The 55,966-nt window shown below is 65.0% G+C and carries 55 protein-coding genes, 1 tRNA gene and 1 riboswitch (1 of these 57 cut by a window edge); of the genes, 28 read left to right on the forward strand and 28 right to left on the reverse strand.

What is annotated here, in order from left to right; translation table 11 throughout:
• The 7 genes from Q0C42_RS12850 to Q0C42_RS12880 form a co-directional block, all read left to right on the forward strand.
• The coding region (locus Q0C42_RS12850; protein WP_295076350.1) for a DUF1345 domain-containing protein at positions 1 to 318 on the forward strand (318 nt) is incomplete at its 5' end.
• Positions 319 to 502: 184 nt separating this feature from the next.
• Positions 503 to 1,417, forward strand: coding sequence for a glyoxylate/hydroxypyruvate reductase A (locus tag Q0C42_RS12855; protein WP_295076353.1), 915 nt, complete (start codon positions 503 to 505; stop codon positions 1,415 to 1,417).
• Between the two features lie 154 nt (positions 1,418 to 1,571).
• A complete protein-coding gene (locus tag Q0C42_RS12860; protein ID WP_295076356.1) occupies positions 1,572 to 2,462 on the forward strand; it encodes a DMT family transporter in 891 nt (296 codons plus the stop codon).
• A 207-nt stretch (positions 2,463 to 2,669) separates the two neighbouring features.
• Positions 2,670 to 4,037, forward strand: a complete 1,368-nt coding sequence (locus Q0C42_RS12865) for a glutamine synthetase family protein (protein WP_295076359.1) — start codon at positions 2,670 to 2,672, stop codon at positions 4,035 to 4,037.
• 80 nt (positions 4,038 to 4,117) lie between these two features.
• Positions 4,118 to 5,500: an aldehyde dehydrogenase family protein gene (locus tag Q0C42_RS12870; protein WP_295076362.1), complete on the forward strand. Its 1,383-nt coding sequence runs from the start codon at positions 4,118 to 4,120 to the stop codon at positions 5,498 to 5,500.
• Positions 5,497 to 6,657, forward strand: coding sequence for an iron-containing alcohol dehydrogenase (locus tag Q0C42_RS12875; RefSeq protein WP_295076365.1), 1,161 nt, complete (start codon positions 5,497 to 5,499; stop codon positions 6,655 to 6,657). The genes Q0C42_RS12870 and Q0C42_RS12875 overlap by 4 nt, the downstream gene beginning before the upstream one ends.
• A gap of 42 nt (positions 6,658 to 6,699) precedes the next feature.
• A complete protein-coding gene (locus Q0C42_RS12880) occupies positions 6,700 to 7,941 on the forward strand; it encodes an FAD-binding oxidoreductase (protein ID WP_295076368.1) in 1,242 nt (413 codons plus the stop codon).
• Positions 7,942 to 7,989: 48 nt separating this feature from the next.
• Here the strand turns inward: Q0C42_RS12880 and Q0C42_RS12885 are convergent, their stop codons facing one another.
• Together Q0C42_RS12885 and dacB are read right to left on the reverse strand one after the other, a co-directional pair.
• Positions 7,990 to 8,214: a hypothetical protein gene (locus tag Q0C42_RS12885; protein ID WP_295076371.1), complete on the reverse strand. Its 225-nt coding sequence runs from the start codon at positions 8,212 to 8,214 to the stop codon at positions 7,990 to 7,992.
• A 436-nt stretch (positions 8,215 to 8,650) separates the two neighbouring features.
• Complete coding sequence (gene dacB, locus Q0C42_RS12890) at positions 8,651 to 10,156, reverse strand: D-alanyl-D-alanine carboxypeptidase/D-alanyl-D-alanine-endopeptidase (protein WP_295076374.1); 1,506 nt, start codon at positions 10,154 to 10,156, stop codon at positions 8,651 to 8,653.
• 136 nt (positions 10,157 to 10,292) lie between these two features.
• On the opposite strand from dacB, the gene Q0C42_RS12895 reads away from it, so the two are divergent.
• Entirely contained in the window at positions 10,293 to 11,168 is an 876-nt protein-coding gene (locus Q0C42_RS12895) for a helix-turn-helix domain-containing GNAT family N-acetyltransferase (protein WP_295076377.1), read from the forward strand.
• Between the two features lie 57 nt (positions 11,169 to 11,225).
• Here the strand turns inward: Q0C42_RS12895 and Q0C42_RS12900 are convergent, their stop codons facing one another.
• On the reverse strand, positions 11,226 to 11,828 hold the full coding sequence (locus tag Q0C42_RS12900) for a nicotinate-nucleotide adenylyltransferase (protein ID WP_295076380.1): 603 nt from the start codon (positions 11,826 to 11,828) through the stop codon (positions 11,226 to 11,228).
• A 286-nt stretch (positions 11,829 to 12,114) separates the two neighbouring features.
• Here Q0C42_RS12900 and ettA point away from each other — a divergent pair, with 286 nt between their 5' ends.
• From ettA to Q0C42_RS12925, 5 genes are all read left to right on the forward strand, one after another.
• Positions 12,115 to 13,770: an energy-dependent translational throttle protein EttA gene (ettA, locus tag Q0C42_RS12905; RefSeq protein WP_295076383.1), complete on the forward strand. Its 1,656-nt coding sequence runs from the start codon at positions 12,115 to 12,117 to the stop codon at positions 13,768 to 13,770.
• Between the two features lie 24 nt (positions 13,771 to 13,794).
• Complete coding sequence (locus Q0C42_RS12910; RefSeq protein WP_295076386.1) at positions 13,795 to 14,979, forward strand: hypothetical protein; 1,185 nt, start codon at positions 13,795 to 13,797, stop codon at positions 14,977 to 14,979.
• A 210-nt stretch (positions 14,980 to 15,189) separates the two neighbouring features.
• Positions 15,190 to 16,107: an alpha/beta hydrolase gene (locus tag Q0C42_RS12915; protein WP_295076389.1), complete on the forward strand. Its 918-nt coding sequence runs from the start codon at positions 15,190 to 15,192 to the stop codon at positions 16,105 to 16,107.
• 185 nt (positions 16,108 to 16,292) lie between these two features.
• On the forward strand, positions 16,293 to 16,451 hold the full coding sequence (locus tag Q0C42_RS12920; protein WP_295076392.1) for a DUF3309 family protein: 159 nt from the start codon (positions 16,293 to 16,295) through the stop codon (positions 16,449 to 16,451).
• Between the two features lie 37 nt (positions 16,452 to 16,488).
• Complete coding sequence (locus Q0C42_RS12925) at positions 16,489 to 16,746, forward strand: hypothetical protein (protein WP_295076396.1); 258 nt, start codon at positions 16,489 to 16,491, stop codon at positions 16,744 to 16,746.
• Between the two features lie 28 nt (positions 16,747 to 16,774).
• Here Q0C42_RS12925 and aroA read toward each other — a convergent pair whose 3' ends face one another.
• Together aroA and Q0C42_RS12935 are read right to left on the reverse strand one after the other, a co-directional pair.
• Positions 16,775 to 18,121 carry a 3-phosphoshikimate 1-carboxyvinyltransferase gene (gene aroA, locus Q0C42_RS12930; protein WP_295076399.1) on the reverse strand — a complete coding sequence of 449 codons (1,347 nt, stop codon included), beginning with the start codon at positions 18,119 to 18,121 and terminating at the stop codon, positions 16,775 to 16,777.
• 104 nt (positions 18,122 to 18,225) lie between these two features.
• Entirely contained in the window at positions 18,226 to 18,912 is a 687-nt protein-coding gene (locus Q0C42_RS12935) for a tRNA (guanosine(46)-N(7))-methyltransferase TrmB (protein ID WP_295076401.1), read from the reverse strand.
• A 202-nt stretch (positions 18,913 to 19,114) separates the two neighbouring features.
• On the opposite strand from Q0C42_RS12935, the gene Q0C42_RS12940 reads away from it, so the two are divergent.
• A complete protein-coding gene (locus Q0C42_RS12940; protein ID WP_295076404.1) occupies positions 19,115 to 19,444 on the forward strand; it encodes a GYD domain-containing protein in 330 nt (109 codons plus the stop codon).
• A 38-nt stretch (positions 19,445 to 19,482) separates the two neighbouring features.
• Here the strand turns inward: Q0C42_RS12940 and metK are convergent, their stop codons facing one another.
• The 8 genes from metK to miaB form a co-directional block, all read right to left on the reverse strand.
• Positions 19,483 to 20,649 (reverse strand): methionine adenosyltransferase, encoded by a 1,167-nt coding sequence (gene metK / locus Q0C42_RS12945; RefSeq protein WP_295076407.1) that lies wholly within the window; start codon positions 20,647 to 20,649, stop codon positions 19,483 to 19,485.
• A gap of 7 nt (positions 20,650 to 20,656) precedes the next feature.
• A riboswitch (SAM-SAH riboswitch) is annotated at positions 20,657 to 20,705 on the reverse strand.
• Positions 20,706 to 20,737: 32 nt separating this feature from the next.
• The gene (lnt, locus tag Q0C42_RS12950) at positions 20,738 to 22,213 is read right to left on the reverse strand and encodes an apolipoprotein N-acyltransferase (protein ID WP_295076410.1); all 1,476 of its coding nucleotides are present in this window, start codon (positions 22,211 to 22,213) and stop codon (positions 20,738 to 20,740) included.
• A gap of 3 nt (positions 22,214 to 22,216) precedes the next feature.
• Positions 22,217 to 23,098, reverse strand: coding sequence for a hemolysin family protein (locus Q0C42_RS12955; RefSeq protein WP_295076412.1), 882 nt, complete (start codon positions 23,096 to 23,098; stop codon positions 22,217 to 22,219).
• Positions 23,099 to 23,141: 43 nt separating this feature from the next.
• A complete protein-coding gene (ybeY, locus tag Q0C42_RS12960) occupies positions 23,142 to 23,642 on the reverse strand; it encodes an rRNA maturation RNase YbeY (protein ID WP_295076415.1) in 501 nt (166 codons plus the stop codon).
• Positions 23,643 to 23,817: 175 nt separating this feature from the next.
• Positions 23,818 to 24,816 carry a PhoH family protein gene (locus Q0C42_RS12965; protein ID WP_295076418.1) on the reverse strand — a complete coding sequence of 333 codons (999 nt, stop codon included), beginning with the start codon at positions 24,814 to 24,816 and terminating at the stop codon, positions 23,818 to 23,820.
• 207 nt (positions 24,817 to 25,023) lie between these two features.
• A complete protein-coding gene (locus Q0C42_RS12970; RefSeq protein ID WP_295076421.1) occupies positions 25,024 to 25,413 on the reverse strand; it encodes a hypothetical protein in 390 nt (129 codons plus the stop codon).
• Positions 25,414 to 25,417: 4 nt separating this feature from the next.
• Positions 25,418 to 25,993, reverse strand: a complete 576-nt coding sequence (locus Q0C42_RS12975) for an OmpA family protein (RefSeq protein ID WP_295076424.1) — start codon at positions 25,991 to 25,993, stop codon at positions 25,418 to 25,420.
• A gap of 146 nt (positions 25,994 to 26,139) precedes the next feature.
• The gene (gene miaB, locus Q0C42_RS12980) at positions 26,140 to 27,459 is read right to left on the reverse strand and encodes a tRNA (N6-isopentenyl adenosine(37)-C2)-methylthiotransferase MiaB (protein ID WP_295076427.1); all 1,320 of its coding nucleotides are present in this window, start codon (positions 27,457 to 27,459) and stop codon (positions 26,140 to 26,142) included.
• A 113-nt stretch (positions 27,460 to 27,572) separates the two neighbouring features.
• Between miaB and Q0C42_RS12985 the strand changes: the two genes are divergently transcribed.
• Complete coding sequence (locus Q0C42_RS12985) at positions 27,573 to 28,442, forward strand: hypothetical protein (RefSeq protein WP_295076430.1); 870 nt, start codon at positions 27,573 to 27,575, stop codon at positions 28,440 to 28,442.
• A 109-nt stretch (positions 28,443 to 28,551) separates the two neighbouring features.
• A complete protein-coding gene (locus Q0C42_RS12990) occupies positions 28,552 to 29,094 on the forward strand; it encodes a fasciclin domain-containing protein (RefSeq protein WP_295076433.1) in 543 nt (180 codons plus the stop codon).
• A gap of 47 nt (positions 29,095 to 29,141) precedes the next feature.
• Here Q0C42_RS12990 and irrA read toward each other — a convergent pair whose 3' ends face one another.
• Positions 29,142 to 29,552 (reverse strand): iron response transcriptional regulator IrrA, encoded by a 411-nt coding sequence (gene irrA / locus Q0C42_RS12995; protein ID WP_367115737.1) that lies wholly within the window; start codon positions 29,550 to 29,552, stop codon positions 29,142 to 29,144.
• 67 nt (positions 29,553 to 29,619) lie between these two features.
• A complete protein-coding gene (locus Q0C42_RS13000; RefSeq protein ID WP_295076434.1) occupies positions 29,620 to 30,873 on the reverse strand; it encodes an MFS transporter in 1,254 nt (417 codons plus the stop codon).
• A 104-nt stretch (positions 30,874 to 30,977) separates the two neighbouring features.
• Between Q0C42_RS13000 and fabA the strand changes: the two genes are divergently transcribed.
• Positions 30,978 to 31,487 (forward strand): bifunctional 3-hydroxydecanoyl-ACP dehydratase/trans-2-decenoyl-ACP isomerase, encoded by a 510-nt coding sequence (fabA, locus tag Q0C42_RS13005; protein ID WP_295076438.1) that lies wholly within the window; start codon positions 30,978 to 30,980, stop codon positions 31,485 to 31,487.
• Between the two features lie 116 nt (positions 31,488 to 31,603).
• Here the strand turns inward: fabA and Q0C42_RS13010 are convergent, their stop codons facing one another.
• Positions 31,604 to 32,356, reverse strand: coding sequence for a glycosyltransferase family 25 protein (locus Q0C42_RS13010; protein WP_295076441.1), 753 nt, complete (start codon positions 32,354 to 32,356; stop codon positions 31,604 to 31,606).
• 115 nt (positions 32,357 to 32,471) lie between these two features.
• On the opposite strand from Q0C42_RS13010, the gene fabB reads away from it, so the two are divergent.
• The 3 genes from fabB to Q0C42_RS13025 are packed head-to-tail and all read left to right on the forward strand — an operon-like array spanning position 32,472 to position 35,293.
• On the forward strand, positions 32,472 to 33,701 hold the full coding sequence (fabB, locus tag Q0C42_RS13015) for a beta-ketoacyl-ACP synthase I (protein WP_295076444.1): 1,230 nt from the start codon (positions 32,472 to 32,474) through the stop codon (positions 33,699 to 33,701).
• Between the two features lie 8 nt (positions 33,702 to 33,709).
• The gene (locus Q0C42_RS13020; RefSeq protein WP_295076447.1) at positions 33,710 to 34,498 is read left to right on the forward strand and encodes an enoyl-ACP reductase; all 789 of its coding nucleotides are present in this window, start codon (positions 33,710 to 33,712) and stop codon (positions 34,496 to 34,498) included.
• Between the two features lie 33 nt (positions 34,499 to 34,531).
• Entirely contained in the window at positions 34,532 to 35,293 is a 762-nt protein-coding gene (locus tag Q0C42_RS13025) for a hypothetical protein (RefSeq protein WP_295076450.1), read from the forward strand.
• 188 nt (positions 35,294 to 35,481) lie between these two features.
• On the opposite strand, the gene Q0C42_RS13030 is transcribed toward Q0C42_RS13025, so the two are convergent.
• The 4 genes from Q0C42_RS13030 to Q0C42_RS13045 form a co-directional block, all read right to left on the reverse strand.
• The gene (locus Q0C42_RS13030) at positions 35,482 to 36,306 is read right to left on the reverse strand and encodes a hypothetical protein (protein ID WP_295076452.1); all 825 of its coding nucleotides are present in this window, start codon (positions 36,304 to 36,306) and stop codon (positions 35,482 to 35,484) included.
• A 198-nt stretch (positions 36,307 to 36,504) separates the two neighbouring features.
• A tRNA-Gly gene (locus Q0C42_RS13035) sits at positions 36,505 to 36,578 on the reverse strand.
• Positions 36,579 to 36,786: 208 nt separating this feature from the next.
• Positions 36,787 to 37,395, reverse strand: coding sequence for a hypothetical protein (locus Q0C42_RS13040; RefSeq protein WP_295076455.1), 609 nt, complete (start codon positions 37,393 to 37,395; stop codon positions 36,787 to 36,789).
• A 52-nt stretch (positions 37,396 to 37,447) separates the two neighbouring features.
• Positions 37,448 to 38,950, reverse strand: coding sequence for a caspase family protein (locus tag Q0C42_RS13045; RefSeq protein WP_295076482.1), 1,503 nt, complete (start codon positions 38,948 to 38,950; stop codon positions 37,448 to 37,450).
• Between the two features lie 359 nt (positions 38,951 to 39,309).
• Between Q0C42_RS13045 and Q0C42_RS13050 the strand changes: the two genes are divergently transcribed.
• The gene (locus Q0C42_RS13050; protein ID WP_295076485.1) at positions 39,310 to 40,377 is read left to right on the forward strand and encodes a hypothetical protein; all 1,068 of its coding nucleotides are present in this window, start codon (positions 39,310 to 39,312) and stop codon (positions 40,375 to 40,377) included.
• Here the strand turns inward: Q0C42_RS13050 and Q0C42_RS13055 are convergent.
• Genes Q0C42_RS13055 through tssH form a run of 8 tightly spaced genes read right to left on the reverse strand, consistent with a single transcriptional unit; the run spans position 40,359 to position 47,978 of the window.
• The gene (locus Q0C42_RS13055; protein ID WP_295076488.1) at positions 40,359 to 41,444 is read right to left on the reverse strand and encodes a hypothetical protein; all 1,086 of its coding nucleotides are present in this window, start codon (positions 41,442 to 41,444) and stop codon (positions 40,359 to 40,361) included. The two genes, Q0C42_RS13050 and Q0C42_RS13055, sit on opposite strands and share 19 nt — an antisense overlap.
• The gene (locus tag Q0C42_RS13060) at positions 41,432 to 42,517 is read right to left on the reverse strand and encodes a DUF2169 domain-containing protein (RefSeq protein WP_295076490.1); all 1,086 of its coding nucleotides are present in this window, start codon (positions 42,515 to 42,517) and stop codon (positions 41,432 to 41,434) included. The genes Q0C42_RS13055 and Q0C42_RS13060 overlap by 13 nt, the downstream gene beginning before the upstream one ends.
• Complete coding sequence (locus Q0C42_RS13065) at positions 42,518 to 43,003, reverse strand: hypothetical protein (protein ID WP_295076492.1); 486 nt, start codon at positions 43,001 to 43,003, stop codon at positions 42,518 to 42,520.
• A gap of 15 nt (positions 43,004 to 43,018) precedes the next feature.
• Positions 43,019 to 43,468 carry a hypothetical protein gene (locus tag Q0C42_RS13070; protein WP_295076495.1) on the reverse strand — a complete coding sequence of 150 codons (450 nt, stop codon included), beginning with the start codon at positions 43,466 to 43,468 and terminating at the stop codon, positions 43,019 to 43,021.
• 2 nt (positions 43,469 to 43,470) lie between these two features.
• Complete coding sequence (locus Q0C42_RS13075; RefSeq protein WP_295076498.1) at positions 43,471 to 44,325, reverse strand: DUF4150 domain-containing protein; 855 nt, start codon at positions 44,323 to 44,325, stop codon at positions 43,471 to 43,473.
• Positions 44,325 to 44,846 carry a type VI secretion system-associated protein TagF gene (gene tagF, locus Q0C42_RS13080; RefSeq protein WP_295076501.1) on the reverse strand — a complete coding sequence of 174 codons (522 nt, stop codon included), beginning with the start codon at positions 44,844 to 44,846 and terminating at the stop codon, positions 44,325 to 44,327. Before tagF ends, Q0C42_RS13075 begins: the two co-directional genes overlap by 1 nt.
• Before the next feature lie 4 nt (positions 44,847 to 44,850).
• A complete protein-coding gene (locus tag Q0C42_RS13085) occupies positions 44,851 to 45,258 on the reverse strand; it encodes a DUF6484 domain-containing protein (protein WP_295076504.1) in 408 nt (135 codons plus the stop codon).
• 11 nt (positions 45,259 to 45,269) lie between these two features.
• On the reverse strand, positions 45,270 to 47,978 hold the full coding sequence (tssH, locus tag Q0C42_RS13090; protein WP_295076507.1) for a type VI secretion system ATPase TssH: 2,709 nt from the start codon (positions 47,976 to 47,978) through the stop codon (positions 45,270 to 45,272).
• A gap of 160 nt (positions 47,979 to 48,138) precedes the next feature.
• Here tssH and Q0C42_RS13095 point away from each other — a divergent pair, with 160 nt between their 5' ends.
• The 7 genes from Q0C42_RS13095 to tssF form a co-directional block, all read left to right on the forward strand.
• Positions 48,139 to 50,241 (forward strand): serine/threonine-protein kinase, encoded by a 2,103-nt coding sequence (locus Q0C42_RS13095; protein ID WP_295076510.1) that lies wholly within the window; start codon positions 48,139 to 48,141, stop codon positions 50,239 to 50,241.
• Positions 50,242 to 50,313: 72 nt separating this feature from the next.
• Positions 50,314 to 51,456: a type VI secretion system ImpA family N-terminal domain-containing protein gene (locus Q0C42_RS13100; protein ID WP_295076513.1), complete on the forward strand. Its 1,143-nt coding sequence runs from the start codon at positions 50,314 to 50,316 to the stop codon at positions 51,454 to 51,456.
• A 30-nt stretch (positions 51,457 to 51,486) separates the two neighbouring features.
• Positions 51,487 to 52,011, forward strand: coding sequence for a type VI secretion system contractile sheath small subunit (tssB, locus tag Q0C42_RS13105; RefSeq protein ID WP_295076516.1), 525 nt, complete (start codon positions 51,487 to 51,489; stop codon positions 52,009 to 52,011).
• A 3-nt stretch (positions 52,012 to 52,014) separates the two neighbouring features.
• On the forward strand, positions 52,015 to 53,520 hold the full coding sequence (tssC, locus tag Q0C42_RS13110) for a type VI secretion system contractile sheath large subunit (RefSeq protein WP_295076519.1): 1,506 nt from the start codon (positions 52,015 to 52,017) through the stop codon (positions 53,518 to 53,520).
• A 37-nt stretch (positions 53,521 to 53,557) separates the two neighbouring features.
• On the forward strand, positions 53,558 to 54,037 hold the full coding sequence (locus Q0C42_RS13115) for a type VI secretion system tube protein Hcp (protein ID WP_295076522.1): 480 nt from the start codon (positions 53,558 to 53,560) through the stop codon (positions 54,035 to 54,037).
• 31 nt (positions 54,038 to 54,068) lie between these two features.
• Positions 54,069 to 54,785, forward strand: coding sequence for a type VI secretion system baseplate subunit TssE (tssE, locus tag Q0C42_RS13120; protein WP_295076524.1), 717 nt, complete (start codon positions 54,069 to 54,071; stop codon positions 54,783 to 54,785).
• A protein-coding gene (gene tssF / locus Q0C42_RS13125) for a type VI secretion system baseplate subunit TssF (RefSeq protein ID WP_295076528.1) crosses the window boundary here: on the forward strand, positions 54,785 to 55,966 show its 5' portion. Its footprint extends 684 nt past the window's final position; the window shows 1,182 of its 1,866 coding nt (coding positions 1–1,182); it begins with the start codon at positions 54,785 to 54,787; its stop codon lies beyond the right edge, outside the window. The genes tssE and tssF overlap by 1 nt, the downstream gene beginning before the upstream one ends.

Raw genomic sequence — 55,966 nt, forward strand, 5'->3', positions numbered from 1 at the left:
GCCCGGCTGTCCGCGCTGGTCAGCCTGCCGCTGGGCTGGGCCACGATCCACGTCCTCGTGGCCTTTCACTACGCCCACCTGCATTACCGGGCGGAAGAAGAAGGCGAAGGCTTCCGCTTTCCGGGCAAGGGCGACCCCGACGCTTGGGACTTCCTTTATACCAGTTTCACCATCGGCATGACCGCGCAGGTCTCGGACACCGAGGTCACGACCCGCCCCTTGCGCCGGGCGGTGCTGGTGCATGGCGTGGCCTCGTTCTTCTACAACACCGGCATCCTGGCCCTTGCCGTGAATGCAGCCGTGTCGGCTGGGCTGTGAGCGGTTTCTTCGGGGAAGCCGGACCCGGAGCCTTCAAAGGCTCCGCACTGGAGTTTTCGAAAACTCCGGCACCGACTTGCTGTCTGCACGGCAGAAATCCTTGACAAATCGCCAAGGGCCACGCCCAACCTTTTGAAATTGCTTGATCCGAAATCCGTCCACCGTGGACAGCCCGAAAGCCGCCATGCCCCTGATCCTTTTCGCCGTCCCCGCCCTCTGGCCCGAATACCGCGACGCCTTGCCTGCCGCGATCGCCGAGGCTGGGATCGACGCCCGCATCGTCACCGAGGCCGACCCCGCCGAGGTCGACTACATCGTCTACGCCCCCGCCTCGCCCCTGCAGGACTTCACTCCCTACACCCGCGCGAAGGCGGTCCTGAACCTCTGGGCCGGAGTCGAGAAGATCGTCGGCAATCCCACCCTCACCCAGCCCCTGACCCGGATGGTCGACCCCGGCCTGACCGAGGGGATGGTCGAATGGGTGGTCGGCCACACGCTCCGCCACCACCTTGGCATGGACCGCCACATCGTGAACCCCGGCCATGCCTGGGACCCGACCTGCCCGCCCCTCGCCCGCGAACGCCCCGTGACGATCCTGGGGATGGGGGCCCTTGGTTCCGCCTGCGCCGAGGCCCTGCGCAGACTGAACTTCCCGGTGACCGGCTGGAGCCGCACGGAAAAGCCCGGTCAGCTGCAGGGCGACCACGGGTTGCGGGCGGCCCTTTCGACCGCACAGGTCCTGATCACCCTCCTGCCGAAGACGCCCGAGACCGAGAACCTTCTCAACAAAGGCACCCTCGCTCACCTGCCCAGGGGGGCGGTAATCCTGAATCCGGGTCGGGGTGCACTGATCGACGACGATGCCCTCATGGATGCGCTGAACTCCGGCCAGATCGGCCATGCCACGCTGGACGTCTTCCGCGTGGAACCGCTGCCGCAGGACCACCCCTACTGGACGCATTCCCGCGTCACCGTCACCCCCCACATCGCCGCCGACACCCGCGCCCTCACCTCCTCCCGCGTGATTGCCGAGAACATCCGCCGCGGCGAGGCCGGGGAGCCGTTCCTGCACCGCGTCGACCGCGCGCGCGGCTACTGACCACCGCCCCCTCCGTCGCTGCGTTTGGGTCTGCGCAAACCGCGAGGAGCGACCCGAAGGGAAGCGAGGAGCCTTTCCCGGCCCGGCAAGGTCGCGAACGGGACAGCCGTCCGCCCCGCCCCATGCCAGCACTACCGGAAACGAGGTGCAGGCAATGCGATACGGTCGGGGAGTGGCTCTGGTGCTGGCGGCGGGCAGCCTCTGGTCGCTGATGGGCCTTGGCCTGCGCCAGATCGAGGCGGCAAGCGTCTGGCAGATTCTGTTCTGGCGGTCGGTGGGCATGGTGCCGGTCCTTCTGGCCTTCATCTGGTGGACCTCTGGTGGACGCCCGCTGGACCAGATCCGGAAGGTCGGCCTTGCCGGGGCAATTGGTGGCTTCGGCCTCGTCTTCGCCTTCGCCGGTGCAATCTTCGCGATCCAGACCACCACCATCGCCAATGCGGTGTTCCTCTTCACCGCCTCGCCCTTCGTGGCCGCCATCCTGGGCTGGATCATCCTCGGCGAACGGGTGAAGCCCTGGACCTGGGCGCCCATCGGCCTGGCCGTCTTCGGCATGTACCTGATGGTGCGTGAGGGGCTGGCGATGGGCGCGCTGGCAGGCAACCTCGCAGCACTTCTGTCTGCCGTGGGCTTCGGCGCCTTTTCCGTCTGCCTGCGCTGGGGCAAGGTGGGTGAGATGCTGCCCGTCTCGATGCTGGGCGGGGTCTTTTCGGTGATCGTCGCCGGCCTTGTCCTGACCGCCACCGGCGCGGCCATCCCCGCCTCGCCCTGGGACATGGGCGTCTCCGCCGCCATCGGCGCCGTGATCCTGGCGCTGGGAATGGTGATGTTCACGCTTGGCTCGAAAGTGATCCCCGCCGCCGAACTGACGCTCCTGTCGCTGATCGAGGTCCTCCTGGCCCCGATCTGGGTCTTCCTTTTCCTGGGCGAGACGGCATCTCCCGCCACCTTCATCGGCGGCGGGGTCCTTCTGGCCGCCGTGGCGCTGAATGCCGTGATGGGCGCGCGCAGTCCCCGGAACGAAGGGGTTGCGGAAACCTCGTGACCAGTGATTAATTGATCAAATTCGCGGGCCACAGTGCACCGCGGGTCCTGGGGAGATTGATCATATGCGGTCCGAGCCGCAAGACACCGCGCATGGCCCCTGCTGGCCGCGCAAGCCGGAGTTCGGTGGGGCCTATGGGTATGCGTTGCCCTGACCACCGGGGCCGCGGCCCTACCCCCCAATTCCGACCTATGAAAGAGGCACCACATGCCCGGTAATCTGACCCTTGAAGACCTGAAGAAGGCCGTAAAGTCCGGCGAAATCGACACTGTCGTGGCCGCCGGCATCGACATGCAGGGCCGCCTGATGGGCAAGCGCTTCCACGCGCAGTTCTTCGTCGACGGCGGCTGGGAGGAAACCCACTGCTGCAACTACCTTCTGGCCGTGGACATGGAGATGACCACGGTGCAGGGCTACAAGTCCTCGAACTGGGAAACCGGGTATGGCGACTACACGCTGAAGCCCGACATGGCGACGCTGCGCCGCATCCCCTGGCTGCCGGGCACCGCGCTGGTCCTTGGCGACACCCAGGACCACGCCACCCACGCCGACGTCCCCCACGCCCCTCGGTCCATCCTGAAGCGCCAGGTCGAACGCGCCCGCGCACTGGGGTTCGAACCGATGATGGCGACGGAACTGGAGTTCTACCTCTTCGAGAACTCCTACGAAAACCTGCGTGACGGGGGCCTCAACGCGCTCCGCACCGTAGGCGGCTACAACGAGGATTACCACATCTTCCAGACGACCAAGGAAGAGGACGTGATGCGCGCGGTCCGCAACGGCCTTTATGGCGCAGGCATCCCGGTCGAGAACTCCAAGGGCGAGGCCGAGGCGGGACAGGAGGAGATCAACTACAAATACTCCGACGCGCTGGACACCGCCGACAACCACGTGATCATCAAGAACGCGATCAAGGAAATCGCTTGGTCCAAGGGCAAGTCGGTGACCTTCATGGCCAAATACGACCACCGCCGCGCGGGGTCTTCCAGCCATATCCACCAGTCGCTTTGGTCCAAGGACGGGAAGGCATCGTTTGCCGACCACGATGACAAGCACGGCATGTCCGACCTGATGAAGCACTACCTTGCGGGCCAGCTGCACCACGCCCGCGACATCACCGCCTTCCTTGCCCCTTACGTCAACAGCTACAAGCGCTTCACCATCGGCATGTTCGCCCCCACGAAAGCCGTGTGGAGTGCGGACAACCGCACCGCAGGCTTCCGCGTCTGCGGCGTGCACAGCAAGGCCGTCCGCGTGGAATGCCGGATTCCCGGGTCGGACGTGAACCCCTACCTCGCCTGTGCCGCGCTGCTGGCCGCGGGCCTTGACGGGATCGAGAAGAAGATGGCGCTGGAACCCGAAATGCGCGGCGACATGTACTCCGCCAAGGGCATCCGCGAGATCCCGCACACCCTGCGCGAGGCGGCGGACCTGCTGACCAAGTCGCAGATGCTGCGCGAGGCCTTCGGCGACGACGTGATCGACCACTACCACCACGCTGCCCAATGGGAGATTTCCGAGACCGACCGCGTCGTCACGGATTTCGAACGCGAACGGCTTCTGGAACGCGCCTGAGCGTAGGGTGGGCGGTATCGCCCACCCTACCCCCGCGCCAAAATCAAGGTCGGCAACAGCCCGACGCACAAGGACCGAAGATGAAACCCATCCAACTGATTTCCCCCGTCGACGGCAGCGTCTACGCCGAACGCATGCCCCTGTCTCAGGCCGCCGCCGAAGCCGTGGTCGCCCGTGCCCGCGCCGCGCAAAAGCCCTGGGCCGCCCGCCCGCTGGAAGAGCGTATCGCGCTGGTCAAGGCTGCGGTCGCCAAGCTGAACACCATGACCGATGTCGTGGTGGAAGAGATCGCCTGGCAGATGGGCCGTCCCACCCGCTATGGCGGCGAGTTCGGCGGGGTGAACGCCCGCACCGACTACATGGCCTCCATCGCGGCCAAGACCCTCGCGCCCGAGATGATCGAGGACTCGACCGCGTTCCGCCGCTACCTCGCCCGCGAAGCTGTGGGCGTCGTCTTCATCATCGCGCCCTGGAACTACCCTTACCTGACCACGATCAACACCCTCGTCCCCGCCCTCATCGCCGGGAACACCGTGGTCCTGAAGCACGCCTCGCAGACGCTTCTCGTGGGCGAGCGCCTGGCCGAGGCCTTCCACGCCGCAGGCATCCCCGAAGACGTCTTCCAGAATGTCGTCCTTGACCACGCTACCACCGAAACCCTTATCGGCAAGCGCAGCTTTGGGTTCGTGAACTTCACCGGGTCCGTCGGCGGCGGCCAGGCCATCGAACGCGCCGCTGCGGGGACCTTCACCCCGCTCGGCCTCGAACTCGGCGGCAAGGACCCCGGATATGTCCGGCAGGATGCCAACCTCGACCTCGCGGTGGATGTCCTGATGGACGGTGCCATGTACAACGCCGGCCAGTGCTGCTGCGGGATCGAGCGGATCTACGTCCACGAATCCCTCTTTGACAGCTTTGTCGAGAAATCCGTCGCCTGGGTCGGCCAGCTGAAACTTGGCAACCCCTTCGACGCCTCCACCACCCTGGGCCCGATGGCGCACAAGCGGTTCGCACAGACCGTGCGCGATCAGACGGCGGAGGCCATCGCCAAGGGCGCGAAACCACTTCTGGACCCCAAGACCTTCGCCGATGACGGCGGCGCCTACCTCGCGCCGCAGATCCTGGTCAACGTCGATCATTCCATGCGGGTGATGAAGGAAGAATCCTTCGGCCCCGTGGTCGGCATCATGTCGGTGAAGAACGACGCCGAGGCCATCGCCCTGATGAACGACAGCCCCTACGGCCTGACCGCTTCGATCTGGACCGAAGACTACGACACCGCTGCCGCCCTGGGCGCGCAGGTTGACACCGGGACCGTGTTCATGAACCGGGCCGACTACCTGGACCCGGCGCTGACCTGGACCGGCGTCAAGGACACCGGGCGCGGCACGTCGCTGAGCTACCTCGGGTTCCATTCGGTGACCCGGCCGAAATCCTATCACCTCAAGAAAGCGCCGAAATGAGCCACTCTGTTCCCAACCGTAACTGGTCCTACCCCACCGCGATCAAGTTCGGCGTCGGCCGCATCGCCGAACTGGGCGACCACGCAAAGTCCATCGGCCTGACGAAACCGCTCCTCGTCACCGACAAGGCGCTTGCCTCGCTGCCGATCACCGCCAACGCGCTGGACGTGCTGGAGGCCGCAGGGCTGGGCCGCGCTGTCTTCTCCGAGGTCGACCCGAACCCGAACGAGATCAACATGGCCGCCGGGATCGAGGTCTACCTCGCGGGCGGCCATGACGGGGTGATCTGCTTTGGCGGCGGCTCGGCCCTCGACCTTGGCAAGATGATCGCGCTGATGGCGCACCAGCCAGCGAAGCTGAAGGTCTGGCAACTGGAGGATATCGACGACTGGTACACCCGCGCCGATGCCTCGAAAATCGCGCCGATCATTGCCGTGCCGACGACGGCCGGGACCGGGTCGGAAGTGGGCCGCGCAGGCGTGCTGACCAACTCCGAAACCCACAAGAAGAAGATCATCTTCCACCCCAAGCTGATGCCCGCCGTCACGATCTGTGACCCCGCGCTGACGACCGGGATGCCGAAGTTCATCACCGCAGGCACCGGGATGGACGCTCTGGCGCATTGCCTTGAAGCGTTCTCCTCCCCCTTCTACCACCCGATGAGCCAAGGCATCGCGCTGGAAGGGATGCGGCTGGTCTTCGAGAACCTGCCCAAGGTCTATGCCGATCCGAACGACCTTGACGCCCGCGCGCATATGATGTCGGCGGCCGCGATGGGGGCTGTGGCGTTCCAGAAGGGCCTCGGCGCGATCCATGCCCTCAGCCACCCGATCGGGGCGGTCTACAACACCCACCACGGCACCACCAACGCCGTGGTCATGCCGATGGTGCTGGACTTCAACCGCAAGGCCGTGAAGGACCGGCTCGCCTCTGCGGCGGCCTATTGCGGGATCAAGGGCGGCTACAAGGGCTTTTACCAGCGCGTGCTGGACCTGCGGGCCACGCTGAACATCCCGGAAAACCTGACCAAGCTGGGCGTCACCAACCCCGACCTCGACATGCTGACCAAGATGGCGCTGGAGGACCCCTCCTGCGGCGGCAACCCGGTCAAGCTGACCAAGAAGAACACCCGCGCGCTGTTCGAGGCCTGTTTGTAGGGTGGGCGATATCGCCCACCCTCCCTTCGGGTGCGCCAAGGCATGACGCTGCGCCAAACGACCGAGATCGCGGTCATCGGCGCCGGTGTCGTCGGGCTCACCATCGCGCTGGAGCTGATCGACCAGGGCCGCGAGGTGGTTCTGGTCGATCCCGGCCAGCCCGGCATGGGCGCAAGCTACGGCAATGCCGGCACCATCGCCGGTTATGCCACCAGCCCGGTCGGCACGCCTGATGTGCTGCGGTCGCTGCCCTCGCTGCTGTTCTCGCGGACCTCGCCGCTGGCGATCCGCCACCGTGCGCTGCCCAGCCTTGCGCCCTGGCTTTTGCGCTTCCTGCACCAGTCGCTTCCCGCCCAGGCCGAGCGCAATGCGCGGGGCATCGCGGCCCTTCTGACCGGGGCGGCCGAGCTTTGGGACGACCTTGCACTGCGGGTCCAGGGGGCAGGCATCCTGCAACGGCGCGGCTGCCTTTACCTGTATGAGACCCCGCAAGCCTTTACCCAGGCCTGGAGCGAGCTTGACCGGCGTCGGGCACTGGGGGTCGAGGTCGACCTGATCGGCCCGGACGGCCTGGTCGACCTGGAGCCGAACCTGCCCGCCACCCTTGGCGGGGCCGCCTTCTTCACCGGGGCCACCTTCCTGGACGATCCGGGCCGGATGATGGGCCTCATCGCCGCGGCGGTGCTGGACAAGGCCCGCCACCTGCAGGTCCGCGCCGAAAAGCTGTCGCGCAGGCCGGACGGCGTGGTGATCGAGGGCCCCGGGCTGCACCTGCACGCCCGCCGCGTGGTGATCGCCGCCGGGGCGCATTCGCGGCGGCTTGCGGCGCAGGCGGGGGACCGCATCCCCTTGGACACCGAACGCGGCTACCACGTCGAATGGGATATGGCCGAGCCGCTACTGACGCGGCCCGCCTGCCCCACGGCGCGCGGCTTCTACTTCTGCCCGATGTCCGGGCGGCTGCGGGTGGCGGGGACGGTGGAACTGGGCGGCCTGCGCCTTCCTCCCTCACCGCACCGGATTGCCAGGCTTGTCGAAGGCGCGCGGGCCTTCTTCCCCGACCTCGGACCGCCGGACCGCGAGTGGATGGGGTTCCGCCCGTCGCTGCCCGACAGCCTGCCGGTGATCGGACCCTCGGCCGGAGGCTCCGAGGTCATCCTTGCCTTCGGGCATGGGCATCTGGGCGTCACGATGGCGCCGATGACGGCCCGGATCGTCGCGGACCTGCTGGCCGGACGCGACCCCGGCCGCGTCGCGGTCGCCTGTCGGCCCAACCGGTTCTAGATAGGTGCCGCCGCCGCAAAGGCGGCGGCAGCAGTCGTCTCGCAAAGGTCAGCCAGGCGTCGTGACTGGTTCGTCGTCATCATTCCCGCAGGCGATGGCGCACAGCAGGATGCCGCCGATGAGCACCGGAATGATCCAGCCGGACCGCGGCGTCTCTTCCACGACGACATCGGGCTGGATTTCCTCTTCGATCACGATCGGCCCGCCGGCAAAGGCGGCGGTGGACGTCAGCGCCAGCGAAAGCGCAAGGACGGGGGCAGCAAGGAGTTTCATGGAGGGTCCTTTCATGGAGCGGTGGTTCCGATCAAACCGATGGTGGAATGGTTGGTTCCGCGGGCCCTTCAAGCAGCTCGCAACTGTGCCCCAAAAGTCACAGCGAACCCTCGGCGGCAAAAGAAAAAGCCCGGTGGCAGCGGCACCGGGCTTCCTGTGAGCCGGCAACACGCCGGACACCTTAGAAATCTTTGAGCGGCTGTGATCTTGGTTCGCCGCTGTTGTTCCAATCATATCCGGACCAGCGATGTAGGCAAACTATCAAGAAGTCATTTCCTCTACTCGTTCGTATAGCGCCGCACCTCGACCCGGTGCCGACAACCGCTTTTCCGCTGCCCGCAATTGCATAAATCATGCAGTCTGCATCCGGACCTTTTGGCGATTAGACGAGCTTTTGGCACATTTCGCACAACGCACCGGCAGCAGCCTGCAGCGCTCAGGAATAGGCCCCGGCCCACCGATTGATAAGCTGCCCCTGCAACCGCCTTGCGCGCGAAGTCCAGGCCTTGCCGCCCTCCGGCTCCTCGCGCAGGGCAACCGGCACGGCATCGCGCCGTTCGGGGTCGCCCGAGAAGATCGCGAAGACCAGTTCCCGCCCGCCGTTCGCCCCAGAGGCGCTTACCGCAGCTTTCGGCGGCACGATATACCCGGCCAGGCCCGAGACGAAGTTCAACGTCCCAGACTTCGCCAGCACTTTGACCGGGTGGCCGTCGATCACCTTGCCCCGGTCATCCTTCATGCCCACGTCGCGCAGGATCGCCTTCAGTCCGCGCCCCTCGCGGTCGGCCTGCACGAGGAGCCGCGCCATCCCGGCCGCCGTCACGCGTGAGTCCCCGCCCAGACCGGAATGGTCGTGCAGCTGGAAGCTGACGCCAAAGCGTGCCTGCACCCAGTCGGACATCGCCCGGCCCGAAGTCTCCAGATTTTGAGCGCGAGACGCAGTGAGGCCGACGCATTCCGCCGTCAGGTTGGTGGAATACTTCAGCATGTCGCGCAGAACCTCGGGCAGCGGCTCGCTTTCGATGCGTCCGATCTCCTGTCCTTCAGGAATCGCACCCGCACGCTCGCCCACCTCCAGCCGGATACCCTGCGCGCGCGCCAGAGTCCGGAAGACCTCGGCCACATAGGCCCCCGGATCGCGCACCGGCAGCCAGCGGCTTCCGCCCTTTCCCAAGGCGCTGGAAGCGACGGTCCATTCCTCGACCCGACTCCGGCCATAGGTGAACAGGGGCGCGTCGCGCTGCGCCACCGCGACCCGCACCATGCCGACCGGCGGCAGGAAGCGCTCGCCCCGCGCATCGACCGTGGTCTGCCAGTCGCCCGAGACGCGCTTCCATTCGAAATGCACGCGGTTGAAGTTCAGGCACAGGCCCGCGATGGCGGCGTTGTAGCCCACGTGGTCGGGCTGATCCTGCGCGATCCCATCCATCCGCGGCAGCGCGCCGTCCCAGTACAGGAACCGCCCCGTCGCGCCCTTCAATCCGCCCTTTGCCAGACGCGCCACCAGATCGCCCAGCTGGTCGGTCTGCAGCGTCGGGTCGCCACCGCCCACCAGCACAAGATCCCCCTGCACCATGCCGCCTGTGACCGGCCCAGTCGCCAGTACCCGCGTCTGAAAGCGGTACCCGGCTCCCAGCTTTTCCAGGGCGTAAAGTGCGGTCACCGCCTTTGCGACGCTGGCGGGGGGCAAAAGCCGGTCGGGCTCCCGCGCTTCCAAGAGATCGCCGGTGCGTGCGTCCATCAGCACATAGGCGACCGACCCGCCCAGCTTGGCCGCAGCGATCAGCTCGGATGTGTCCAGCGGCCCCTTCGCCGCCTGCACCACGGCCGCCTTGCCGCCGCGCGCGACCGGACGAGGCGAGCTGTCCATCACCTCGGCCAGGCCAGGCGTCGCCACCCCCGCCAGAAGCCCGGCCAGCACCATCCGCCGTGAAATCAGCATTCCGTCTCTCCGTTTGGCATGGTGATAGCCGCTTCTTCGGCGATTCCACCAGTCTGCGATGCCACTGCCGAAATCGCACTTGCGTGAGAATAATATCTGACTAAAGTCCGACATATTACCTGACCGGGGTCCGACAATGCTGGATGCCATCGCCCGCCTGCGCCGCTTCAACCGCGCCGTCACCCGCGAGGTCGGGGCGCTCGACACCTCGTTCCTTGGCCGGGGTCGCCCGCTGGGCATGGTCCGCGTCCTGCAACTGGTGCGGCCCGAGGGCACCGATGTGGCGCTGATCCGCGATCGGCTGACCCTGGACTCCGGTCTCACCAGCCGATTCCTGCGCAGCCTGGAACGCGAGGGGCTGATCGAAACCGACACCGACCCCGCCGACCGCCGCCGCCGCATCGCCCGTTTGACCACGGCGGGCCAAGCCGAACTGGCCGCTTACGAGGCCATCGGCCACGACCGCGCCGCGCGGCTGATCACCAAGGCCGGGTCGCGCGCCGATGAGGTCGTCGCGGCCATGGACCTGATCGCCACGCTTCTGAACCGCGATCAGATGGAAATCCGCGAGGCCGACCCCGACAGCCCCGAGGCGCTGGCCTGCCAGCGGGCCTATTTCTCCGAGCTTGTCGCCCGTATCCCCGGCCTTCATCTGGACCAGTTCCCGCTGCCGGACCCGAAGGCCGACAGCTATCGCCCGCCCAAGGGCCGCTTCCTGGTCGCCTGGTCCGACAATCTGCCCGTCGGTTGCGTCTCGCTGCGCCCGCTGGACACGACGACGGCCGAGGTCAAGCGGCTGTGGGTCCACGACAGCGCACGCGGCCAGGGCCTTGCCCGCCGGCTGATGACCGCCATCGAGGGCGAAGCGCGCAGCCTAGGCTATACGACGCTGAAGCTGGACACCAACTCCGCCCTGACCGAGGCGATCAAGCTGTACCGCGCGACGGGCTGGTCCGACATCGCGCCCTACACGCAACCGCCCGGTGACACCTGGATGGGCAAGACCCTTTGACCCGGCCGCCCTTTGCGTCTGTCGTCCGCGGCCGCCCAAGACAGGGTCGCCCCAAGCCTAGCGTCCCGACTTCCACCCGCCCCGCGCCCGGATTTCGGTCGAGGAGGCGTCGTTCATCGGCAGGTTCACGAAGGACCAGACCGGCGGCCGGTGCCCGCGCAAGGTCTCGCCCCGGTCAACCTGGTGTACCTTGAACGCCCGCGCCGCGACTGAAAGCCGTGCCGCCACCCCCGCGCCCGGCCGTGCCAGCACACCCACGGCCACCGACCGCAGGATATCGCGCCAGCGGCCCCAGCGGTGGAACTGAACCAGGTTGTCCGCGCCCATCAGCCAGACAAAGGTGACCCCGGGATAGATCGCCCGCAGCCGGTCGATGGTATCCGCCGTCGCCCGCGTCCCCAGGCTTTCCTCCAACGCCGTGATCTTCACCCGAGGATGCCGCATCACCGCCCGCGCCCGCGCCAGTCGGTCCGCCATCGGCGCGGGCTGGCGGGTCTTCAGCGGGTTGGCGGGCGTCACCAGCCACCACACCTGATCCAGACCCATCCGCTTCAACGCCTCGCGGGTGATATGCACATGCCCCTCATGCGCCGGATCGAACGACCCGCCGAGCAGCCCCACGACCATCCCTCTGGTCGCCACCGGAAACCCCTGCCGCATCCCATCCCCGCTGCCTGTCCCGGTCAATTGACCGCAGGAGAGGCGGGTTTACAATGGCTTCGCTGCTTGCGTCGCGGACGGCGTCAGTCGCAGGCCACAGTCTCGCGCAGGACCGCCATCACCGTGACGGCGAAAGCCAATCCCCACCGCATCCTGCATCTCAGGTCCAGGTGCCGCACAAGCGGCCACCCGGGACAGCCTGCCAAGTCCGCCCCCCCACACCCTGACCGTTGCAGCGCGGCCCCATCGTCGCTACATACGCGCCAACCCCCGAATGGAGCGCGTCATGGCCAGCTATCAATACGTCTACCACATGGAGAACGTCTCCAAGACCTACCCCGGCGGCAAGAAGTGCTTCGAGAACATCCACCTCAACTTCCTGCCCGGCGTGAAGATCGGTGTCGTCGGCGTCAACGGCTCGGGCAAATCGACCCTGCTGAAGATCATGGCCGGCATGGACACCGACTTCAAAGGCGAAGCCTGGGCCGCCAAGGGGGCCAAGGTCGGCTATCTGGCGCAGGAACCCTACCTCGACCCCAAGCTGACCGCGAAAGAGAACGTCATGCTGGGCGTCGCCAAGGAAACCGCGATCCTGGAGCGGTACAACGAACTGGCGATGAACTACTCGGACGAGACCGCCGACGAGATGGCCGCCCTGCAAGACCAGATCGACGCCGGCAACCTCTGGGAGCTTGAAGCCTCGGTCGGCGTCGCGATGGACGCGCTCCGTTGCCCGCCCGACGATTCCGATGTCGAAACCCTGTCCGGGGGCGAACGCCGCCGCATCGCGCTGTGCAAGCTTCTCCTGGAAAAGCCCGACATGCTGCTGCTGGACGAACCGACCAACCACCTGGACGCCGAGTCGATCGCCTGGCTGCAAAAGCACCTGATCGCCTACCGCGGTACCATCCTGATCGTCACCCACGACCGCTATTTCCTGGACGACATCACCTCGTGGATCCTGGAACTCGACCGTGGCCGCGGCATTCCCTACGAGGGCAACTATTCCGCCTGGCTGGACCAGAAGGCCAAGCGCATGGCCCAGGAATCGCGTGAGGACAAGTCCAAGCAGAAGGCTCTGGAAAAGGAACTGGAGTGGATCCGCTCCGGTGCCAAGGCCCGCCAATCCAAGGGCAAGGCACGTCTGTCGCGCTACAACGAGATGGCCAGCCAGACCGTCAGCGAACGCGCCACCACCGCGCAGATCATCATCCCGAACGGCGAACGCCTCGGCAACAAGGTGATCGAGGTTGTGGGCCTGAAGAAGCACATGGGCGACAAGCTGCTGATCGAGAACCTCTCGTTCACCGTGCCGCCGGGGGCGATCGTCGGCGTCATCGGCCCGAACGGGGCGGGCAAGTCCACGCTGTTCCGCATGATCATCGGGCAGGAAGCGCCGGACGAGGGCACAATCACCCTCGGCGGCACGGTCAAACTGGCCTTCGTCGATCAGTCCCGCGACGCCTTGGACCCCAACAAGAACGTCTGGGAAGAAATCTCCGGCGGGGCCGAGGTCATCCACCTTGGCGACATGCAGATGAACTCCCGCGTCTACACCGGGGCCTTCAACTTCAAGGGGACGGACCAGCAGAAGAAGGTTGGTCTCCTGTCGGGCGGTGAGCGCAACCGCGTCCACATGGCCAAGCTCCTGAAGTCCGGTGGCAACGTGCTCCTCCTCGACGAGCCGACCAACGACCTCGACGTCGAAACCCTGCAGGCCCTGGAAGCCGCCATCGAAGACTTCGCCGGCTGCGCGATCATCATCAGCCACGACCGCTTCTTCCTGGACCGCCTCTGCACCCACATCCTGGCGTTCGAGGGCGACGCCCATGTGGAATGGTTCGAGGGCAACTTCCAGGCCTACGAGGACGACAAGGTCCGCCGCCTCGGCCCCGACGCGCTGGAGCCGAAGCGGGTGAAGTACAAGCGGTTCGCGCGGTAAGCGCATCGATTTCAGGAGGCGTACTTGGTTTGGAAACCAGAGGACATCCTTTATGAGAACCCACCACAGCCGCGGCAAAGAACGTCCAAACTCTCGCATGTTTTGGGCCTTGCAGGACCAAGTCTTGAAACATTAGCATCTGCAGCTGAAGAGCTTGAATATCGTGAAATTAGCTACGTAGCTGCCTTCTTCCAGTTGCCATACCCCGTCTGGGTAGAGGATAAATGGATTTCGGTTAGAGCAGCTAGAGAGGGACTATTTTGCGATTTAAAATTTGATGTTCAAGAAGTCATCTTCAGCCCAGTTGGCCCTACCGTCGCCCGACTACAAGAATACTCCGATTCGAACCTTCCCTTAATAACCCAGGTAACCGCTCTGCTTCCGGTATGGGGGATTAGATCAAGATACCACGAGAAGTATCTAAATTTATGCGAAGCGAACAGCTCAGGCAATCCGCTTATAATTCCTCAAGGCGACAGCTGGGTTGACAATCGGCCAATTCGCCTGATTCAGTACCAGACAAATTTCGCCGCACGGCTAATTGTTGAATGTCAATTCGCCATAGCAAGGTTTTTGCCGACCTACGCCCTATTGAGCATATCAGAAGCTCTCATTCCAACTAAACTCTTTGGATACTGCACCATGCTTTGCCCCGGGAAAGTAGTGTTCGGCGGCGACTTCATCCCAATTTACCAAGGATTCCCTGGAAAGGCTCAACTGCGAACTCCCAGGAGGATTTCAAAGGAAAGAATGAATTTTGCGCTGAGCAATCCCGCAAGGTCCCTAAACAAGTTCGAATCCCAACTTATAGCTTTGGAACGCATTCGCTCATCGGGCGAGCATGAACTCGCTCTGGTCGGAACACTTTCGCTTCTAGAATGGCTTTTAAAGGAGTTTTTATTGCGAGAACATAAAATTAAGGTGGATACAATTCACAAAGCGCTGCAGAAATGGAAAAGCTGCCAATTGAGGCCGTGCGAGTTTATCTATTTCGATGGACTTCGAGTGAGGAGAAATTCGGCGGTACATGAAGGTCCGCCACAGCGCCAATCAATGACCTTTGCCCTTCCCGATTCTGGTTACCTCACGCTGGGCTTAAGGTCGTCAATTAGCGCTCTAGAAGTTAGGCAGGCAATTGAAAATCTGTTCGAAATTTATCGCAGAATGAACCTTTACACAGTCAACTCAAGTGAACCGCAAAGAGCCTGATGGCACGCACGATAACAGCTTGGCACCCAAGCTCCTGACCAATTCCAATCATACTTGAGAACACGCACCCCCCAATCCTTAACACCACCCTAACGCCCACAGCCAACCCCTTGAAATCCCTCACCCCGCTCCCCTGCCCACGCGTGGGCAGGCGGAGGCTCTTCCCCTCCCCCACCCCCACCCCTACACTCCCCGGGAAAGGGGGACCCCATGACCCAGCCCGACTACCAGACCCTCATCGACGCCCCCACCTGGGCCTTCATCGAGCGGACGAACGCCTCCTACCCCCCCGACACCGCCACCCTCTCCATCGCCGAGCAGCGGGCGATCTACGACCGGATGTGCGCCGCCTTCGACACCCCCTACCCGCCCGGAGTGACATCCCACGACCAACCCATCGCCGGCGTCCCCTGCCGCATCTATCCGGGGGCGCGGCCCACCGTCCTCTACCTCCACGGCGGAGGCTACGTGGTGGGCGGCCTCCACTCCCACGACGGGGTCTGCGCCGACATCCGGGGGGCCACCGGCCTGACCGTCGTATCGGCCGACTACCGGCTCTCGCCGGAACACCTCCACCCCGCCGCCTTCGACGACGCCTGCTCAGTCGCCCGCACCCTTGCCGCGAAAGGCCCCCTGGTCCTCGTCGGAGACAGCGCCGGAGCCAACCTCGCCGCCGCCGCCTGCCACGCGCTGCGGAGGGAGAGCCTGCCGATCCGCGGCCAGGTTCTGATCTACCCGGGGCTCGGCGGGGACCTGAACCAGGGCAGCTACCTTACCCACGCCAATGCCCCGATGCTGACCCGCGACGACGTCCTCTTCTACAAGGACATCCGTCACGCCGGCCCCGCGCCCGCAGGTGACCCCACGGTCAGCCCGCTGCAGGACACCGACTTCACCGGCCTGCCGCCAACCCTTGCCATCGCCGCCGAATGTGACCCCCTCGCGGACGACGCCCAAGCCTATGCGACCAAGGTCGCCGAGGCGGGAGGCCGCGCGCAGTGGGTGGTCGAGCAGGGTCTCGTCCACGGCTACCTTCGCGCGCGGCATTCCGTTCCCCGCGCGGCGGAGAGCTTTGGCCGGATCACGTCCGCCATCGCCGCCCTGGCAGAGGGTCGCTGGCCTTGCTGACTGCAGTCCCGCAGTGGTCGTGGGGTGGTTTGTAGCTGGGTAGAGATAGCTACAGTGCAGCCGGAGCCCGGCGTCGGGAACGGCATGGCACGACAAGGCGGCCGCCCGCCGGAACCACCTCCGACCCCTGAGCGTTCTTCCGCCGACCGGAGTCCCTTCCGGCCTCCATGCGAAAGGCGAAACCCATGTCTCTCGGCACCATTCTTCTCGTCATCCTCGTTCTCCTCCTTATCGGCGCGCTGCCGAACTGGGGGTATTCCAGCGGCTGGGGCTATGGCCCGTCGGGCGTGGTCGGGGTTCTCTTGGTGATCCTGCTGATTCTGGTCCTGATGGGACGCGTGTAGCGCGGCCCGACAGGGGCGAGAAACCGGACGGGCGCGCTTGGAAAGGCGCGCCCGTATCCATGTCGAGGCTACGCTGGCAAACCTGACGCCGGTCTACCGCCTGCGGGCAAGCCACTGGAAGGGTTCGACTTCCAGACTTTCGACTGTGAACTGCCTGCAGGGAACCGGCCCGCCGGAGCCTGCGTTGTTCCGGCAATCAACCATCAGGAGAACCCCCATGAAAGGCGCACTTGCCTGGCTGATCGGCATCCCGATCCCCATCATCATCATCCTCTACCTGCTCGACGTCTTCTAAGCAGGAGGCTCTAACATAAGGGCCGAGGTCAGCCCCGCTCGATCTCGGCCCCAAGGCGGCGCATCAGGTCTTCGAAGATCGGGAAAGAAGTCTGGATCGGCGAGCCATCGTCCACCGCCACAGGCGCTTTCGCCGCCAGTCCGCAGACGAGGAAGCTCATCGCAATGCGGTGGTCGATATGGGTCGCACAGGTGGCGCCCCCCGGGACGCCACCGGGTCCCATGCCGTGGACGATCAGCGTGTCCTCGTCCTCCTCGACGCGCACACCGCAGGCTTCCAGCCCGCGTGCCATCGCATCGATCCGGTCGCTTTCCTTGACCCGCAGTTCCTTCACGCCCCGCATGACGGTCTTGCCAGCGGCGAAGGAGGCGACCACCGACAGCACAGGGTATTCGTCGATCATCGAGGGCGCGCGTTCCGGCGGCACTTCGATCCCCTTCATGCTGCCGCTGAAGCGGACGCGCAGGTCGGCCACCGGCTCGCCTCCCTCTTCGCGGGGGTTCTGAAACTCGATTTCGGCACCCATCTCGACCAGCGTGAGGTACAGTCCGTTCCGGGTCAGGTTCTGGCTGACACCCGGCACTATGATGTCCGAACCCTCGACGATCAGCGCCGCACAGACCGGGAAGGCGGCCGAAGACGGATCGCGCGGCACCGCGACGGTCTGGGGCCGGAGCTCCGGTTGGCCCGTCAGGGTGATGACATGGCCTTCCCCGGTCTTTTCCACCGACAGCTTCGCACCAAAACCGACCAGCATCCGTTCCGAATGGTCCCGAGTCGGCTCTTTCTCGATGACCACGGTCTCGCCGGGGGCGTTGAGGCCCGCCAGCAGAACCGCCGACTTCACCTGGGCCGAGGCGACAGGCAGCGCATAGCGCACGGGAACCGGGTTCGCGGCGCCCACGATGGTCATCGGCAACCGTCCGCCCTGGCGGCCGTAGGCGCGGGTCCCAAACAGCGAGAGCGGGTCGGTCACCCGGCCCATCGGGCGCTTGCGCAGGGACGCATCCCCGGTGAAGGTTGCCGTGATCGGCGTCGTCGCCATCGTCCCCATGATCAGCCGCGCCCCGGTGCCGGAGTTGCCGACGTCCAGCACGTCCGCCGGTTCCTGGAAACCACCGACGCCGACGCCGTTGACCGTCCAAGCCCCCTCGCCATGCCGCGTGACCGTCGCGCCGAAGGCCCGCATCGCCTTGGCGGTGTCCAGCACGTCCTGGCCTTCAAGAAGGCCCGAGATCTTCGTCTCTCCCACTGCCATCGCGCCGAAGATCAACGAGCGGTGCGAGATAGACTTGTCGCCGGGTACAGCTGCCACGCCCTTCAGGGGCCCCGACTTGCGGGATTTCATCGGTTGCGCTTCGCCGTGGCCGGACATCATCGTCTCCCCTGAGGTTCGGAAAGCCTGATACCGCAACCGAAAGCCCCGCGCGACCCCGATTTCTTCACAGAAAATCGGTCCGGAGTTTTCTAAGTTTCGTACTAGCTCCGACGGAAGGTCAGGTAATGCGGCTGCCGCCCTTCGCGCAGGGCCTTCTGCTCGTAGCGGGTGGAGAGCCAATCCTCCCATGCCGCGCCCTCGCCGGTTTGCGCGACCAGTTCGAACCCGGCGGGCGGCACCTCCTCCAGCGTCTGGCGGACGTAATCGGGGATGTCGGTCGCCACGCGGAACTCGGCCCCTCGGGCCATCTTGCGGGCCAGAGGGAGCAGATACTCTGGCGTCACGAAGCGGCGGCGGTGGTGGCGCGCCTTGGGCCAGGGGTCGGGATAGTTCAGGAAGACCTTGCTCAGGCAGCCGTCGGGCAGCACGTCGAACAGGTCGCGCACGTCGCCGGGGTGAAGCCAGAGGTTCGTCACCCCTGCGCCCCGGATCTTGCCCAGCAGCATGGCGATGCCGTTCACGAAAGGCTCGGCCCCAAGGATCGTGACGCCGGCGTTCAGCGAGGCCATATGGACCAGATGCTCGCCCCCGCCGAAGCCGACTTCAAGCCACAAGGGCCCCTGCACGAAGCCAAGGTCCAGCGGCGATCGTGACGGGTTCTCCTCGCGGGTGACGCCCCGCAGGGTCAGGGGACCAAGGTCCTCGGCCAGATAGTCCTTCTGGCTGGCGCGCAGGGTCTTGCCGCGGATCCGGCCATAGAAGTTGCGGCGGTCGCCGGTATCGGTCATGCAAAGGCCCCGCTGGTGTTCCCGGGCCTTCAAGCAGAGCGGGGCGCAAGGGTCAAGCCGACCGTGCTGAGCACGGTTCAGACCCAGGCCGCCGGATGATATTCACATCCGACAATACAATGCGGCGCAATCGTGATACCGTCCGTGCTGGTACCAGCCTGCAGGGCATCGGGCCATGCAGCTGTGCTAGGGAGGTTAACCAATGGCACGTTACATCGTCACTGGAAGCTATACCGCTGCGGCAATGAAGGGTCTTCTGGCCAAGCCATCAGACCGCGAAGCTGCAACGTCCGCACTGGTTGCGGCAGCGGGGGGAAAACTCCACTCCTTCTACCTGACCACCGGGGATTGCGACTTCATGATGATCACCGAGACCGACAATCTGCAAGACATGCTGGCCGCGTTGATCGTTGCAGGGGCGTCGGGGGCGGTCTCTGGCCTGAAGACCGTTCAGGCCTTCTCTTCGGCCGAGTTCACTGCGGCGCAGAAACGTGCTGGCGAGATTGCCCAGAAATACATGGCACCCGCCTAAAGGCTTGCGCCGCCCGGGTCAGGGCGGCGCAACATTGATCAAACGGCCTTCTTCAGGGCCTCGACGAGATCCGTCCGCTCCCACGAGAAGCCGCCATCGGCTTCCGGCGGGCGGCCGAAGTGGCCGTAGGCCGAGGTGCGGGCGTAGATCGGGCGGTTCAGGTCCAGATGCGTGCGGATCCCCCGGGGCGTCAGGTCCATGACTTCGGCCACGGCCTTCTCGATCCGGCTGGCTTCCACCTGGCCGGTGCCGTGGGTGTCGACGTAGATCGACAGCGGCTTGGCCACGCCGATCGCGTAGCTGACCTGCAGCGTGCAACGCTCTGCCAGACCGGCGGCCACCACGTTCTTCGCCAGATAGCGCGCGGCGTAGGCGGCGGAACGGTCGACCTTGGTCGGGTCCTTGCCACTGAAAGCGCCGCCACCATGCGGGGCAGCACCACCGTAGGTGTCGACGATGATCTTGCGGCCCGTCAGGCCCGCGTCGCCGTCCGGCCCGCCGATCACGAAGGTCCCCGTCGGGTTCACGTGCCATTCGGTCTTCCGGGTGATCCAGCCCTCGGGCAGGACCTCGCGGATGTAGGGCTCCACGATCTTGCGGATGACCTTCGAGGTCTGGCGCTTGGACGTGTGCTGCGTCGAAAGAACGATCGAGGTCACCTCCACGGGTTTCCCATCGGCATAGCGCAGCGTCAGCTGGCTTTTCGCATCCGGGCCAAGCGTCGGCTCGGCGCCCGATTTGCGCACTTCGGCCAGGCGGCGCAGGATCGCATGGGCGTACTGGATGGGCGCGGGCATGTATTCCGCCGTCTCCAGCGTGGCATAGCCGAACATGATGCCCTGGTCACCGGCCCCATCCTTGTCGACGCCCTGCGCGATGTGCGCGGACTGTTCGTGGATGTAGTTGTGAACCTTGATCTTTTCCCAGTGGAACTTCTTCTGCTCATAGCCGATGTCGCGCACGCAGTCGCGGACGATGCCGTCGATCCGGCCCATCATCGCCTTGGTCGCCTCCTTGGAGGAGAGGCCGACCTCACCCCCGACGACGACACGGTTGGTGGTGGCGAAGGTCTCGCAGGCGACGCGGGCGTTGGGCTCCTCCCTCAAGAAGGCATCCAGGACGGCATCCGAGATGCGGTCGCAGACCTTGTCGGGGTGGCCCTCCGAGACGGACTCGGACGTGAAGACGTAATCTTTGCGGCTCATTGGGAAGTGCTCCGTTGGGTGATCCCCGCCACGCCAGGAAGCCGTTGTGGCAGTTCAGGAAGCGCCTTAGACGCCGGTGGGCGGGGCGTCAATGGGAAGGCCGCCGCCGCCCGATCATCGCAAGCCCGGCGAGACCGGCCAGCAACAGCGCCAGCGGCCCGTCGCCCCAACGGGCATAGGGCGTGGGCGGCAAGGCACCGGGGATGCGGGTGTCCAGAGCGTCCATGACACCGAAGGGCAACTGGTCCACCACCCGGCCCCTGGCATCGACCACCGCCGTGACGCCGGTGTTCGCCACCCGGATCAGCGGCAGGCCCTGTTCGATGGCCCGCAGCCGCGCCTGGTCGAAATGCTGGAACGGACCGGTCCAGACGCCGAACCAGGCGTCGTTGGTGATCTGCAGGATCCAGTCGGCCCGGTCCGGCATGGCGTTCACGTCGCGCGGGAAGATGGCTTCGTAGCAGATCAGCGGCAGCACCTTGCCGAAGCGGCCCAAGTCCAGGACCCGCGGTCCCGGTCCGGCGGTGTAGGTGTTGCCCGCCTGCGCCGCAAAGGCGCGCAGTCCGAACCAGTCATAGGCAAGATCGCCGAACGGGATGTATTCACCAAAGGGGACCAGATGCGCCTTGTCGTAGCGCGCGGTCTCGCCGCCATCGCCTTCCAGGACCCGCAGGCTGTTGTAGAAGCGCCCGGCCTCCTCGCGCTGGATACCCAGGGCGACCGGACGGCCACCCGACGCCGCAACCACCATGTCCGCGACCTCGGGGCTGTATTCCAGCATGTAGGGCACAGCCGTCTCGGGCCAGATCGTCAGATCGGCGGGGCCGTCTTTCGCGGTCAGCGCGATCAGCCGGTCGAAGAATTCCTGCGCGCGCGCGGCGTCCCATTTCACCGATTGCTCGGCATTTGGCTGGACGAGGCGAAGCGTCAGATCCCCGGCTGCGGGCATCGTCTGCGCAAGACGCCAGAGCCCCCAAGCCAGGGCGCAGCCCAGCACCGCAGCCGCGCCAAGCGCACCCCGCCAGCGCCAGACCACCGGAAGCACTGCGACCGTCAGGGTCAGCAGGCTGAGAAGGGACGGACCTCCCAGCGCGGCAAGCTGGTCCAGCGGTGTGCCGATCCAGACATGGCCCAGCATCGCCCAGGGAAAGCCCGTGAAGACAACCCCCCGCAGCCATTCCAGCGCAACGAAAGCCACGACGAAGGCCAAGGCGGGCCGTCGTGCCAGCCGCGACATGAGCGCCGCGAGCGCCCAGAACAGCGCAAGTCCCGCGGAAAGCAGCACCAGAGCGAAGGGCGCCATCCAGCCGTGGCGCGCGATATCGATCAGGAAGGGCTCGACGATCCAGTTCAGCGCAAGGGCGAAGTATCCCGTCCCGGCCCAAAGCCCGGTCAGGAAAGCCCCCCGCCGGTCGCGCACCCGGTCCAGGAGCCAGACCAGCCCCGCAAGCCCCGCCAGCGTCGCCCACCAGAACCCCGGCGGAGCCTGGCCCAAAGCGGCAACCGCACCCAGCCCGAAGGCCAGCGCGGCGCGGCGCTTTCCCGACAGCCAGGCCTCAACCATGCATCACGCGGCGCCCGGAACAGGCACCCGGACCCGCAGCCGCTTTATCCGGCGCGGATCGGCATCGACGATTTCGAACTGGACGCCGCTTTCGTGCTCGATCACCTCGCCCCGCGCCGGAACCCGGCCCGAGCGCAGGAAGACAAGGCCGCCCAGCGTGTCGATCTCTTCGTCTTCCTCGGCCATGCGCAGCGGGATCCCCAGCGCGGCCTCGATCTCTTCCAGCGGCGCGGTGGACTGCGCCAGGATCACGCCGGGCTTTTCCTCTTTCCAGAGCGCGCCCTCGTCCTCGTCATGCTCGTCATCGATCTGACCGATCACCGTCTCGATGAGGTCCTCGATCGTCACCAGCCCGTCGACCCCGCCGTATTCGTCGATCACCAGCGCCATGTGCACCCGTTCCTTCTGCATCTTCTGCAGCAGGACGCCCGTGGGCATGGAGGGCGGCGCATACAGGATCGGACGCAACAGGCGCTTCAGGCTGAACCGGCCCGTGGCCCCGAACCCATGCTGCAATGCCAGGTCTTTCAGCAGCACCAACCCCTGCGGATGGTCCAGCGTGCCCTTGTAGACCGGGACGCGGCTGAACCCGTGCTCCCGGAAGACCTCGACGAGGTCGTCCTTGCCGATGTCCAGCGGCACCGCCACGATCTCGGCCTTGGGGATCGCCACGTCATCCACCCGCATCCTGCGCAAGGCATGCAGTCCTTGCGGAGCCGGGCCCGATCCTGACGCAGCTTCGGAGGCTGACGATTCGGAAGCGGGGCTGAAGGCGGAAAGAAGCCGTCCGAAAAAGCCACGCTGGCCTTGATCAGAGGCGGGTTCATCGGTCGTCCCGTCCAGCGCGCTCTGCGCTGCGGGAGACCCGTCGGTGCTACTGCCCATCGGTCCTTTGTCCAGAAAACCACCCGTTACGCGGGTGCGACCCCTAATATGGGTCAGAAAGCCCAAGGCTGGCAAGTATCCGCACTTCCAGCCCCTCCATCAGCGCCGCATCTTCCTCCTCGACGTGGTCATAACCCAGCAGATGCAGCACGCCGTGCACGATAAGATGCGTCACGTGGTCGGGCATCGGCTTGCCCTGCTCCTCGGCTTCCCGGGCGCAGGTGTCGAAAGCGATGGCAATATCCCCCAGGGATTCGGGGTCATCCGGCGCGCCGGGTTCCGGTAGTTCGGGCACCTCGCCCACTAACTCTGCTCCTCGCTCCTCCGCGGGCCAGCTGAGCACGTTGGTCGGGGTGGGCTTGCCGCGGAAATCGGCGTTCAAAACCGCGATCCGGGCATCATCGCACCCCATCACACTGATCGAGAGACCGGCGACCGGAAGTTCCAGACCGGCCAGCACAGCGCGGCCTGCGCGTTCCGACAGCGGGGCCAGCCCGAAAGCCTCCCACCGCTCGTCCTCGATTACCGTCTCGACCAGATCCATGCCCGCGCCCATAGCTGCCGTTCCCGGCTGACGCAAGCACAGGCCAGCCTTTCATATTTGCGCAAATATCCTCAGGGGGTTTGGGGGCAGAATGCCCCCAACGCCGAGGAGAAGCGCGCAAGCGCGCCGACGAGACAAGGGACTTGCTCGCCAGCGCTCCGCTTGAAACCCGCCGTCAGGTGGCCTCGTCCGCCTCGTAGGCCTCGATGATCCGGCCAACCAGCGGGTGACGCACCACGTCCTTCGAGGTGAAGTAGTTGAAGCTGACGCCTCGCACGCCCTTCAGGATGCGTTCGGCATCCGCCAGCCCCGAGGCCGTGCCGCGCGGCAGGTCGACCTGGGTCCGGTCGCCGGTGATGACCATCCGGCTCCCTTCCCCAAGGCGGGTCAGGAACATCTTCATCTGCATCGTCGTGGCGTTCTGCGCCTCGTCCAGCACGATGAAGGCATTGGACAGGGTGCGGCCGCGCATGAAGGCCAGGGGTGCGATCTCGATCCGCTTTTCCTGCATCAACTTTTCGACCTGCTTTGCCGGCAGGAAGTCGTTCAGCGCGTCGTAAAGCGGCTGCATGTAGGGATCGACCTTCTCCTTGGCGTCTCCGGGCAGGAAGCCAAGCCTTTCGCCCGCCTCGACAGCGGGGCGCGACAGGATGATCTTCTCGACCGCGCCCGAGATGAACATCGTCACCCCGACCGCGACGGCGAGGTAGGTCTTGCCCGTGCCCGCCGGCCCGATGCCGAAGCCCATCTCGTGCTGGAACAGATTCGCGACATAGGCCTTCTGCGCCTCGGTGCGGGGCTCGATCGGCTTCTTGCGGGTCCGCAGTTCCATCCCGGTCGAGAAAAGCTCGATCTGCTCGGCGCTTTCGGCATCCGCGGGGCGCCCCATGCGCATCGCGCCGTCGATGTCTCCCGCCGCGACCCCACGGCCCGCCTCAAGCCGGGCATAAAGCGAGCGCAGCACCGCAGCCGCCTGTTCCCGCGCCGATTTGTCGCCGATCACCGCAAGGCGGTTGCCACGCCGAAGGATATGCACCCCCATCTGGTGTTCGATCTGCGCGAGGTTGCGGTCAAACTCGCCGCAAAGATCGATCAGCAATCGGTTGTCGGGGAATTCGAGGACGGTTTCGACGATATCCTCGGCGGACGGGGGGGTCAGCGCGCTGATGCCCAAAGGGCGCTCCTTCTATCAAGGGCCACAAGGAAAGTTTGCAGCCGGACACGTCATCTGGCAAGCAAAACCACCGACGGACACAATTTGTTGCGTCACTTCCTGCATTTTTCAGGATAGCCGGCAAGGAAACGCGCAAATGACAAGCCCCGGTGCAGGACCGGGGCTTTCAATGGCATTCCTGAAGCGCGGACGACCCGCGCGACGCGGTTATCTCGGCACGTAGTCGGGGCCCGGCGCGGTCGATGTCTCGTAAGGCCCAAGCACGGTTCCCGGCGGGTACTTGCCGTCGCAAATCGGCAGGCCGGTCCTGGGATCAGAGCGGGGCGAGGAATAGCCTTCCACGCCGTCGTCGATTATCCAGACCTGACAGCCGTCGGGATCATAGGCAATCGCGGCTTCGCCGTCGACCAGCCCCGGATCGTCGTCGGTGCCGGAATCCGACGCCTTGGCGATCACCGAATCCGGTCCGCCATAGCGCTGGACATCTTCGAAGAATTCTCCGCTGGCACAGGCCGAAAGGCCAAAGGCCAGCACCGGCAAAAGCGCAAGCCGCCTGGACTTGCCAAGGGTCGTCGGGGTGTTCACTGCAAGCGCCATCTGGTCAACCTTTCTTGCAGAGAACTTCGACGCGGCGGTTCTGCGCCATGCCATCCGCCGTCGCGTTCGTGGCCGCAGGCTGGCTTTCGCCGTAGCCGGTCGTGCTTTCGACCACGGCTCCCACCGATTGGGCCACCGCCGCCACCGCCTGCGCCCGGGCTTCGGACAAACGCTGGTTATCTGCGTCCGAACCGCGGCTGTCGGTGTGGCCGATGACGCTGTAGGAATAGGCTTCGGTGTTGCGGAAGTAGTCCTCCAGCCTGGCCCGGCCCTCTGCGGTCAGAGTGGCACTGGCGGTCGCGAAGAACGCATCTGCGCTTTCGGTCAGGCAGCTTGTCTGCCTCGTGCACACCGGCTTGCCTGTGTCGGGGTTCCGCCGGGGCACCATATACCCTTCGGTTCCGCCATCCGCCCACCAGTGCTGGCAGCCGTCGGCGTCGACCCAAAGCCCCCAGTCGATCTTTCCGCTGATCACCGGTTCCTGTGCGAAAGCCATCGACCCGGCCCCGATACAGGCCCCGGCAACGGCTGCAACCAGCCCATGCCGAACCACGTCCCCCAGAAAAAGCAAAGCAGCCACTCCCTTACACACCCCGCCGAGTCATCGGTCTTGTTGGGCGCAATAAAGCAGAAGAATTCCGTTCACGAGAAGGAAATCCTGGTCCCTGACAGGGTTATCCCCAGCCAAATGAGCAGATTTTCCGCAGACCGGCCATTGTGCAACAGTCAAAGCGTCGTCGACAGCAGTTCGCCCGCCAGCGAATTGGTCACCGAGCCGGTGATCCTTACCCGCATCAACTGGCCAACCTGTCCTTCGGGGTGCAGCACGTGGACCGCGTGCTGGTGGTCGGACTTCCCCACCATCTGCCCGTCGCGGCGGCCCGGCTTTTCGTACAGGACCTGCACCTCGCGGCCCACCATCGCGTCCTGCGCGGCACGCTGCTGGGCGGTGATCAGGGTCTGAAGCTCCTGCAACCGGGCGTCGGCGATGTCGGCCGCGACCGGAGCCTTCTCGGCCGCCGGGGTGCCGGGGCGGGCGGAATACTTGAAGCTGAACGCCGCCCCGAAGCCCACCGCGCGGATCAGATCCAGCGTCGCCTGGTGATCGGCGTCGGTCTCGCCGGGGAAACCCACGATGAAGTCCGAGGAGAGCAGGATATCCGGTCGGGCTGCCCGAATCCGGTCGATCAGGCGCAGGTACTGCTCTGCCGTGTGCTTGCGGTTCATCGACTTCAGGATGCGGTCCGACCCGGACTGAACCGGCAGGTGCAGATATGGCATCAGCTGGGGCAGATCGCCGTGCGCCGCGATCAGGTCGTCTTCCATATCGTTCGGGTGGCTGGTCGTGTACCGCAGCCGTGCAAGACCATCGATCGTCGCCAGTTCGCGCAGCAGCCGCGCCAGACCCCAGACGCCCCCCGGCCCCTCGCCGTGGTAGGCATTGACGTTCTGTCCCAGGAGCGTGATCTCGCGCACCCCTTGCGCGACAAGCCCCCGCGCCTCATCCAGAAGACGCGCCACCGGACGGCTGACCTCCGAACCGCGGGTATAGGGGACGACGCAGAAGGCGCAGAACTTGTCACAACCCTCCTGCACGGTGAGAAAGGCCGTCGGTCCGCGCAGGGACTTCCGCTCGGGAAGCTGGCCGAACTTGTCCTCGACCGGAAAGTCGGTGTCGACCATGCGGCCCCCCGCCTCGACCATCGCGGGCAGGCGGTGATAGGCCTGCGGGCCGACCACAAGGTCCACCACGGGCGAACGGCGCAGGATCTCGGCCCCCTCGGCCTGGGCGACGCAGCCTGCCACGCCGACCTTGAGTCCCGGTTTCGCCGCTTTGAGCCCGCGCAGGCGACCAAGGTCCGAATAAAGCTTCTCGGAGGCCTTTTCCCGGATGTGGCAGGTGTTCAGCAGAACCATGTCCGCCTCTTCCACCACGTCGGTGGTGACATAGCCCTTCGCGCCCAGGGCTTCCGCCATGCGCTCGCTGTCATAGACGTTCATCTGGCAGCCGTAGGTCTTGACGAACAGCTTCTTAACTTCGGTCATGGACATTCTCCGGAACGCGCGGCTTCTACCCTACCTTGGCCCTCGCCTCAACGCTCGCTTGCATCGCTGCACAGGATGGTCGAATTTGCCGCGCGACCCCGACTGGACAATCCATGCGCCATTCCAGCCTTTCCAGCTTTCTCGATCGCCAGCGGGGCAGCGCTGGCGCAGGTCCGGTCTCGCTGGTCCTGGCCGAGGATGACGTCGAACTGGACTCGACCCTGGCGCACCAGGTCAAGTGCGGCTTCCGCACTGTGGTGCTGCTTGCCCCCGATGGCGTGCGGATCGCCGAGGATCTGGAAAACCAGGTCCAGATCGTGCGCCATGACGTTTTCGCCGAAGGGGCGCTGGTCGCGGCCGTCAACCAGGCCATTGCCGCCCTGCCCGGCTCCTGGCTGCACTACTGCCACAACGCCGAATATCTGTTCTTCCCCTTCTGCGAGACCCGGACGGTCGGCGAGATGCTGGCTTTCCACGCCGAAGAACGGCGCGAGGCGATGCTGACCTGTGTCGTCGACCTGTACGCCGGCGACCTGAGTGGCGCGCCCAATGCCGTGGCTCTGGACGACGCGTGGTTGGACCGTTCGGGCTATTACGCACTGGCGCGCAAGGACCCGGCCAACGCGTGGCAACCAAGTGAACGGCAGCTCGACTTCTTCGGCGGCCTGCGCTGGCGCTTTGAAGAGCACATTCCCTTCGGCAAGCGCAGAATCGACCGCATCTCGCTGTTCAAGGCCAAGCCGGGCATGACGCTTCTGCCCGACTTCACGCTGTCGGACCAGGAGATGAACACCTATGCCTGCCAGTGGCATCACAACCTGACCGCCGCCGTCTGTTCTTTCCGCACTGCCAAGGCCCTGCGCACCAATCCCGGTTCGCGCCACGCGATCCCGACGTTCCGCTGGCCGAATTCGGTGAAGTTCGACTGGCACAGCCGGCAGCTGATGGACCTTGGCCTGATCGAGCCGGGCCAGTGGTTCTGATCCTCACGCTTCCGTGATGGACCCGGCGAAACTTCCGTTCTGAAGCCTCCGTTCCTTGGAATGTAACCAGTCGGATAGGCCGATTGGTGCTTTCAGAAACGGAGCTTTCATGTCCCTGAAGTCGATCCTTGGCGCCGCGGCGCTGACCGCCCTTGCACCCTCGGCCTTCGCGGCGAACCCCGATGTCGGCGGCGCTCCGATGTTCGAAGAGAAGAACATTGTCGAGAATGCGGTGAACTCGAAGGACCACACCACCCTCGTCGCCGCCGTCAAGGCCGCCGAACTGGTCGACGCGCTGATGGGCCCCGGCCCCTTCACGGTCTTCGCGCCCGTCAACGATGCTTTCGCGGCCCTTCCCGCCGGCACGGTGGACACCCTCCTGCTGCCGGAAAACAAGGACATGCTGTCCAAGGTCCTGACCGGCCATGTCGTCGCCGGAGACCTGAAACTGGCCGACCTGCGCGCCCAGGTCGGGGCGGACGGCTACGCCAACCTCAAGACCCTGTCGGGCGACGCCCTGTCGGTCCGCTTCAAGGGCGACACCGCGATGATCTATTCAGAATCGCGCAACATCGGGCGCATCACCATCGGCGACGTCGACCAGTCCAACGGGGTGATCCACGTCATCGACGCGGTGATGGTCCCGAACTGAGGATCTGAGTTTTCAGCACCAGCGGGCGGGGGCAACCCCGCCCTTTTTCACGCCTTGCGCAGGCGGATGACCACATCGACGCGGCTGACCGCCATGCCCGCGGGCACCTGCGGCAGTTGGGCGATCTCCAGCTCTTCGGCCGGCGCGTCGGTCAGGGAATGGCTGTCTTCCCAATAGAAATGCGGATGGTCATCGGTACGCGTGTCGAAATAGGACTTCGACCCGTCCACCACGACCTCGTTCATCAGCCCGGCATCGCAGAACGCGCGCAGCGTGTTGTAGACGGTGGCCAGGCTGACCTTCTCGCCCGCATCGGCGGACAGCGCATAAAGGCTTTCGGCGGTGACATGACGGTTCATCCCGTCGCCGACCAGCAGTTCAGCCAGTGCAAGCCGCTGCCGCGTGGGGCGCAGGCCCCCCATCTTCAGCCATTCTGCACTGCGATCCGTACTGGTCACTCGCCCGCCCCTTGTTTCCCCGATATAGGGCTGCAAACCCGACTATTTCAATGCGGAATCGTTCAGATCAGCGGGAAATCCCTGCAAATCCGCGTGCGATTGCCCTCCAGACGAGTATCGCGACCACTACGGACCCCAGTCCCGCCGCCCAGAATGGCAGCACCAGCGCCGTCCCGCGCGACGTGACCAACTCGCCCAGCGACACCACCACCCCGGAAAGGACCAGTCCCAGAGGCATCATTCCCCAGGCCAGAAGCCGGTAGATGCTGTTCACCCGGCCCCGCAATGCGTCCGGGATCAACCGTTGGCGGGTGCTCACCGAGACGACGTTCCAGACAAAGCTGCAGAACTCCATCACCGCAAAGGCCAGACCCAGGGTCCAGGGACCGGGCGCCAGTCCCATCAGCAGGAAGCTTGGCCCCGCAATCGCCAGCATCGCCTGCATCGTCCGAACCGGACCCAGTCGCGCCGCGATCCGGTCGCCCAGCAAGCTTCCAAGGATGCCGCCGAATGCACCGCCGGCCAAGGTCAGCCCGTAAACCTGCGCCGAAAGCCCAAGGTTCTCTTGCGCGTGCAAGACCAGTGCCACCAGAATGAGATTGCCGAACAGGTTCCAGAATCCGGTGGTGATGGCCAAGGTTTGCAGCAGCGGCACGCCGCGCAAGAATGCGAATCCTTCGCCGATTTCGCTCTTCCAGCCGCGCCGATCGTCAGTGCGCACGGCCTTGAACTGCCCCGCTAGCCCCGCCACCAGCAGCATCGCCAGCCCGTAAGCCACCGCGTTCAGCCCGAAGGCAAGCGGCAGCCAGAGCCCAATGAGAAACGCCCCCAGCGCCGGGCCGATCAGCGCGTTGGTCAAAAGCTCCGCGCTCCAGAGCTGGCCGTTCGCCCGCTCCAGCTTTTCCTGAGGCACCAGCGCGGGCAGCATGGTCTGCGCGGCATTGTCACGGAAGACCTCGGCCCCGCCGACGACGAGGGCGGCGACCAGCAGGCTTGTGTAGAGCCAGGGCGACGACACCCCCTCGTCCGGGGCCGGAGCCAGCGGCAAGGCAAGGCCCAGCGCCAGTGCGGCGCACAGGAAAGCCAAAGCCCGCACGGCATCCATGCCCAGGATCAGTCGCCGCCGGTCCACCCGGTCGGTGACCAGCCCCGCCGGCAGCGCCAAAAGCGCCCAGGGCAGACGCAGCGCCACCGGCACCAGCGCCACCAGCAGCGCGTCCCGCGTCAGCAGGGATGCTGTCCAGCCCCAGGCCACGACGGCAATGCCGTCCGCCAGGTTCGTCATACCACTTGCGGTGATGAACCGCTGAAATGCCGTCATCTCCGGGAACCTCTTCGCCCTGCCAGACTTGCCACCCCGAGGCTTGCCACCCTTGACCACCCAATGCTACGGAGGGTGAAGGGGATCACGGGGAGACACAAGGGATGGCGTCCTATCCGACCAGCTTCGACAAGGAAGCACTTCTGGCCTGTTCGCGGGGCGAGCTTTTCGGGCCCGGCAATGCCCAGCTTCCCGCCCCACCGATGCTGATGATGGACCGGATCACCGACATCTCGGAAGACCGGGGCAAACACGGCAAGGGCCATGTCGTCGCCGAGTTCGACATCACTCCCGACCTGTGGTTCTTCGACTGCCACTTCCCCGGCAACCCGATCATGCCCGGTTGCCTTGGCCTTGACGGCCTCTGGCAGCTGACCGGCTTCAACCTCGGCTGGCGCGGCTGGCAGGGGCGCGGCTATGCGCTTGGCGTGGGCGAAGTGAAACTGACCGGCATGGTCCGTCCCGACCGCAAGAAGCTCACCTACTTTGTCGACTTCACCAAAGCCCTGCAGACCCGCCGCCTGACGATGGGCGTCGCCGACGGGCGCGTGGAAGCGGATGGCGAGGTGATCTACCTCGTCAAGGACATGAAGGTCGCGCTGAGCGAGGCGTGACGCGGGCGCGCTTTTCGCTTCTGGAATGCCCAGGCACCATCTGGCGCCGACCGACCTTTGCCGAACTCATCCCGGCCATCGCCCGCAACACCCGGTGAGACCCGGCCCGATCGCCCCTACCCCCGCCGCAGCAGCGCCCTGACCGGCCGCAAAACCCGGCGCGCCCAGTCGGCTGCCCTGGTCGCCCGCCAGCCCGTCGGCACCGAGATGTCCGACCGGCTTGACCTTTGCTGCGCGACCGAGGGGGTGCAGACATAGGACGCCACCTCGGGGTGCGCGCGGCGGAACCAGGAATAGGCCCCGTCGACATGCATCGGCCCCCCGTCGGGTGAGCCCTTGGGGCGTTGCAGCATCGCCTCCAGGTAGTCGACCATCCGCGCGATCACGTCACCGCGCAGGCCGATGAAATGACCCAGAAGAAGGTCGCGCTCCGGCTCCAGGCGCACCAGCGAGATGGCCCCGTCCGCCGCCGCCTGGTCGTGACCCCGCCCACCGTGCAAAAAACCCCAGTCGGTGTCCCGTAGCGCGCCCAGCCTGGCGTTGGACGCAAGGGCGGCCGGGGTCCAGTCCACGTCATCCTCAAGGATCACGATGCTGCGATACCCCTTCGCCACCGCATCCTTCAGCGCCCCAAGGTGGCTGAGGAAACACCCGCGCTCGCCCAGAGAGCCGAAGTCGCCGGGGTCCGCTGGCCGCACCGCCGGGAAGAACTGCACCAGCGGATCATCCGCCAGCCCGATCAGCGCCAGCTGCGCCGTCATCTCGCGCCGCCGGTCGGTCCGGTCGGGCAGGTTGATCACATAGACACGGTCGAAGAGCGCCTGGAACAGGGTCTTGTCGAACCGGGACGTAAGATGCGGTACGGTCATGCTGGCAGGAATAGCCGCTCGCCCTGGATCAGACAAGCGCCCCGGCTGTGCCCAACCTCCTTGCCCCCTACCCCCCTCTGCCCTAAACAGTCCTCAACTAAGCGAAGGAGCACCCATGCGCCGCGTCGTCATCACCGGGATCGGCATCGTCTCGTCCATTGGCAACACCGCCGCCGAGGTCGAAGCCTCGCTGCGCGCCGGGAAGTCCGGCATCGTCTTCGCCCCCGACTATGCCGAACACGGCTTCCGTTGCCGGGTCCACGGCCAGCCGAACATCGTTCTGGAAGACCACATCGACAAGCGCGACCTGCGCTTCATGGGGGATGGCGCCGCCTACACCTTCATCGCGATGGATCAGGCAGTGAAGGATTCGGGGCTGTCCGAGACTGACATCTCGAACGACCGCACCGGCATCATCGTCGGTTCTGGCGGGCCTTCGACCAAGTCGTTCTTCAAGGCCCACAACATCGTCCGCGAAACCGGCTCGCCAAAGCGGATCGGCCCCTTCGGCGTGACCAAGGGCATGTCCTCGACCGTCTCGGCCTGCCTTGCGACGCCGTTCAAGATCAAGGGCGTGAACTACTCGATCACCTCGGCCTGCTCGACCTCGGCCCACTGCATCGGCAACGGCACCGAGCTGATCCAGATGGGCAAGCAGGACATCGTCTTTGCTGGCGGAGGTGAGGAACTGGACTGGACGCTTTCCTGCCTCTTCGACGCGATGGGAGCGATGTCGTCAAAGTACAACGACACGCCCGACCGCGCGTCCCGCACCTATGACGCCAACCGCGACGGCTTTGTCATCGCGGGCGGCGGCGGCATCGTGGTTCTCGAAGAACTGGAACACGCCCTCGCGCGCGGTGCCAAGATCTACGCAGAGGTTACCGGCTACGGCGCCACCTCTGACGGGCACGACATGGTGGCCCCCAGTGGCGAGGGTGGCGAACGGGCAATGCGGGTGGCGCTGTCCACCCTGCCCCAGGGCCGCAAGATCGACTACATCAACAGCCACGGCACCTCGACCGTGGTCGGCGACGTGACCGAAGTCGAGGCGATCCGCCGCGTCTTCGGCCAGGGCACGACCCCGCCCATCGCCTCCACCAAATCGCTCACCGGCCACTGCCTTGGCGGAGCGGGCGTGTGGGAGGCGATCTATTCTCTGATCATGTTGAACGGCAACTTCATCGCCGCCTCGGCCAACGTCGAAACGCTGGACCCCGGGCTTGATCCGTCGGAAATCGTGACCAAGCTGCGCGACAACGTGCACCTCGACTCGGTCCTGTCCAACAGCTTCGGCTTCGGCGGCACCAACGCCACCCTCGTCATGTCGAAATACCTTTCGTAGGAGCCAGCATGGCCGATCTGATGAAGGGCAAGCGCGGGCTTGTCATGGGCGTGGCGAACGACCGTTCCATCGCCTGGGGCATTGCTTCAGCTTTGGCCGCAGAAGGCGCAGAGCTGGCGTTCAGCTATCAGGGCGAGGCGTTCGGCAAGCGTGTGCTACCACTGGCCGCCAGCGTGGGGTCGGACTTCCTTATCGACGTCGACGTGACCAACGAGGAAAGCCTGGACGCCTGCTTTGGCGAAGTTGGCCGCCGCTGGGGATCGCTGGACTTTGTCATCCATGCCATCGCCTTTTCGGACAAGAACGAGCTGAACGGCCGCTTCATCAACACGACCAAGGGCAACTTTCTGAACTCGCTGAACATCTCCTGTTTCAGCTTCATCGACATCGCGCGCCGCGCCGAACCCTTGATGACCGAAGGCGGGTCGCTGATCACGCTGACCTTCCAGGGCTCGAACCGCGTCTCACCGAATTACAACGTGATGGGCGTGGCCAAGGCCGCCCTGGAATCGGCGACGCGCTATCTGGCGAACGATCTTGGCCCGCAGAAGATTCGCGTCAACGCGATCAGCCCCGGCCCGATGAAGACGCTGGCGGGTTCGGCAATCGGCGGCGCCCGTGCGACCTTCCGTCATACCGAGGACAACGCCCCCCTTCGCGCCAACGCGACGCTTGAGGCGATCGGTGGCACCGCGGTCTGGCTCTGCTCGGCGTATGGCGCCTGCACCACGGGCGAGATCATCCACGTCGACGGCGGCTACCACGCCCTTGGCTTCCCGCAGGCCGAGAACCTCTGACCCCGCCAGGCGGCCCCAGGACGGAAGGCGCGCATGACCCTCACGCCCCGCTACGTGACTGGTGACGCCTCGGTCGACAGCGATGGCCCCGACTTCAGCGTCTGCACTCTGGTCCGCAGCCAGCAGAAGTACGACCGGCTCCTCGCCTCGTTCGCCCGCACCGGCTTTACCGCCGACAACAGCGAGTTCCTTGCCGCCGACAACCGCGAGGTCAACCGCTTCGACGGCTACGACTGGCAGAAGGCACTTCTGGCGCAGGCGCGGGGGCGGTATGTGGTCTTCTGCCACGACGACATCGAGCTTCTGGACCAGGGCCATGACGCGCTGCTCTCCGCGCTGGAGGTCCTGACACGGGCCGAGCCGACCTGGCTTCTGGCGGGTGTGGCAGGTGGGCGCTACCGGCCGGAAAAGCATCACCGGCGCTTTCTGCGGATGCACATATCGGACCCCTGGGGCGAGAACCGTTTGATGGGGTCAGTCCCGGGCCGGGTCGAGACGCTGGACGAATGCTTCATCCTGATGCGTCGGTTGCAGCCGGTCATCGGATCGCATGACCTTGGAGGCTTCCATTTCTACGGTCCCGACCTCTGCCTGCAAGCCGAGCTTCGGGGCGGCTCCGCCCATGTGATCGACTTTCTCCTCCGCCACCACGGGGGTGGCACGAAGGATGACGATTTCCGGCGCGCCCGCGACCGGTTCATTCGGAAGTATGCGGCGATCTTCCCGGGGCGGTTCCTGCACTGCACGACCGGCGTGGTGCATCTTGTACCGCCGGACACCGGGGAGGGTGGGTGATCCGACGTGCGCCACGCGTGGAGGCTTTCCCCCACCTAATGATCTCAATGGGTTGTCGGTGAGCGTTCAGGATCAGTTAACCACTGCAGCGCGTGGTCTTCGACTCTTCTCGCAGGTGGGTGAAGGCTCCTCCTGCGACATCGTCTTCTCGTCGCGGGCCGGTCAGCGCCATCACCCGCCGTCCCCAATCACGCGACGAGACCCACCACCGCAGAAGCCCGATACCCCGCGCCGGGATCGCCGGTCATGGTCAGAACCTGCGCCGCAAGTTCCGCCTTGGACGAGCCCCGGAAGATCCCGTCGCGTTTCAGGCTGACCCCGCCAAAGGGCTCCAGGCTTGCCGCGTAGCGCGGGTCCGCGGCATAGACCGCCGCGCAGGGATCTTCGGGCAAGGCAAATTGCGAGGTAAGCAGTGCCGCCGTCCCGGAAACGGCGGCCTCGGGGCTGGCAAAGACTTCGAAATGCAGGTGCGGCCAGCGACCGGGATAGCAGCCGGGCAAAACGGTGGTGAACCGGACCAGACCGGCGCCATCGCTGATTCCAACCCCGCGCAGGTAGTTGCGGTCCGCCGCACCGTAGATCGAATAGACCCCGGCCGCGTCGCATTGCCAAAGGTAGACGGCGCGACCGGCCAACGGTGCGCAGCCGTTGCCCACGTCCTGAAGCCTGATTTCCAGCGTGACCGGCACGCCTTCGGCCACCGGCTGCAGCCCGCCGATCGAGGTGCGGATGTCGTCCCGGATGACGCCCTCTTCGGTCAGGATGTTGACCAGTTGCCCGTCGCGCACATTGGTGCCGTCCGCCGGAAACGGGCCCGCGGTTTCTTCCGGCAGCACCACGCAGGTCGCGCCATCGGACCCGGTCCCGATGACTGTCTCGGCCGAGCTGCGGGCGGCCCAGAGCGACAGTGCCGCCCCTCCCATCGCCAAGCCCGTCATCACCAGACGACGCCGCGTCAGATGCGGCAGGTCGGCGGCAAGGCCTTCAGGTCCGTGGTCGTCATGCTGGGTCATCCATCGCTCTCCTGTGTCAGACTGCACCGTCTTACGCGGCAGCTAAAGCTTTCCGTCGGCAGGTCCCCCAAGTTTTGATGGCAGGCAGACCAGGCAGATGGACAAATGGCAAGAACCCTCAGCCAACAGCCTGTTTGCGCGCGATAAACCCGGTTTTGTCCAGCGTGGACACGACGACAAGCCTGAAGGAGAGGAAGGTGGAGCGGGCGGCGGGAATCGAACCCGCGTCTTCTGCTTGGAAGGCAGAGGTCTTACCATTACACAACGCCCGCGCTGCATTTGGTGAGTATTCGGACGCGCTCCGTTCGTCAAGTTGGTATGCAGGCGACCATAGGCGCCGTACCGCCAAACGGTCCGCTAGAGTTCTGGGTGGGGCGGAAAGCAGACGGTCAGCGCGGCGTGTCGCGAACCTGCTGTTCGGTGGTCATAGACGTTGTAGCCGGGTCGACCCGGCCACTTTGATCGGTGGCCGCGTTGTCCTCAGGATGAGCGCAATATCACCAGGTTCTCTTCGACCGCCGCGGCGACCTCGGTGTAGTGCTGTGTCCGCCGGGCGGGATCGCCACCCGACCGGATGATGATCAGTTCGGTCTCCTCAACCACCATTGCTGCCTCGACCGCTGCTGCCTCTGCAAAAGCCTCTTTCAACGGACGGACCTTGGGCAGGCGCTTGGATCCGGTCCTGTGGCCTTCGCGCGGCCGGATAGCGGGGGCGCTGTCGTCTTCGTACTTGCGCACGATGGCATCAAGTTTGTCGGCGGCATCCAGCATCGCCTGCTTGATCGGCAGGTAGTCCCCGGTGTTCGGCAAGTTCGCCGCGACCTTCAGGTAGTAGATCCGCAGGCAATCGATCCGGTACCGCAGTTCGATGCGGCTGCCGCAGGTATTGTTGGCACCTTGCAGGATTTTGGTGATCCCCTTCGTGACCCCGGAGTTGAGGTTTTGGCCCGGTTCCGAGGAGTCGTCATGGCAGGAAATGCTGAAAAAACTGAAATCGGAAGGTGCCGACAGAATAGAAGGGCCGGACGGTTCCTCGGACTCGGGTTCCGGCTCGTGACAATCTGCAAGAGCGGGCGTGACGGGAAGCACCCAGAGGAGGCCGAGAGCGAGCAGAAATGGGGTCAGGATTGATCTAATCATTTCAGTTCTCCGTTTCAAAAATGCCGTAGGCGGCCAATACCGCACGCCGCGTGCCGGGACCGAAGGAGCCATCCACCGCACCATCGTAAAATCCCTTGTCGGCAAGAATTTGCTGCAGACCGGCCCAAGTCTCCTCGGGAAACTTCTCGGCATTGGTCAAGAGCGCGTCCAAAGCCAGCTCGCTTCCGCCCCTTAGCGCACGATACAGAAGGTCGGCGGCATCCCTGGACCCAAGGTCCGGCACCAAGCCGTTCGCAGCGAAGGACGCGACGTTGAACATCGCTTCGGTGTGACCCTTCGAGGCGGCCTCCTGAAACATCGCAAGCGCCTTGTCACGGTCCTTGTCCAGGCCCAGTTCGCCCGTGAAGTGGAAATAGCCCATGTCGTTCAGCGCGGCCGGAATCTTCGCCATGGCGGCTTCCTCATACAGCGCGCGGGCGCGGACTGGATCGGGGTCGGCACCGAGGCCACCCTCCAGCACCTTGGCCAACCGGTACTTCGCATCCGGGTCCCCCGCGGCCACCGCCTGTTCCAGGAGCGCCAGCGCCTCTTCCGGCGCGTAATCGGTGCTTTGCCGATCAAGCTTGGCAAGAGCCAGACCGACGAGGGACCGCGAGTCCCCGGCGGCTGCGGATTTCTCCAGCATGTCGCGCTCAGTTGCCACGACGCGTTGCCAGGCGGATGCCAGTTCCTCGAGCCCAGGTTCAGCCGAGCCAGTGGCAATGCTTGCCAGGTAGAAGGGCTCGCTCGGCAGGGCGCCATAGGTCGTCGGCTCCTGCTGGTTCGCGGTTGCAGCCAGCACGTCGTCGCGCACCTGCCGGAAAAGCAGGCTGATCTCCAGCTCCGGCCTCACGATGTTCTCGCGCAGCGCAATGTTGAACGGGCTGTTCTGACCTGTCCCGTCCAGCGCCACTGAGCCATCCCGGGCTGCAAAGGCAACCAAGGTGCCCCGGTCGGGCGAGGGAACTGCGAGACCGCCCCTGCCCGTGGTCAGACCCTTGGCAACCTCGGGGTCGCGCAGGTCGATGACATCGGGAAACGGATTGTCCCGGCAACTGTCCAGAATCACGATCGACATCTTCCGCGCCCCGTCCACGGCGGCGAGCATCTGGTCCATCGTGACCGAGGCCGAGACGATGTCCTTGGCCTGCTGCACCTTTGCGTCGACGGGGATCAGGAAAGTCGTCCCCTGTACGGAGACGCCATGGCCGGCATAGTAGACCAAAGCGATGTCGGCCGTTTCGGCCTTGAAGGCGAAGCTGTCCAGTGCAGCGAGCGTCTCTTCGCGGGTAGCGTCCATCAGAACATCCACCTGGAAGCCGATGCCCTCGAGTGTCTCGGCCAGCGCCCGCGCATCGTTGACCGTATTCCGCAACGCCTGGATGTTTTTGTAGCCGGCCATCCCCAGAACAAGGGCGACCCGGTCCTTGGCCCGAGTTTCGGACCCAGCCGGGAATGCCAGCAAAGTCAGCAACAGCGGAAGAACCAACAGGCGAAAAAGCATGACGGAATCCGTTGCCGAAAAAGAGACGATACGATGAAGGCTACGCCCAATCGGCGATTACAGAAACGAAAAAATCGAAGCTGCGCATCGAGACCGGCCAGCAACCGGTTGCGGCGAGCGAAGCATGGCCGAAGGAGCAGCTCGCCCGCCGACTTTCGTCGCCCTCGCCATCGTCGGCACAGGCGCGCATGCGAAACGCTGGTTCCCCAAGAGTTTCAACCGCGGGCAAAGTGGCTACGATATGGGAATGGTAGTCGACCTCGTGCCTTCGACTCCCGAGTCCGGAAGCGTAGCGCGGGACATGACAGTGGGGAACTGCGGGCGTAAGATCGGTCAGGTTGGCGCAAGATGGTTTCGCAATGAAGACTTTGGCCATAATCCCGATGCTCGTCCGGCAACACGCCGAGGATGCTGCCTTCCTGTTCGTTCAGCGCGGCCGCGCCTTCCATGGTCAGTCCTGGGACGAGACGCAGCTTGGCCGAACCGACCAGCGGATCGCGGGCAACATCGCGGGGCTGGTCGCGGCGGGCAAGACCGGGCTGGAGATCGCTGCGGAATATGCCGAGACGGTGGGCGGCGCGGGTGAGATCTTCACACTGGCTGTCACCGCCTTCGCGCAAGGTCAGGCGGTGGAGTTCACGTTGGCCGCCGGGTTGGGCAGTCCGGCGGGCCGCAAGGGCCTTTCCGGCGCGCTGGCCTGGACCGAACCGCGGCTCATCGGGCCGCAAGTCAAGCGCTGGCTGGAGTCGGGGGAAGAGGGGTTGCGGTTTCTGGGACTGGTGGCGCTGTCGCATCACCGGAGCGACCCGGGGGCGATGCTGGCGGGGTTCCTGACCGATACGTCACCCGAGGTCCGGTCTCGTGCGGCCCGACTGGCCTTTGAACTGGGGCGGGCAGACTTGGCAGGGCAGATGCTGGAACTGGCTGGTCCGGAAGTCTGGCCGCTCCTTGCACTTGCGCGCTTCGGAAAGGGAGCCCAACCGCTTTACGACCATGCGGCGATGGGAGAGTCGCCGGAGGCAGAGCTCGCGCTGGAGGCTGCGCTGATCGCCGCGCCAGATCAGGCGCGGGAGCGTCTGGGAGCCATGCTGCGCCTGCCTGCGACGCGTGCGCTGGCGCTGTCGCGGACCGGAGTGACGGGGGACCTGTCGGTGGCGGGCTGGCTGTGTCAGCAGCTGGATCAGGAAGCCGACATTGAGGCGGCACAGTTCGCACTCTTCGATCTATACCCCTTGGACCCGGACCTCTGCAGCGACCTCGCGCAGCGGCCCTTGACGGCCGAGGCTTGGCTGAAAGCGCATGTCAACGACCCGCCGCACCTATCCCTGCGGCGCAAGCGGCTGGACGTGTTGCGCTTGGGGTTCCGGGACCGCGCCGCACCGCTTCCCGACTGGCGCAGGACCCGCGCCTACCCCGCCTGGAGCTGAGCCGCCGCGGCTGTGGTCCGCAACATCGCCGCAGAGCGCAGGCCGTCGTCCGAGGCGATCTCGGCCATTGCCACCCGGCCCGGCGCATAGCCATGCGCGAAGGCATCGCGGGCCACCACCAGAGCGAGTACTGCCGAGGCGCTGCCGGTCTCGCCCGCCGACATCGCGGGCATCGCGGCGGGGGTGCGATCGCGTCGGGTGCGGTAGAAGCGCGCGCGCGTGATCATGGATTCCCAGGCCGCGTAACGTTCCCCATTGCCGTTCGAAAGGACGAAATCCACGAAGGGCTCGCCATCCGCCTCGCACTTTCGGCTGGCTTCGCGAAGGGCGGACAGCATGGCCCGACCCTGGCTGAAGCCTTCGGAGAGGACCGAGTTCTCCTCGCGCGCGGAGGCGACGGAGAGGATCGCGCAGGTCGGTCGCTGCCTACCAGCGGCGCGGGGCGAGAGGACCACGGCGGCGGCACCTTCGCCGGGGATCAGGCCCTGCGAGTTGCCCCCGCCAGCCAGCCGGTTCGCGGCCATCAGCCGAGCAAGGTCCGACGGGTTCACCAGGCTGTCGACGCCTGCAAGGATCACCCGGTCGACGGCCCCCTGGGCCAGAAGCGCGCTTGCCTGCGCCAGAAGCCCCAGCCCCGCGGCGGCACCACCGTCGACAGCGCAGGAGGAAGGGTGAAACGACATTTCACAAGCGGCGAGGATGGCGTCAAATAGCGCTGGGGGTGCCACGTGCTCGTAGGCCGGATGGCTCCGGTGGCTTTCCGGCGGGGTGAGGAAAAGTGCCGTGCGCTCCATCCGAACAGGATCGGCCTCCGTGGCGTCCTGCACCGCCTCGCGGATCGCGCGGGCGGCGAGGTTGACCAGCCACTGCCCCGCATCGCGTTTAAGCCGCCAGTTCGCCGGGATGCGCGCGACTGTCTGCTCGGCACCGAAAGGATCGGACATGGTCTCCGTCGAAAAACCGGTCACCCCGGCGCGGATCGCGGCACAGGTCTGCGGCGCGGTCAGCCCAGCCGCGGTGACGGCGCCTGCACCGGTGATGAAAAGCGGAAGGGTCAGCTGGCCCACACCGGCACCTCGTGCAGGGTCCCGTCGCCGCCGAGCGGGTTGATATATTCCTTGTTCTTGCGGCGGGCGTTCAGGAAGACGGGCGAGACATGGCCGACAAGCACCTCACGCAGCTTCGGCGCGTTGCGGCGGGTGATGAAGCTCATCCTGGCCTTGAGCGTGATGCGATGGATATCGGGCTCGATCAGCACGGTATCGGGCTGGAAGGCCGCTTCTTCGACCCCCTGGTCCCGGAAAAGGCGAACAGGGGCTGCCAAGGCAGGGATGCGAAAGTCCCAACGACCCTCCGGCGTCAGGTTGATCAGCGTGGCAGAGGCCCCGGGGCGGATCGAGGCCGATTGCTGGTCCGACGGGGCAACCTGCTCGTGGCGCGGGTCGTAGTCGCGGGGCGGCAGCGGCCACTGTGTGTCCAGCCAGGTCTGGTCATAGGTCCCCGCGAAGGCCAGGCGCGGCTGCCAGCCCCTGCCGATGCTGGAAAAGCCCACCGGGTCAGGCCGGTCGTCGCGGGTGGTGGCGACCTGGTCGGGCCGGGTGATGTTCGGCGCGTCGCTGCGGGCAGAGGGGTCAGCAGAACGCGCACCACTGAAGCCGATCCCCACCGGATTGCGCGGGTCGCGCTTTCCATCCTGCGCCGTGCCTCCAAAGGCGCGCTCCCAGGTGAGCGGCAGGGTGACAAAGGGCTGCGGTGCGCTGAAGGCCCCCAGATGATGCACCCGGTCACCGGTCACCTGGAGAACCTTGCGCACCTCACCGATCTGGAGGCCGACCATCACCTGCTCCGCCGGCCGCCCCCCAGGCGCATGGGCCGAGCCGTTCACGATCACCTCGGGCAGAGGCTTTTTCGGCGCGATGTCGGAATCGTAGCGGATCGAGGACAGGACCGGGTCACCCCAGGGGATATCGGCATAGGTCACGGGAAGCTGGTCATCTGCCAGACCGACCTTGCCCTGCGCGTCGGCGGTGAAACTGGCCGAGAGCATCACGACAAGCCGCTCCTGCCCCTCGACGGTGACCTGGACATGGGTGTGCACATCGAAGGGCGTGCGGTTGTCGATGATGGTGTCGTAGCTCATTCAACACCAGTTCCCGTTCTCGTCGAGGCCGATGGGCCAGTAGGGCATGGCGGTCAGAAGTTGGACGTATTCTCGGCGACCGTCTTCCTGCAGCCACGCCAAAAGGAAGACCTCAGGTCGAACTTTTTCAGCATCTGGAAGCTCCTGACCAATTTCGTCGCAAGCCAGCCAGTAGTTACGTACCAACCACACAAGATAGGGATGCTCGGCAGGTCCAGCGGCGCATTGGTCGAGTTTGTACTGGATTGCGGCACTAGGGGTACTGCCACCTTCGATCAACTCGTCTAGATCAGCTTCCCACGTTTCGGAAGCGCATTCGTAAACCTCCGCAAAGTCACCGATATAGCTCGTAAAAAGCCGCCTGTAGGCCGTAGCCGCCTGTTCAGCTGAGATTTCTTTGTCGGTATAGGGCACGCTCGATTTCACGTCGCGCGGAGCGCTCAATAGCCGCATCAGTCCGATGTTGACGTCATGTGCGGTACGCATATCCAGCTGGCCTCCCTAGCTGATCTCAAGTTCTTGATCTTCGCCCACAGGCGTATAGATAAATAGCCGAAAGTGCTCCCACAAATCCGGTGCATAATCCTCCATCATCTCCAGAAGTAGCAGTTTCGGGGCGATCGGTCCGCTCTTCTCGCCACCCTCGTCGCCATTCCCCCAGTCTGCCTCGATCGGCGCATGGTCGCTGCCGTCGGCAGATCGCTTAATATTCAGCCAGTGAACTAGGAAGTAATGCTCCCTGAAGATTGCGATCATCCTGGGATGGGATGCAGGCCCGGCCGGCCAATGAAGCCGCGATATCTGAGCCCCATTCGTGTCGAGCCGCTTCTGAAGGTCGTTCCACCATGAAAGCACCGGACCGAGTTCTTGTCTGAGGCTGCTAACCCACCGCGCGATAACGTCGGTGTAGTCACTATCGAGCCCGGCGAATCCTACAAATTCGTCAGCCAAACTCAGATCCCCCTTGCTTTCATGAAATCCCAGACTTCCTGGTTGTTGAAATTGCTTTGCCGTCCAGGCTGGCCGGGACTGTGGCTGTTGCAATGAGGCTTCACATAGAGCTTTCTCATTGCCGCCTTGAAATCTGCAAGATCCATGTTGCATCCCCCCATGTACCAGGCGACCTTTTGGGTGGGTTGGTGGTCGGCAATGATGGGGAGCTCCGTCCCCTCCCTTTGGCGCTTGGTCTTGGCCTGGAGACGCCTGATCGCACCCTTCGGTGGCGGTTTGCGCCGCTTTAAGTTAGCGAGGTCCCTGCTACACTCCCAGCATGCGCGTTTCTGAACCTTAGCTTTTTGCTTATCTGTTGTGGGTGTGTAGGAGGTACTAGAATCGTAGTCGGTGCTGCATTTGGCTTTCAGTTTTGCGGGTAGCGAATTTCGGAATCTCACAGCCGCCGCCGCGTCCAAACAATTCGGTGGAGTACAGGAAGTGTTCTGGAACATCGGGTCGCCGTGCCTGCAGACGCCCTTTCCCTCCACCTTCACCGTAAACGACCACATCGTGAAGCTGGCCTTGCCTTTGTTCGTAGCTGTCACGACGCCTTTCGGCGGCTGGCTGCCAGGTTCGTTTCCCGTGCTTGTCGAGATTTCGGACACATCCTCAAGCGCCGTGGGCTCGCCGTCGATTTTGACGGTCTTCGAGCCCTTCGTCAGGTCCGACGCCTGGGCGATGTTCACGTAAGGCACCGGGATCGGGCCGGCAGGAGGTGGGGGCGGGGTCATGCAGACGTCGCCCGGGGCGATGCCCTTGCCGCCGCTGCCCTTGTGGAAGAAGCCCATGTTCTCGGCATAGACGGTCAAACCCATCAGCTGCCTCCCTGCGGCAGGCCGAAGGCGGCGAAGGCGCGGCCAGAGGGGAAGTTCAGCTCGTGGACCTCCCAGTCGTCACGCCACATCATGACGGCGGCAGAGGGCGGTGCGGCCGGTAGGGGAACGGGCAGGCGCGACAGGCCGCGGTCAAGGTCTGACGTGGTAATGTCACCGTCGACGGTTTGGGTCAGCAGGGTTTCGGCGGCATCGAACCAGGGATCGTCGACCGCAAGGTCCCGACCAAGCGCTGCGATGACGAAGGGATAGCGTTCCCCGCGCGAGTCGTGGCTGTGCCGCCAGACCCCTGCAGCTGCAAGGGGGCCGAACAGGCCTGCGGCGGCCACGAAGCGCCAGGCGGGCTCGTCATAAGCGATGGGCGGAGGCGGTGCCGTCCGTGTGGCAGCGGCATACCAGTTGTCCCAGCGGTCGGTAAAGTCGGGTGGCAAGGACGCGCCCAGGAACCCGGCTGCCGAGGGCAGCTTGCCGAAGTAGCCGGTCAGGGGCGGGTCAGGGGGCATGGGATCAGTTCAACTGGACTGTGGCCCCCTGCACCCGGTTCGCGCCTTCGGACCGGCTCAGGAGTTGGGTGCCACGGATCGTCACGCGGCCGTCGGAGGTCATGGTGATCGAGGCGGCACCGCAGCGCAGGATCAGTTCCTTTTGCGCCTCGATGACCTGTGCCTCCCCATCGGTGACGACCTTAAGGATCGGGGGCTGGATCAGACCAAGGATCAGGGGCTGGTCGTCCATCATGGTTACAGCCGCCGTCCTGCCGATCGCGTCCTCGCCAATGGGGACAAGCGACTGGGCCAGAAGCTCGGTCTCACCCAGCGCGCCAGGGATCAGGACCCTGGCACGGCCATCGGGGTCGATCGCAATGATCTGGGCCCGGTGGACGCCCTGGAGACCAAGGAAGGGTCCGTCATGCATGGCTGATCTCCCTATTCGAAGGCGTAGGCAAAGCCGGCGTCAGAGCCTGTCACAGTGACGCGAGTCAGTTCGGCCCCTTCCAGCTTGCGGTTCAGGACCTGGCGGGAAAGTTCAGGCAGAAGGGTGTTCGTCAGGATCGCGTCGATCATCCGACCGCCCGACTCGATCTCGGTGCAGCGTGCCTTGATCGTGTCCATCACCCCGTCGCCGATCACCAGTTCCGCCCCGTGCCCCGCCTCCAGCCGCCGGGCGATACCGCGCAGTTTGTGGCCCGCGATGGACTCGATCATCGCGTCGGACAGTGGATAGTAGGGGATGGTGACCACGCGTCCGAGCAGCGCGGCGGGGAACACCTTCAGCAAGGGCGCGCGGAGCGAGCCGGTCAGTTCTTCCAGGTCGGCACCGGACTTGCCGTCCTCGGTCATCGCCATGATCTCTTCCGACCCGACGTTGGAGGTGAGGAGGATGAGAGTATTCTTGAAGTCGATCCGGCGGCCTTCGCTGTCGTCCATCATCCCCTTGTCGAAGACCTGGAAAAAGATCTCGTGCACGTCCGGGTGGGCCTTTTCGACCTCGTCCAGAAGGATCACCGAATACGGTCGCCGCCGGACCGCTTCGGTCAGGATGCCGCCCTTGCCGTAGCCGACGTAACCGGGCGGCGCGCCCTTCAGGGTCGATACGGTGTGCGCCTCCTGGAACTCGGACATGTTGATCGAGATCAGGTTCTGCTCGCCGCCGTACAGGGTTTCCGCGAGCGCCAGCGCGGTCTCGGTCTTGCCGACGCCCGAGGGGCCGCAGAGCATGAACACGCCGATGGGTTTCTCCGGCGCGCCGAGGCCCGCGTAGGAGGTCTGGATGCGGTTGGCGATCATGCCCATAGCGTGGTCCTGGCCGACGACGCGTTCGGACAGCGTCCCCGCAAGTTGAAGGGCGCGTTCGGTCTGGCTGGCAAGCATCCGGCCCATCGGGATGCCGGTCCAGTCCTGGACGATGGCACCAACGGCAAGGCGGTCGACGGCCGGAAGGATGAGGGGCCGTTCTCCTTGAGTATCGGCCAAAGTCGCCATGCGGGCGCGAAGTTTTGTCAGCATCTCTGCCTGGGCTTCTGGCGTCAGCGCCTCTGGCTCGGCTGTCTCCTCGCTGCCCTCGGGCGGAGTCTCGCCCGTCACTCCGGTCTCGTCCACCGGCTGACCCGCGCCCCGCAGGGTGGCGCGTAGCGACAGGACCTCATCGACCAGCACTTTTTCGGCGTCCCAGCGAGACTTGGCCGCCTCCAGTTCGGTAGTTGCTTTAGCGAGGGCCACCTCAACCTCGGCTTTGCGGTCGCCGACGTCGATGCCGATCGCCTCCTCACGGCCGATGATCCCCTGCTCGACCTCCAGCGAGGACAGGCGGCGTTCGATGTCCTCCACCTCGGCCGGGGTTGCGTGTTGGGAAACGGCGACCCGGGCGCAGGCGGTGTCGAGAAGGCTGATCGCCTTGTCCGGCAGCTGGCGCGAGGGAATGTAGCGGTGCGACAGGGCCACGGCGGCCTCGATCGCCTCGTCCAGGATTTCGACCTTGTGGTGTTTCTCCAGCACGCCCGCCACGCCGCGCAACATGCGGACGGCGGCGTCTTCGGAGGGTTCCTCGACCTTCACCACCTGGAATCGGCGGGTCAGGGCAGGATCTTTCTCGATATGTTCCTTGTATTCGGCCCAAGTCGCCGCGGCGACTGTCCGCAGTTCCCCCCGCGCAAGGGCCGGTTTCAGAAGGTTGGCAGCATCGCCCGTCCCTGCCGCACCCCCGGCCCCGATCAGGGTATGGGCTTCGTCGATGAAGAGGATGATCGGTTTCTCCGAGGACTGGACTTCGTCGATCACCTGCTTCAGGCGCTTCTCGAATTCCCCCTTCACCGACGCGCCCGCCTGCATGAGGCCCACGTCAAGCATGTGGAGTTGGACCGCCTTCAGCTGCGGCGGCACGTCGCCACGGGCTAACCGCAAAGCAAAGCCTTCGACCACGGCGGTCTTGCCCACCCCCGCCTCGCCGGTGAGGATCGGGTTGTTCTGGCGCCGGCGCATCAGGATGTCGATGATCTGGCGGATTTCCGGGTCGCGGCCGATCACCGGGTCGATCCTCCCGGCCCGCGCGCGTTCGGTAAGGTTTGTCGCATATTGGTCAAGCGCCGACTTGCCGCCCGGGGCCTGCTTTGCCTTGGGGGCCTCGCCCTCGGGCTTCGCGCCTTCGACGGACTCGGCCAAAAGGTCGCCAAGTTGGCCGGACATCGATGCCGGGTCGACCTTGTCGAACTCCAGGCTGATTTTGAACAGCAGGCCCTCCAGCACCGGGACCTTCAGCGCGCCCAACAGGATGTAGGCCGACCGCACGGTGTCATCGCCGAATTCGAGGCTGCCGAAGGTCCAGCTCTCCTGGATGGCGCGGAAGATGTGGTCGGAGAATTCCTCGACCGACCCCGCGCCGTGGGGCAGCGCGTCCACCGCGCGGGTGATGTCGGCGGCCAGCTTCGAGGCATCGACGCCGGCCGAGGCACAAAGGATCTCGAAATCCGACCGGGCGGATTGCGACAGCGCCTCGATGAAGTGGACAAGTTCAACATAGGGGTTTCCGCGGGCCTTGGCGGCTTGGGCTGCGGCGGAAAATGCCTTTAGACAGACGGGGTTCAGCTTTCCGACCAGCTCCTTGCGCTTGATCGTTTCGGTGCCGCCACGTGGGGCCATAATCCTTCCCCCTCAACCGCTTCTGAATATACTTGCTCATCAGGGCGGAAAGACGCAGGCTTTCCGCAGGGTCACTCTAGTCCGGAAATTTTCGCATGGCGACTGTTTTGGCGGTGCCGGTCTTGAAAACCGGACCCGGGGTGCGGGTAGGGGCCGCGAGATGATCGGCCCCTTGCCCGGAGACATCTTCCGCCAGGGCCAGGTCTTGAACCACACCTACGAAATCGAGGGGGTTCTGGGCCGTGGCGGTACGGGCGAGGTCTACCGGGCGCGCAACCAGATCTCCGGGCGGATCGTCGCGATCAAGGCGCTGAACGCACAGTTTTCCGGGAACGACGACTATATCCAGCTCATGCGCCGCGAAGAGCAGATGCGCGATGTCATCAATGACGCGGTGGTCCGGTATTCCGAGTGCTCGCGGACGGATCAAGGTCACGTCTTCCTGGTGATGGATTTCATCGACGGGCCGTCGATGAGCGACATCATGATGCGCCGCCGGATGGACCCGCGCGAGTTGATGATCATCGCGCACCGGGTGGCCGAGGGGCTGGTGGCGGCCCATGCGTTGGGGATCGTCCACCGGGACCTGTCGCCCGACAACGTTGTCTTGCGCGACGGGGCGGCGGAGAAGGCGACAATCATCGACTTCGGCATCGCCAAGGACACTTCGGCAGGTGCAAAGACCATCGTCGGTAACGAGTTCGCCGGGAAGTATGAGTATGCAGCCCCCGAGCAATTGGAGGGGCGGGCCGAGAAAAGGTCAGACCTTTATGCCCTGGGCGCGACCTTGCTGGCGGCGTTCCGTGGCCAGGTGCCGTTTGGCGGTTCGACGCCCGGCGAGATCATCCGCCGCAAGCAGACGAAGCTGGACACCGACGGCGTGCCGGAGCCATTGAAGGCCCTGGTGGACTGGCTGACGGCCCCTGCCCTTTCTGACCGCGCAGCCAGTGCGGAGGCGGTGGTCGAGCGCCTGAACCATTCGCTGAAGCCTCCCTCGACCCGGGGTCGCCGTGCGCCGCCCGAGCCGGTAGAGGCGCGGAAGGGACGCGGCGGAACCCTCGCGCTGCTTCTGGTTCTGCTTCTGGGGCTGGTCGGGGGTGGGGCCTGGTATGCAGGGCTTATGGACCCCTGGCTGAACCCGATCCCCGTCGCCTCGCCGTACCGGTTGACCGCAAGTTTCGGGCCGGAGGGGGCGCAGCTTTCCGGCAACGCCCCGGATGCCGAGGCGGCCCAGCAGCTGGAGCTTGCCTTCACCGCCGCAACGGGGCGCGCGCCACCCGCCGAAGCCCTCGCGTTGGCCCAAGGCGTGCCGGACGAGCGCTGGGTCGGCAGCCTTGTTGAGCTATTCGCGCTTCTGCAGGGCATTCCCGAATGGCGACTGACAGTGACGGACTCTGCCGTCGACATCGAGGCGGTCACGGCGAACCGGGATCAGACCGAGGCAAAGCGGAAGGCGATCCTGGACTGGGCAGCCCGGACCGAGATGAAGATTGGGTTCACCCCGCGAACCGGTCCGGCCAAGCTGCAGGGCCAGTCGGTTTTGGATGCGCTCGCCCCCTTTGCCGTCTGCGGCCCGCTGAACCCCGACAAGGGCCCGCTGCAGATCTACGATCTGGGCGAGACCATCGCCGTGACGGGAGCGATGGAGTCGGTAGAGGCGCGAGACGCGCTTCTGGCGGCGGTGGAGCCGGCGCTTGGTGACCGAAGCCTCAGGCTGGACGTGACGATCCTGAACAAGGACCTCTGCACTATCCGCAAGGTCCTGCCCCCCGTGAGCGCGGGCGATGCGGTGATCTGGTTCGGCAACGGCGCGACGGGCGAGGTCAACCTGTCCGGAATCTTCCGTGCGGGCGACAACCCGGTGGTCGAGGTCCTGGTCCCGCCCGACCTGACGGGGCTGTCGCTCTGGGTGCTGGTGGTCGACAACACCAACCAGGTCTTCAGCCTGCTTCCGAACGAGAAGGAGGCCGAGCATGACATCCAGGACATTGGCAGCATCGTCGACGGGGTCCGGCGCATCCGCGTCCTGGGCAGCATGGCAGATTTGCAGGCGGGAACCTCTGTCTTCTCGATCGAAGTTGATGCAAGCAATTTCGGCAAATCGGAGATCATCGCGATCCTGTCGAGACGGCCACTTTTCGGCACTCGGCTGCCGGAAACGCTGTCGGTCGGAGGGCTTGCGGACGAGCTTGGGGATGCCCTTGCGAAGGACCCGGAGAACATCGTGTCAATCGCCTCGCGGGTCATCGATGCAAGACCTTGACTTTAGGTCAGGGGGTGCAAGAGTTGATTTGAAGATTTTGTTTCAGCGTAGTGCAGAAGGCTTTGGACCGAGATGGAGCTTGAACCGTTCCTGGTTCCTGTGGCGGATGGCAGCGTCTCAGGATCGGAACTGCGCAACGACCCGCGTTTCCATGCCGTCGAGCGGCTGATGGAGCCTGCCGCCCGAAGTTCCCGGCTGGAGAATGTCAGGGCGGGCGGGACGGGAAGCGCCACTGTCGACTGGGCCGCAATACTGTCGGAAGCCGAGGAGCTGGCCCAGACCGGGCGAGACATCCGGCTTCTGGTGGTCGTGGTCCGGGCACTGGCAAATTCCGAAGGGTTCGACGGGCTGGCGCAGGGCCTGGGGTTGCTGACCATGACGGTCGAGACCCACTGGGACAGCCTGCATCCAGCGCTCCGCGAAAGCCCCTCGTTCAGCGAGGCTGCACGGCGGCGCACCAACGCAATCCTCGACCTGCAGAACCGGGACAACGGGCTTCTCTGCGACCTGGAATTCACCGTGGTCCTGACCCCGCGGGGCCTGGGCGCGGTCACGTTCGGCGATCTTTGCGCCGGTGCGCTTACACGGATGCAGGCGCAAGCAGAATTGCCGCAGGGCCTCGGCGAGAAGGAACTGGCCGAGCTTCTGTCTCGCCACGACGCCCGGGTGAACCGCGTCACCGCCGCCTGCCGCGCCATGGCGATCGAGCGGCCGGACGATCTGACGACCCTGGTCCAGGTGATCGAAGCCGCCCGGTCCGCCCTTTCCGCGCTTGAGGCCGCTCTCACCGCCCGCGTGGGGGAGAACGGCGTCGGCTTCAGGCTACAGGAACTCGACAAGGTCCTGACGCGGGCGCTGGTCCCGCTGGCCGCCGCACAGGGCCAGACGGCGCCTGCCGCACCCACACCGGAGGTGACTGCCATGGCCGAGCCGTCCCTTGCCCCGATGACTAACGGCGCGCAGCCTTCTTCCGCGGGAAGCGGGGGTATCCCCGGTTCGGTGAACTCGCGTCGGGACGTCGAACGCTGTCTCGACATGATCATCGATTTCTACGAACGCACCGAACCCTCCAGCCCGATCCCTCATCTCGCGCGGCGCATGCGGAAGATGGTGCCGATGAACTTTCTGCAGTTGATGGAAGAGATCGCCCCCAGCGGAATGAAGGAATTCAAGAACGTAGCCGGCGTGGACGACAAGAAATCGGCCTCGCAATAGGCCCCGAGAATGTCAGGAAAGGTCTGAACCATGGCAAGTGAAAGCAAGGCAAAGGTGATCGAACGCAACCGCGCCCCGCGGGTGCAGATCGCCTATGACGTCGAACACTACGGCAGCCCGACCACCATCGAACTTCCCTTCGTCATGGGCGTGATGGCCGACCTCGCCGGTAAGTCCGAGACGAAGGAGGCGATGAGGCCAGTCACCGACCGCACCTTCGTCGACGTCGATGCAGGACGCTTCGGCAAGTTCATGGAGGCTCTTGCCCCGCGCGTGAAGGCGCGTGTGCCGAACCGCCTGCCCGCCAAGGATGGCGCCGCAGACGAGGAAATGTTCGTCGACCTGACCTTCAAGCGCATGTCGGATTTCACTCCGGACAAGGTGGCCGAACAAGTCCCGGCGCTTGCTGAGCTCTTGAAGATGCGGCGGCAGCTCGAGGAGCTTCTCGGCTACATGGACGGCAAGGTTAACGCCGAAAAGCGCATCGCGCAGCTTCTGCAGAACGAGCCCCTGCTGATGCAGGTCGCCGAAGAAGCCATGAAGAAGGAGGGCTGAGCGATGGCCGAACAGGAAAAGCAGGCGACCGCCGCAGAGGCTCAGACCATCGACCTGAGCGAATTCAGCGACCTTCTGGAAAAGGACTTCCGGGTCAAGGAAGACGAAAGCCAGAAGCTGCAGAAACTGGTGCAGAACCTGGCTCTTGCGGCCACCGAACGATCAGGCACCGCGACGATCTCGGGCAATGCAGTCAAGTCGATCAAGAACCTAATCGCCGGGATTGACAGCATTCTGACCACCCAGATGAACGAGATCATGCATGCCCCCGAGGTGCGCGAGATCGAGGGCACCTGGCGCGGTCTGCACTACCTGGTGAACAACACCGAGACCGACCAGAAGCTGAAGATCCGGGTGATGAACATCGCCAAGGACCAGTTGGCCGACACGCTGGAGGATTTCGAGGGCCAGATGTGGGACCAGTCCCCCATCTTCAAGAAGCTGTACACCGACGAATACTCCATGTTCGGCGGAGAACCCTACGGCGCGATCATCGGCGCCTACGAGTTCAGCCACCACCCGCGCGACGTCGGCCTCTTGCGGAACATGTCGGGTATCTGCGCTTCCGCCCATGCGCCGTTCATCGCCGCAGCGGCCCCCCAACTGTTCCGGATGCAAAGCTGGCAGGAGCTGCCGAACCCGCAGGACCTGCAGCAGATCGTGTCCTCGCCCGACTATGCCAGCTGGCAATCACTGCGAGAATCCGAGGATGCGCGCTATATCGGGCTGACCATGCCTCGGGTGCTGGCCCGCCTGCCCTACGGCGCCGCGACCATCCCGGTGAAGGGCTTCGCCTTCGAGGAAGAGCTTGATGGCAAGCACGACCATTACGTCTGGATGAACGCAGCCTTTGCCATGGGCGTGAACATCAACCGCAGCCACAAGCTTTACGGCTGGGGCACCCAGATCCGCGGCGTCGAATCCGGCGGCGCAGTGGTGAACCTGCCGGTCCACAGCTTCCCGACCGACGACGGCTCCATCGCGATGAAGTGCCCGACGGAAATCGCCATCGACGACCGGCGCGAAGCGGAACTTGCCAAGCTTGGCTTCATGCCGATCCTGCATCGCAAGAACACCGACATCGCCGCGTTCATCGGGGCGCATTCCCTGCAGGATGATGAAACCCGTGCGGGGCGCCTGGTCGACCCGGATGCCCAGGCCAACGAACGGCTGTCGGCCAACCTGCCCTACCTCTTCCCGGTCAGCCGGTTCGCGCACTACCTGAAGGCCATCGCGCGAGACAAGGTTGGCACCTACAAAGAGCGCGCCGACATGCAGAAATGGCTGTCGGAGTGGATCAATCGCTACGTCCTGGCGAATACCGCCATGGCGGACGACAAGCAAAAGGCGAAACGCCCGCTTGCAAAGGCCGAAGTGCAGGTGGACAGCGTGGAAGGCCGTCCGGGCTATTACAATGCCCGCTTCTACCTGCGTCCGCACTACCAGCTAGAGGGAATCAACGCGAGCCTGAGGCTGGTCTCTGAACTACCGTCTGTGAAGAATGCCTGACCATTTCAACCGCACTCAATCAGTAAAGGACTAGATCATGGCGGTTTCGATTTATGCAAAGTTCCCCAATGGGATCACGGGCGAGGCCAAGCAGGCCGGACACGAGGACGAGGTTGTAATCCTGTCGCTCAGCTGGGGCGTCAGCCGACCGGCCACACTGACCGGCAACAGCCGCCAGACCGGCGTCCCGTCTTTTTCGGACGTGTCGCTTATGAAGGAGACGGACTCGGCTTCCCACGACCTGTTCATGGCCTGCGCGAAGGCAACGGCACTGGACGAAATCGTCATCACCTTTGTCAAGGACGCGGGGGATGAGCATATGGACTATCTTCAGTACACCCTGAAGAATTGCCTGATTTCGTCCTATCAGGTCTCGGGTTCATCGGGCGGCACAACGGCGACGGAATCGGTCTCGATATCGTACACTGAGCTTAAGGCACTTTATAAGAAGCAGGAATCGGACCACAGCGGCTCTAGCGACCACGAGGCCGAATTCGACCTGATGGCCCGCGTCTGAGTGAGGGCCGCCCTTACCAAGGCCGGGTGCAATGGTTGATGCGACGCCGACACCGCAATCCCGGACCGAGGCGGTCCAACCCAGCCTGTGGGACCGCCTCGTTGACGACTTGCCGGGCATCGTCGCGGAAACTGACCGGAAGCGCGCTGATCTGGTAGCCCGGATCGGCGCTGCCAAGGTCGATGCGGTGCTGGCGGGCGGGGCGCGTCAGGTCGAGGCAGACGAAGGCTTTGATGCCGACATCCGGCGGGACCTCCACCAGTTCCTCACCCAGATGGCCCGGCGCGCCTTCCTGGAGGAACGTGGTATAATCGTGAACGCCTCGGTGCTGCGCGAGGCCGTACGGCGCGACATCGAGGCTCTTTTCAACGTTGAACGTTTCGAATCCGGCCTGCAACTGAGCGACCTGGAGCAAGTCGGATATGTTACCCCGCAGGACATCATCGCTGATTTTCCCCATGTCCGCCGGTCGGTGCTGAACTATGGGGTCCCGTCCTTTTCGGGCCGCAGCATCACGGACTTCGATCTTGCGGCTCTTTCCAAGGAGTTGCGCGACGTGATCGCCGTCTTCGAGCCTCGCCTGAGGCGCGACACGATCCGCGTCAAGGTGGCTCAGGGCGACCGCACCGGCATGAAGATCGAGGTCGAAGCGATGCTCATGCTTTCGCCCGTCCCGGAACGGCTACGGCTGTCAACGACGATCGACCTCGACAACGGGCGCGCCACCACGGCGGTGGAGGACGGGTGATGGACCGGAACTTCCTGGCCTATTACGAAGACGAACTCGCGCATATCCGGGAGCTTGCAACCGAGTTTGCAGCGCTTCACCCCACCGTCGCGCGCAACCTGTCGCTTGACGCTGTGCCCTGCCCCGACCCTTACGTCGAGCGCCTTCTGGAAGGCGTGGCCTTCCTTGCCGCCCGGACGCGTCTGAAGGTCGATGCCGAAAGCAGCCGCTATGTCCGCAACCTTCTGGACGAGCTTTACCCCGACCTCATCTGCCCCGCTCCAGCGATGACCATGGCGGTCCTGCATCCAGGGCCCCAAGTACAGACCATGCTAGACGGCCACCTGGTCGCACGCGGCACCCGGTCGGTTGCAGCCTATCGCGAGGGTATCGCCACCCGCGCCACCTACACCACTGCGCAGGACGTGACCCTCTGGCCTGTCGCGCTGGGTAAGGTGGACTACCTGCAGGACAAAGGCGCGATGAATGCGGCAGGCCTTGACCGTCCCGAGGCGGAGGCAGCGATACGGTTCACCCTTGCAAGTGTCGGTCCCGGCTCGCTGGCCGAACTCAGTCTCGACCGCCTTGACCTCTGGTTCGTGGGCGGCTCTCGCGGCGGCGCGATCTTCGACGCAGTCTTCGGCCACGGAGCCGCTGCCGTCGCCCGCGCCCCGAAGGGCATGCCGCAGACCCTTACAGGTCCCTCCCTCGTCGGCATCACCGACCGAGAGGGCCTGTTGCCCCGCGTCCGCCCGTCGTTCGAAGGCTATCGGCTGATGCGGGAATACTTCCTGATGCCGGACCGCTTCCACTACCTGCGACTTGACGGGATCAACCCAGCGCTGCGGACCTGCGCCACTGGCCCCTGCGAGGTGGTGGTCTACCTCGACGCCGCGCGGCCCGAACTTTCCGACATCGGCGCCAAGGACTTCCGCTTGTTCGCGACCCCGCTGGTCAATCTTTTCGAGAAAGAGTGCAACGTGATCGAGATCGACGGCCGTTCCGCCGCCCATGTCGTCCACGCCGACCGCACCCGCCCACGCGATTTCGAAATCTACCGCCTGACCAATGTCGAGGACGCCGACAGCGACGGCCCGGATGCCCGGGTGGAGCCGCTCTATTCCGTCGGCCAGCACCGCGGCTCGGGCCTCGTTTATACCACAGAACGCCGTCCCCGCCGTCCGGGCGAGGACGAGATCCGA

Source organism: Tabrizicola sp., assembly GCF_022842145.1.
Lineage (GTDB): Bacteria > Pseudomonadota > Alphaproteobacteria > Rhodobacterales > Rhodobacteraceae > Tabrizicola.

Bases quoted from the DNA above. Each gene is read 5' to 3' on its own strand.
- Q0C42_RS12855 (WP_295076353.1), top strand. From the start codon at position 503: ATGCCCCTGATCCTTTTCGCCGTCCCCGCCCTCTGGCCCGAATACCGC.
- Q0C42_RS12860 (WP_295076356.1), top strand. From the start codon at position 1,572: ATGCGATACGGTCGGGGAGTGGCTCTGGTGCTGGCGGCGGGCAGCCTC.
- Q0C42_RS12865 (WP_295076359.1), top strand. From the start codon at position 2,670: ATGCCCGGTAATCTGACCCTTGAAGACCTGAAGAAGGCCGTAAAGTCC.
- Q0C42_RS12870 (WP_295076362.1), top strand. From the start codon at position 4,118: ATGAAACCCATCCAACTGATTTCCCCCGTCGACGGCAGCGTCTACGCC.
- Q0C42_RS12875 (WP_295076365.1), top strand. From the start codon at position 5,497: ATGAGCCACTCTGTTCCCAACCGTAACTGGTCCTACCCCACCGCGATC.
- Q0C42_RS12880 (WP_295076368.1), top strand. From the start codon at position 6,700: ATGACGCTGCGCCAAACGACCGAGATCGCGGTCATCGGCGCCGGTGTC.
- Q0C42_RS12885 (WP_295076371.1), bottom strand. From the start codon at position 8,214: ATGAAACTCCTTGCTGCCCCCGTCCTTGCGCTTTCGCTGGCGCTGACG.
- dacB (WP_295076374.1), bottom strand. From the start codon at position 10,156: ATGCTGATTTCACGGCGGATGGTGCTGGCCGGGCTTCTGGCGGGGGTG.
- Q0C42_RS12895 (WP_295076377.1), top strand. From the start codon at position 10,293: ATGCTGGATGCCATCGCCCGCCTGCGCCGCTTCAACCGCGCCGTCACC.
- Q0C42_RS12900 (WP_295076380.1), bottom strand. From the start codon at position 11,828: ATGCGGCAGGGGTTTCCGGTGGCGACCAGAGGGATGGTCGTGGGGCTG.
- ettA (WP_295076383.1), top strand. From the start codon at position 12,115: ATGGCCAGCTATCAATACGTCTACCACATGGAGAACGTCTCCAAGACC.
- Q0C42_RS12915 (WP_295076389.1), top strand. From the start codon at position 15,190: ATGACCCAGCCCGACTACCAGACCCTCATCGACGCCCCCACCTGGGCC.
- Q0C42_RS12920 (WP_295076392.1), top strand. From the start codon at position 16,293: ATGTCTCTCGGCACCATTCTTCTCGTCATCCTCGTTCTCCTCCTTATC.
- aroA (WP_295076399.1), bottom strand. From the start codon at position 18,121: ATGTCCGGCCACGGCGAAGCGCAACCGATGAAATCCCGCAAGTCGGGG.
- Q0C42_RS12935 (WP_295076401.1), bottom strand. From the start codon at position 18,912: ATGACCGATACCGGCGACCGCCGCAACTTCTATGGCCGGATCCGCGGC.
- Q0C42_RS12940 (WP_295076404.1), top strand. From the start codon at position 19,115: ATGGCACGTTACATCGTCACTGGAAGCTATACCGCTGCGGCAATGAAG.
- metK (WP_295076407.1), bottom strand. From the start codon at position 20,649: ATGAGCCGCAAAGATTACGTCTTCACGTCCGAGTCCGTCTCGGAGGGC.
- lnt (WP_295076410.1), bottom strand. From the start codon at position 22,213: ATGGTTGAGGCCTGGCTGTCGGGAAAGCGCCGCGCCGCGCTGGCCTTC.
- Q0C42_RS12955 (WP_295076412.1), bottom strand. From the start codon at position 23,098: ATGGGCAGTAGCACCGACGGGTCTCCCGCAGCGCAGAGCGCGCTGGAC.
- ybeY (WP_295076415.1), bottom strand. From the start codon at position 23,642: ATGGATCTGGTCGAGACGGTAATCGAGGACGAGCGGTGGGAGGCTTTC.
- Q0C42_RS12970 (WP_295076421.1), bottom strand. From the start codon at position 25,413: ATGGCGCTTGCAGTGAACACCCCGACGACCCTTGGCAAGTCCAGGCGG.
- miaB (WP_295076427.1), bottom strand. From the start codon at position 27,459: ATGACCGAAGTTAAGAAGCTGTTCGTCAAGACCTACGGCTGCCAGATG.
- Q0C42_RS12985 (WP_295076430.1), top strand. From the start codon at position 27,573: ATGCGCCATTCCAGCCTTTCCAGCTTTCTCGATCGCCAGCGGGGCAGC.
- Q0C42_RS12990 (WP_295076433.1), top strand. From the start codon at position 28,552: ATGTCCCTGAAGTCGATCCTTGGCGCCGCGGCGCTGACCGCCCTTGCA.
- Q0C42_RS13000 (WP_295076434.1), bottom strand. From the start codon at position 30,873: ATGACGGCATTTCAGCGGTTCATCACCGCAAGTGGTATGACGAACCTG.
- fabA (WP_295076438.1), top strand. From the start codon at position 30,978: ATGGCGTCCTATCCGACCAGCTTCGACAAGGAAGCACTTCTGGCCTGT.
- Q0C42_RS13010 (WP_295076441.1), bottom strand. From the start codon at position 32,356: ATGACCGTACCGCATCTTACGTCCCGGTTCGACAAGACCCTGTTCCAG.
- fabB (WP_295076444.1), top strand. From the start codon at position 32,472: ATGCGCCGCGTCGTCATCACCGGGATCGGCATCGTCTCGTCCATTGGC.
- Q0C42_RS13020 (WP_295076447.1), top strand. From the start codon at position 33,710: ATGGCCGATCTGATGAAGGGCAAGCGCGGGCTTGTCATGGGCGTGGCG.
- Q0C42_RS13025 (WP_295076450.1), top strand. From the start codon at position 34,532: ATGACCCTCACGCCCCGCTACGTGACTGGTGACGCCTCGGTCGACAGC.
- Q0C42_RS13030 (WP_295076452.1), bottom strand. From the start codon at position 36,306: ATGACCCAGCATGACGACCACGGACCTGAAGGCCTTGCCGCCGACCTG.
- Q0C42_RS13045 (WP_295076482.1), bottom strand. From the start codon at position 38,950: ATGCTTTTTCGCCTGTTGGTTCTTCCGCTGTTGCTGACTTTGCTGGCA.
- Q0C42_RS13050 (WP_295076485.1), top strand. From the start codon at position 39,310: ATGAAGACTTTGGCCATAATCCCGATGCTCGTCCGGCAACACGCCGAG.
- Q0C42_RS13060 (WP_295076490.1), bottom strand. From the start codon at position 42,517: ATGAGCTACGACACCATCATCGACAACCGCACGCCCTTCGATGTGCAC.
- Q0C42_RS13065 (WP_295076492.1), bottom strand. From the start codon at position 43,003: ATGCGTACCGCACATGACGTCAACATCGGACTGATGCGGCTATTGAGC.
- Q0C42_RS13075 (WP_295076498.1), bottom strand. From the start codon at position 44,325: ATGGGTTTGACCGTCTATGCCGAGAACATGGGCTTCTTCCACAAGGGC.
- tagF (WP_295076501.1), bottom strand. From the start codon at position 44,846: ATGCCCCCTGACCCGCCCCTGACCGGCTACTTCGGCAAGCTGCCCTCG.
- Q0C42_RS13085 (WP_295076504.1), bottom strand. From the start codon at position 45,258: ATGCATGACGGACCCTTCCTTGGTCTCCAGGGCGTCCACCGGGCCCAG.
- tssH (WP_295076507.1), bottom strand. From the start codon at position 47,978: ATGGCCCCACGTGGCGGCACCGAAACGATCAAGCGCAAGGAGCTGGTC.
- Q0C42_RS13095 (WP_295076510.1), top strand. From the start codon at position 48,139: ATGATCGGCCCCTTGCCCGGAGACATCTTCCGCCAGGGCCAGGTCTTG.
- Q0C42_RS13100 (WP_295076513.1), top strand. From the start codon at position 50,314: ATGGAGCTTGAACCGTTCCTGGTTCCTGTGGCGGATGGCAGCGTCTCA.
- tssB (WP_295076516.1), top strand. From the start codon at position 51,487: ATGGCAAGTGAAAGCAAGGCAAAGGTGATCGAACGCAACCGCGCCCCG.
- tssC (WP_295076519.1), top strand. From the start codon at position 52,015: ATGGCCGAACAGGAAAAGCAGGCGACCGCCGCAGAGGCTCAGACCATC.
- Q0C42_RS13115 (WP_295076522.1), top strand. From the start codon at position 53,558: ATGGCGGTTTCGATTTATGCAAAGTTCCCCAATGGGATCACGGGCGAG.
- tssE (WP_295076524.1), top strand. From the start codon at position 54,069: ATGGTTGATGCGACGCCGACACCGCAATCCCGGACCGAGGCGGTCCAA.